The sequence below is a fragment of the Bradyrhizobium sp. genome (assembly GCF_027451485.1).
Classification (GTDB): domain Bacteria; phylum Pseudomonadota; class Alphaproteobacteria; order Rhizobiales; family Xanthobacteraceae; genus Bradyrhizobium.
Window position 1 is genome coordinate 1 of sequence record NZ_DAIDJE010000004.1, and the last position, 42,628, is coordinate 42,628.

The 42,628-nt window shown below is 61.2% G+C and carries 37 protein-coding genes; 17 read left to right on the forward strand and 20 right to left on the reverse strand.

Annotation, left to right across the window (positions count from 1 at the left end):
* Both glmS and NEZ08_RS00460 read left to right on the forward strand, forming a co-directional pair.
* Positions 1 to 1,783 (forward strand): glutamine--fructose-6-phosphate transaminase (isomerizing) (gene glmS, locus NEZ08_RS00455; protein WP_298101859.1); only part of this gene is annotated, 1,783 nt, incomplete at its 5' end.
* A 107-nt stretch (positions 1,784 to 1,890) separates the two neighbouring features.
* A complete protein-coding gene (locus NEZ08_RS00460; RefSeq protein ID WP_298101863.1) occupies positions 1,891 to 2,664 on the forward strand; it encodes a DUF502 domain-containing protein in 774 nt (257 codons plus the stop codon).
* 1 nt (position 2,665) lies between these two features.
* Here the strand turns inward: NEZ08_RS00460 and recG are convergent, their stop codons facing one another.
* Positions 2,666 to 4,765, reverse strand: coding sequence for an ATP-dependent DNA helicase RecG (gene recG / locus NEZ08_RS00465; protein WP_298101866.1), 2,100 nt, complete (start codon positions 4,763 to 4,765; stop codon positions 2,666 to 2,668).
* 146 nt (positions 4,766 to 4,911) lie between these two features.
* Here recG and NEZ08_RS00470 point away from each other — a divergent pair, with 146 nt between their 5' ends.
* Positions 4,912 to 5,202: a succinate dehydrogenase assembly factor 2 gene (locus NEZ08_RS00470; RefSeq protein ID WP_298101869.1), complete on the forward strand. Its 291-nt coding sequence runs from the start codon at positions 4,912 to 4,914 to the stop codon at positions 5,200 to 5,202.
* Complete coding sequence (mfd, locus tag NEZ08_RS00475; RefSeq protein ID WP_298101873.1) at positions 5,199 to 8,717, forward strand: transcription-repair coupling factor; 3,519 nt, start codon at positions 5,199 to 5,201, stop codon at positions 8,715 to 8,717. The genes NEZ08_RS00470 and mfd overlap by 4 nt, the downstream gene beginning before the upstream one ends.
* Positions 8,718 to 8,722: 5 nt before the next feature.
* Here mfd and NEZ08_RS00480 read toward each other — a convergent pair whose 3' ends face one another.
* The 3 genes from NEZ08_RS00480 to NEZ08_RS00490 form a co-directional block, all read right to left on the reverse strand.
* A complete protein-coding gene (locus NEZ08_RS00480; protein WP_298101876.1) occupies positions 8,723 to 9,955 on the reverse strand; it encodes a GGDEF domain-containing protein in 1,233 nt (410 codons plus the stop codon).
* 91 nt (positions 9,956 to 10,046) lie between these two features.
* Entirely contained in the window at positions 10,047 to 11,552 is a 1,506-nt protein-coding gene (locus NEZ08_RS00485) for a class I adenylate-forming enzyme family protein (protein ID WP_298101879.1), read from the reverse strand.
* A gap of 39 nt (positions 11,553 to 11,591) precedes the next feature.
* Positions 11,592 to 13,304 carry an extracellular solute-binding protein gene (locus NEZ08_RS00490; RefSeq protein ID WP_298101882.1) on the reverse strand — a complete coding sequence of 571 codons (1,713 nt, stop codon included), beginning with the start codon at positions 13,302 to 13,304 and terminating at the stop codon, positions 11,592 to 11,594.
* Positions 13,305 to 13,673: 369 nt separating this feature from the next.
* On the opposite strand from NEZ08_RS00490, the gene NEZ08_RS00495 reads away from it, so the two are divergent.
* Positions 13,674 to 14,456, forward strand: coding sequence for an invasion associated locus B family protein (locus NEZ08_RS00495; RefSeq protein WP_298101885.1), 783 nt, complete (start codon positions 13,674 to 13,676; stop codon positions 14,454 to 14,456).
* A 112-nt stretch (positions 14,457 to 14,568) separates the two neighbouring features.
* Here the strand turns inward: NEZ08_RS00495 and hspQ are convergent, their stop codons facing one another.
* Positions 14,569 to 14,901, reverse strand: coding sequence for a heat shock protein HspQ (gene hspQ / locus NEZ08_RS00500; protein WP_298101889.1), 333 nt, complete (start codon positions 14,899 to 14,901; stop codon positions 14,569 to 14,571).
* A gap of 240 nt (positions 14,902 to 15,141) precedes the next feature.
* Here hspQ and NEZ08_RS00505 point away from each other — a divergent pair, with 240 nt between their 5' ends.
* Entirely contained in the window at positions 15,142 to 16,095 is a 954-nt protein-coding gene (locus NEZ08_RS00505; RefSeq protein WP_298101892.1) for an AEC family transporter, read from the forward strand.
* On the opposite strand, the gene NEZ08_RS00510 is transcribed toward NEZ08_RS00505, so the two are convergent.
* Entirely contained in the window at positions 16,064 to 17,296 is a 1,233-nt protein-coding gene (locus NEZ08_RS00510; protein ID WP_298101959.1) for a UbiH/UbiF family hydroxylase, read from the reverse strand. The two genes, NEZ08_RS00505 and NEZ08_RS00510, sit on opposite strands and share 32 nt — an antisense overlap.
* A 130-nt stretch (positions 17,297 to 17,426) precedes the next feature.
* Between NEZ08_RS00510 and pcsA the strand changes: the two genes are divergently transcribed.
* The 3 genes from pcsA (at position 17,427) to NEZ08_RS00525 (ending at position 19,957) form a co-directional block, all read left to right on the forward strand.
* A complete protein-coding gene (gene pcsA, locus NEZ08_RS00515) occupies positions 17,427 to 18,161 on the forward strand; it encodes a phosphatidylcholine synthase (RefSeq protein WP_298101895.1) in 735 nt (244 codons plus the stop codon).
* Entirely contained in the window at positions 18,158 to 18,886 is a 729-nt protein-coding gene (locus NEZ08_RS00520; protein ID WP_298101899.1) for a TerC family protein, read from the forward strand. Before pcsA ends, NEZ08_RS00520 begins: the two co-directional genes overlap by 4 nt.
* Positions 18,887 to 18,979: 93 nt before the next feature.
* Positions 18,980 to 19,957, forward strand: coding sequence for a quinone oxidoreductase (locus NEZ08_RS00525; protein WP_298101902.1), 978 nt, complete (start codon positions 18,980 to 18,982; stop codon positions 19,955 to 19,957).
* Between the two features lie 2 nt (positions 19,958 to 19,959).
* On the opposite strand, the gene NEZ08_RS00530 is transcribed toward NEZ08_RS00525, so the two are convergent.
* Complete coding sequence (locus NEZ08_RS00530; protein ID WP_298101905.1) at positions 19,960 to 21,156, reverse strand: acetylornithine transaminase; 1,197 nt, start codon at positions 21,154 to 21,156, stop codon at positions 19,960 to 19,962.
* Positions 21,157 to 21,393: 237 nt separating this feature from the next.
* A complete protein-coding gene (gene rimO / locus NEZ08_RS00535) occupies positions 21,394 to 22,719 on the reverse strand; it encodes a 30S ribosomal protein S12 methylthiotransferase RimO (RefSeq protein WP_298101907.1) in 1,326 nt (441 codons plus the stop codon).
* Between the two features lie 276 nt (positions 22,720 to 22,995).
* Between rimO and NEZ08_RS00540 the strand changes: the two genes are divergently transcribed.
* The 5 genes from NEZ08_RS00540 (at position 22,996) to NEZ08_RS00560 (ending at position 29,342) form a co-directional block, all read left to right on the forward strand.
* Entirely contained in the window at positions 22,996 to 23,586 is a 591-nt protein-coding gene (locus NEZ08_RS00540) for an ANTAR domain-containing response regulator (protein WP_298101909.1), read from the forward strand.
* Positions 23,583 to 24,749 carry a CmpA/NrtA family ABC transporter substrate-binding protein gene (locus NEZ08_RS00545; protein WP_298101911.1) on the forward strand — a complete coding sequence of 389 codons (1,167 nt, stop codon included), beginning with the start codon at positions 23,583 to 23,585 and terminating at the stop codon, positions 24,747 to 24,749. Before NEZ08_RS00540 ends, NEZ08_RS00545 begins: the two co-directional genes overlap by 4 nt.
* A gap of 349 nt (positions 24,750 to 25,098) precedes the next feature.
* Positions 25,099 to 25,929 (forward strand): formate/nitrite transporter family protein, encoded by an 831-nt coding sequence (locus tag NEZ08_RS00550; protein ID WP_298101913.1) that lies wholly within the window; start codon positions 25,099 to 25,101, stop codon positions 25,927 to 25,929.
* Between the two features lie 15 nt (positions 25,930 to 25,944).
* Positions 25,945 to 27,738, forward strand: coding sequence for a NirA family protein (locus NEZ08_RS00555; RefSeq protein ID WP_298101915.1), 1,794 nt, complete (start codon positions 25,945 to 25,947; stop codon positions 27,736 to 27,738).
* Complete coding sequence (locus tag NEZ08_RS00560; RefSeq protein ID WP_298101917.1) at positions 27,735 to 29,342, forward strand: sulfite reductase subunit alpha; 1,608 nt, start codon at positions 27,735 to 27,737, stop codon at positions 29,340 to 29,342. The genes NEZ08_RS00555 and NEZ08_RS00560 overlap by 4 nt, the downstream gene beginning before the upstream one ends.
* A gap of 265 nt (positions 29,343 to 29,607) precedes the next feature.
* Here NEZ08_RS00560 and NEZ08_RS00565 read toward each other — a convergent pair whose 3' ends face one another.
* The 3 genes from NEZ08_RS00565 to pxpB all read right to left on the reverse strand — a co-directional run bounded on the left by NEZ08_RS00565 (position 29,608) and on the right by pxpB (position 32,338).
* Positions 29,608 to 30,375, reverse strand: a complete 768-nt coding sequence (locus NEZ08_RS00565) for a LamB/YcsF family protein (protein ID WP_298101919.1) — start codon at positions 30,373 to 30,375, stop codon at positions 29,608 to 29,610.
* Between the two features lie 19 nt (positions 30,376 to 30,394).
* Positions 30,395 to 31,447 carry a biotin-dependent carboxyltransferase family protein gene (locus tag NEZ08_RS00570; RefSeq protein WP_298101921.1) on the reverse strand — a complete coding sequence of 351 codons (1,053 nt, stop codon included), beginning with the start codon at positions 31,445 to 31,447 and terminating at the stop codon, positions 30,395 to 30,397.
* Between the two features lie 156 nt (positions 31,448 to 31,603).
* Entirely contained in the window at positions 31,604 to 32,338 is a 735-nt protein-coding gene (gene pxpB, locus NEZ08_RS00575; RefSeq protein ID WP_298101924.1) for a 5-oxoprolinase subunit PxpB, read from the reverse strand.
* A gap of 322 nt (positions 32,339 to 32,660) precedes the next feature.
* Here pxpB and NEZ08_RS00580 point away from each other — a divergent pair, with 322 nt between their 5' ends.
* Both NEZ08_RS00580 and NEZ08_RS00585 read left to right on the forward strand, forming a co-directional pair.
* Entirely contained in the window at positions 32,661 to 33,359 is a 699-nt protein-coding gene (locus tag NEZ08_RS00580) for a ribonuclease activity regulator RraA (RefSeq protein WP_298101927.1), read from the forward strand.
* Positions 33,360 to 33,394: 35 nt separating this feature from the next.
* The gene (locus tag NEZ08_RS00585; RefSeq protein ID WP_298101930.1) at positions 33,395 to 33,799 is read left to right on the forward strand and encodes a cupin domain-containing protein; all 405 of its coding nucleotides are present in this window, start codon (positions 33,395 to 33,397) and stop codon (positions 33,797 to 33,799) included.
* A 21-nt stretch (positions 33,800 to 33,820) separates the two neighbouring features.
* Here the strand turns inward: NEZ08_RS00585 and NEZ08_RS00590 are convergent, their stop codons facing one another.
* The 7 genes from NEZ08_RS00590 to NEZ08_RS00620 form a co-directional block, all read right to left on the reverse strand.
* Positions 33,821 to 34,603 (reverse strand): transporter substrate-binding domain-containing protein, encoded by a 783-nt coding sequence (locus NEZ08_RS00590; protein ID WP_298101933.1) that lies wholly within the window; start codon positions 34,601 to 34,603, stop codon positions 33,821 to 33,823.
* Between the two features lie 5 nt (positions 34,604 to 34,608).
* A complete protein-coding gene (locus NEZ08_RS00595) occupies positions 34,609 to 35,019 on the reverse strand; it encodes a hypothetical protein (protein ID WP_298101936.1) in 411 nt (136 codons plus the stop codon).
* Positions 35,020 to 35,043: 24 nt separating this feature from the next.
* Positions 35,044 to 36,033: a hydroxyacid dehydrogenase gene (locus tag NEZ08_RS00600; RefSeq protein WP_298101939.1), complete on the reverse strand. Its 990-nt coding sequence runs from the start codon at positions 36,031 to 36,033 to the stop codon at positions 35,044 to 35,046.
* A gap of 32 nt (positions 36,034 to 36,065) precedes the next feature.
* Positions 36,066 to 37,166 (reverse strand): ABC transporter ATP-binding protein, encoded by a 1,101-nt coding sequence (locus NEZ08_RS00605; protein WP_298101942.1) that lies wholly within the window; start codon positions 37,164 to 37,166, stop codon positions 36,066 to 36,068.
* A 5-nt stretch (positions 37,167 to 37,171) separates the two neighbouring features.
* Positions 37,172 to 38,083, reverse strand: coding sequence for a carbohydrate ABC transporter permease (locus NEZ08_RS00610; RefSeq protein ID WP_298101944.1), 912 nt, complete (start codon positions 38,081 to 38,083; stop codon positions 37,172 to 37,174).
* Positions 38,083 to 39,021 carry a carbohydrate ABC transporter permease gene (locus tag NEZ08_RS00615; RefSeq protein ID WP_298101947.1) on the reverse strand — a complete coding sequence of 313 codons (939 nt, stop codon included), beginning with the start codon at positions 39,019 to 39,021 and terminating at the stop codon, positions 38,083 to 38,085. Before NEZ08_RS00615 ends, NEZ08_RS00610 begins: the two co-directional genes overlap by 1 nt.
* A gap of 112 nt (positions 39,022 to 39,133) precedes the next feature.
* The gene (locus tag NEZ08_RS00620; protein WP_298101949.1) at positions 39,134 to 40,474 is read right to left on the reverse strand and encodes an extracellular solute-binding protein; all 1,341 of its coding nucleotides are present in this window, start codon (positions 40,472 to 40,474) and stop codon (positions 39,134 to 39,136) included.
* Between the two features lie 395 nt (positions 40,475 to 40,869).
* Between NEZ08_RS00620 and NEZ08_RS00625 the strand changes: the two genes are divergently transcribed.
* Positions 40,870 to 41,610, forward strand: a complete 741-nt coding sequence (locus tag NEZ08_RS00625) for a Spy/CpxP family protein refolding chaperone (protein WP_298101952.1) — start codon at positions 40,870 to 40,872, stop codon at positions 41,608 to 41,610.
* 249 nt (positions 41,611 to 41,859) lie between these two features.
* Here the strand turns inward: NEZ08_RS00625 and NEZ08_RS00630 are convergent, their stop codons facing one another.
* On the reverse strand, positions 41,860 to 42,261 hold the full coding sequence (locus NEZ08_RS00630) for a VOC family protein (protein WP_298101954.1): 402 nt from the start codon (positions 42,259 to 42,261) through the stop codon (positions 41,860 to 41,862).
* Positions 42,262 to 42,312: 51 nt separating this feature from the next.
* The coding region (locus NEZ08_RS00635; RefSeq protein ID WP_298101957.1) for a hypothetical protein at positions 42,313 to 42,628 on the reverse strand (316 nt) is incomplete at its 5' end.

The window sequence follows — 42,628 nt, forward strand, 5'->3', positions numbered from 1 at the left end:
GCAATTGGTGGATTCGCTCAGGCGTCTCGAATATCGTGGCTATGATTCAGCCGGGGTCGCGACGCTGGAGGGCGATCACCTCGAGCGCCGCCGCGCCGAAGGCAAGCTCAAGAACCTCGATGCGCGCTTGCGGGAGGCGCCGCTTAAGGGCCACACAGGCATCGGCCATACACGCTGGGCCACCCACGGCAAGCCGACCGAGAGCAATGCCCATCCCCACGCCACCGAGAACGTCGCCGTGGTTCACAACGGCATTATCGAGAATTTCCGCGAACTGCGGCAAAGCCTCCAAAAGCAGGGCGCGAATTTTGCCAGCGAAACCGACACCGAAGTCGTCGCCCATCTGGTCAACTCATACCTTCTGAAAGGCGCGTCGCCGCAGGAAGCGGTGAGGGCGACGCTGCCGCAGCTTCGCGGCGCGTTTGCGCTTGCCTTCGTCTTCCGCCGCCATGATGATCTGCTGATCGGTGCGCGGCGCGGCTCGCCGCTCGCGATCGGCTACGGCAAGGGCGAGATGTATCTCGGCTCGGACGCCATTGCGCTGGCGCCTCTCACCGACACGATCAGCTATCTCGAGGACGGCGATTGGGCTGTGCTCACGCGAGAGGCTGCCGTCGTCTACGACGCCCTGAACGAACGCGTCCATCGCGAGGTTCTGAAGTCAGGGGCCTCCTCGTTCCTGGTCGACAAGGCCAATTTTCGCCATTTCATGGCCAAGGAAATTCACGAGCAGCCGGAAGTGGTCGGGCACACGCTGGCGCGGTACGTCGATATGGCGACCGAGCGGGTTTCGCTGCCGCTGAACCTGCCGTTTGAGTTCAAGGATATTCAGCGCATTTCCATTACCGCCTGCGGTACCGCAAGCTATGCTGGCTTCATCGCCAAATACTGGTTCGAGCGGCTGGCGCGGATACCGGTCGAGCTCGACGTCGCCTCGGAATTTCGCTATCGCGAGCCGCCGCTCTTCAAGAACGATCTTGCGATTTTCATTTCGCAGTCGGGCGAGACCGCCGACACCCTGGCTGCCCTGCGTTATGCGAAGTCGCAAGGCTTGCACACGCTCTCGGTTGTCAACGTGCCGACCTCGACGATCGCGCGGGAAAGCGAAACCGTGCTGCCGACCCTCGCAGGTCCCGAGATCGGCGTCGCGTCGACCAAGGCCTTCACTTGTCAGCTGATGGTGCTGGCGGCGCTGTCGATTGCAGCGGCGAAAGCCCGTGGTGCCCTGTCCGATACAGACGAAACCAGGCTCGTTCACGGCCTCATCGAAATTCCGCGCCTGATGGCGGCCGCGCTGGCAACGGAGCCGCAGGTCGAAAAGCTCGCGCGAGAGATCTCGAAATCCAGGGACGTGCTCTACCTCGGCCGCGGCACCAGCTATCCGCTGGCACTGGAAGGAGCGCTGAAACTCAAGGAAATTTCCTACATCCATGCCGAAGGCTACGCCGCCGGTGAACTCAAGCATGGCCCGATCGCCTTGATCGACGAGAAGATGCCGGTCGTGGTGATCGCGCCTCACGACCAGGTGTTCGAGAAGACGGTCTCCAACATGCAGGAAGTGGCCGCGCGCGGCGGCCAGATCATCCTGATGACGGACGCCAGGGGAGCGGCGGAAGCGACCATCGAGTCGCTCGTAACCATCGTGCTGCCGGATATGGGGGCAATTTTCGCCTCGATGGTCTATGCCATTCCGGTGCAACTGTTGGCCTATCATACCGCCGTGGTCATGGGCACGGACGTCGACCAGCCGCGAAATCTCGCCAAATCGGTAACCGTCGAATAACGCGTTTCCGCGTTGTTCCTGCGTTAACGGCCTCAGGGTCTTCAAAACTCTGCTAGGATGCCTAGCTGGCATGCTAGGAGTGCCGCTGCATCTGCCTGGAACCCCTTATGAACCGCGACGATCTGCCTCCGCCTGAGCTCCCGGCTGAACCAGCGCCGGAGGTCCACAGCGGCTTTGTGGCCCGAATACGCAACTACTTCCTCACGGGTCTGATCGTCGCCGGCCCGATCGCAATCACCTTTTACCTGACGTGGTGGTTTGTCACCTGGGTCGACGGTCTTGTGCGGCCCTTTGTTCCCATCGCCTATCGGCCGGAAACGTATTTGCCGTTCGGCCTGCCGGGTTCAGGGCTTGTCGTCGCGGTGTTCGCGCTGACGCTGCTCGGCTTTCTCACCGCCAACCTGATCGGGCGCTCGCTTGTCGATCTGAGCGAACGGCTTCTCGGCCGAATTCCTGCGGTGCGCGCGATTTACCGCGCGATGAAGCAGGTATTCGAGACGCTGTTCTCGGGCAAGGGATCGAGCTTTCGGCGTGTCGGCCTGGTCGAATTTCCCTCGCCCGGCATGTGGTCGATCGTCCTGATCTCACAGCCGCCGAGCGAAGAGATTGCGGAGAGCATTCCCGGCAAGGAAGAGCACATTTCGGTGTTCCTGCCGTGCGCGCCGAACCCGACCACCGGGTTCTTCTTTTACGTGCCGAAGAGCAAGGTTGTTGAAGTCGACATGAGCGCGGAAGACGCCGCAACCCTCATCATGTCGTGCGGCGTGGTGCAGCCGGGTTCGGACTCGCAAAGGAAGGTGGCGGCGCTCGCCGGAATGGCGCAGGCTGCACAGGCGGCCAATGCCGCCGCGCGGCTGCCGGAGCCGGTGAAGGCGGATTGACTTACCCCGCGCCCATCAACGGCAGCGCTTCGCCGCGCTCAAAGAGGTAGAGCAGACAGCGGAGCGCCTCGCCGCGCGATCCCGTCAGCTTGGGATTTTCCTTCATGATGCGCAGCGCTTCGTCGCGAGCCTGCGCGATAAGCTGGCCGTGGACGTCCGATCGAGCGATACGATAGCCGGGCAGGCCGCTTTGCCGGATCCCGAGGACATCGCCTTCGCCGCGCAGTCGCAGATCCTCCTCCGCGATACGAAAGCCGTCGGTGGTCTCGCGTATCACGGTCAGCCGCGCCTTCGACATCTCGCTGAGCGGCTCGCGATAGAGCAGCAGGCAGGTCGAGGCCTCCGAGCCGCGACCGATCCGTCCGCGCAGCTGATGCAATTGGGCAAGCCCGAAACGTTCGGCGTTCTCGATAACCATGATCGTCGCCTCGGGCACGTCGACGCCGACTTCAACGACCGTCGTTGCCACCAGCAGGCTGATCTCGCCGGCGGCAAACTGCGCCATGGTGTGGTCCTTGTCGGTTCCACGCATTTTGCCGTGGACGAGACCGGCCTTTTCACCAAAACGCTCTCTCAGGCTGGCGAACCGCCCGTCGGCATCGGTCAAGGCGACGGACTCGGACTCTTCCACCAGCGGCACGATCCAATAGACGCGTTTGCCCCTGTCGACCGCCCGCCCAACCGCATCAATCACCTCGGCGAGCCGGCTCATCGGCACGGCCCGGGTGTCGATCGGCTGCCGCCCGGCCGGCTTTTCGCGTAATTCTGAAACGTCCATGTCGCCAAAATAGGTCAAGACCAGCGTGCGGGGGATCGGCGTCGCGCTCAACACCAGCACGTCGACCGCCTCGCCCTTGGCTGTGAGCGCAAGCCGTTCGCGCACACCGAACCGATGCTGTTCGTCCACAACCGCAAGCGCAAGAGACTTGAAGGTCACATCGTCCTGGATGAGAGCATGGGTGCCGACCAGAAAATCGATTTCGCCGGCCTCGAGCCGCCTCAGGATGTCGCGACGTTCCTTGCCTTTTTCGCGTCCGGTGAGGATCGCAACCCTCAGCCCGGCGGGTTCGGCGAGGGAGGTAATGGTCTTGATGTGCTGCCGCGCCAGAATTTCCGTCGGCGCCATCAGTGCGGCCTGCTTGCCGACTTCGGCGGCGGCTGCGGCTGCGAGCAGTGCAACCGCCGTCTTCCCGGAGCCGACGTCGCCTTGCAACAGCCGCAGCATGCGGACGGGTTGGCGCAGATCGTCAGCGATGGCTGCTGCTGCCTCTCGCTGCGAGGAGGTGAGCGCATAGGGCAGCGCGTCGATGATTTTCCGCCGCAAGTGGCCATCGCCGGCATGACGGTTGCCGGCAGGACGCCGCAGCTGCGCGCGCACCAACGCGAGCGCCAACTGACCGGCGAGCAGTTCATCGAAGGCCAGCCGCGACCAGAATGGTCCATCCGGCAGGATATCGGTCAGCTCGATCGGAATGTGGACGCGGTTCAACGCCTCCTTTATCGATGGGAACCCGCAGCGCCGGATAACTTCAGGACTGATCCATTCCGGCAGATCGGGCAGCTTTTGCAGTGCGTGTCCGATTGCCCGTCGCAGGGAGCCAAGCGCCAGTCCTTCCGTCAAAGGGTAGACCGGATCGATCCCGGACAGCTTCGCAAAGCCGGCCTCATCGACGACGCGGTCGGGATGCACGATCTGTGGCACGCCGTCGAACATCTGCAAGGTGCCGGAGACGTAACGCTTGGCGCCGATCGGAAGCAGTTTCTGGATGTAATCGGCCTTGGCGCGGAAATAGGTCAGGATGACGTCGCCGGTATCGTCGCTGGCATACACAAGATAGGGCGCTCGCGCATTGCGGGGCGGCGAGGGCCGATGGCCATCGATCGTGACCTCCAGTGTGACCACGGTTCCCGGCACGGCATCGCGAATTTTCGGCCGGGCGCGGCGATCGATCACGCTTGACGGCAGATGCAGCAATAGGTCGAGGAGCCGCGGCGTCTCATCGCGTCCGAGCAGGTAACGAAACAGCTTGTCCTGCTTCGGACCGACCCCGGGAAGGCTCGTGACCGACGCAAACAAGGGATTGAGCACAGCAGGGCGCATCGAAGCTCAAAGCGATTGGCGGATCAAATGGGCATGGCTGGTACCGTTGATAATCGCGAATGAGATGGGCTGACAACGGGCATTCGGGTCGCTATATCAACGCCGCCCGGCACGTCCGGGCTTTTGGCGTTGATTGGAATTGAAGAATGACGGGCATGACACGATCGAGCGGTGGTCTCGATGACCGCCGCAAGCGGCTTTTATTTCGCTGCTGGCATCGCGGCACCCGTGAGATGGATCTCATCCTCGGCCGCTTTGCCGAAACGGCTATCGCGAGCCTCACGGATGATGAACTCGCTGAGCTCGAGCACCTGATTGAGGTCCCCGACCCGGACCTTTATGCCGCCCTCTCAGGCGATATCGCTATGGGTTCGCGGTATAGCGGGCCGCTGTTCGACCGGATCAAGGCGTTCCGCCCGGGAGAGCAGGGCGAATGAAACAACCAGGCCAATCCCCGGCGCAATCGCTTATTCCCGGCCGCGCGATAACCTTCGCCAACGTTGCCGAGGGCGCCGAAGGTCTCATTCTGTCGGACCTTGCCCGTGCGGTTGCCGCACGGCCCAAGGGGCCAGCCGTCAGCATTGCAGTGGTCTGCCGCGACGGTCCGCGGATGCAGCAACTTGCCCGCGCCCTGTCGTTTTTCGCGCCGGACTTATCCGTGCTGCATTTTCCGGCCTGGGACTGCCAACCTTATGACCGGGTATCGCCGCATGGCGGCATCCAGTCCCAGCGGATGACGACGCTTGCGCAACTCTCGCGCCTCGTCGGCAGCGAAAAGCCGCTGATCGTGCTGACGACGGTCAATGCCATCGTGCAAAGGGTCCCAGCCCGCGAATTGGTTGCGGCGCAAGCGCTCTCGGTGGCGCCCGGCCACGTCGTGCCGATGGATTCCATCGTCGCCTGGCTGGAGCACAATGGCTACAGCCGCTCGTCCACCGTCCGTGAACCCGGCGAATACGCCGTGCGCGGCGGTATTCTCGATCTGTTTCCGGCGGGGCTCGATCAGCCGGTGCGCTTTGATTTCTTCGGCGACAGTCTGGAATCGATCCGCAGCTTCGATGCCGAAACCCAGCGGACGCTGCTCGACATGCGTTCGCTCGATCTGGTGCCGATTTCTGAATTCCAACTGACCACCGAAACCATCCGGCGCTTTCGCATGGGTTATGTTGCGGCCTTTGGTGCGCCAGAACGTGACGATCAGCTCTACGAAGCCGTCAGCGAAGGCCGCCGCCATCCCGGCATGGAACATTGGCTGCCGCTGTTCCAGGAGCGCATGGATACGCTGTTTGATTATCTCGGCGATGCCCCGATTGCGATCGAGCCGCAGAGTGAAGATGCAACAACCGAGCGTTTCAAGCAGATTGCCGACTATTACGATGCCCGGCGCGAAGCGCTCGAACATCCCGGCGGCGGCGCAATTTATAAGCCCTTGCCGCCGGATCGGCTCTATCTGACCGAAGACGAATGGAAGAAGCGGTTGCAAGAGGCAGCCATGGCCCGGCTTACGCCGTTCGCTGTACCCGAAGGCAGTGCCGACACACTCGATGCCGGTGCGCGGCAGGGGCGAAATTTTGCGCCCGAACGCAATGACAGTGCCGTGAACGTATTCGAAGCGATCGTCGCACACGTCCAGGCTTTGCAGGCCGAACGCAAGAAGGTTGTCATCGCGCTTTGGAGCGAAGGCTCGCGCGATCGCATGGAGAGCATGCTGCGCGATCACAAGCTGCTCAACCTGACCAGCGTCAATACCTGGCGTGCTGTCCAGGCCACCCCGCGCAACCAGACCATGCTGGCGGTTGTCGGCATGGAAGCCGGGTTCGAGACCGACCAGGTCGCGGTCATCACCGAGCAGGACATCCTGGGCGACCGTCTGGTGCGGCCGCGCAAGGCGAGCCGAAAGCTTGACAACTTCATCTCGGAAGTCACGAGCCTTGCGACCGGCGATATCGTCGTCCATGTCGAGCACGGGATCGGACGCTTTGTCGGGTTACAGACGCTCGACGTCGCGGGCGCGCCGCACGACTGTCTTGAACTGCACTATGCCGCCGATACCAAGCTGTTCCTCCCGGTCGAGAACATCGAACTGCTGTCGCGATATGGTTCCGACAGTGCCAGCGTGGAGCTCGACCGGCTTGGAGGCAGCGGCTGGCAGGCCCGAAAAGCGAAGCTGAAGAGCCGCATCCGCGAGATAGCCGGCGAATTGATCAAGATCGCTGCGGAACGACATTTGCATGAGGCGCCGAAACTGCCGGTGCAGCCCCGCGTCTACGACGAATTCTGCGCGCGCTTTCCCTATGAAGAGACCGAAGACCAGCTCAACGCGATCAATGCGACGCTGAAGGACCTCGAAATTGGCCGACCCATGGACCGGCTGATCTGCGGCGATGTCGGATTCGGCAAGACCGAAGTGGCCTTGCGGGCGGCGTTTGCGACCGCGCTTGACGGCAAGCAGGTCGCCGTCGTCGTGCCGACGACGCTGCTGGCGCGCCAGCACGCGAAGACGTTTACCGAGCGCTTCCGCGGCTTTCCGGTAAAGGTCGCGCAGGCCTCGCGCCTGATCGCTGCCAAGGAATTGACGCAGGTCAAGAAGGGACTTGCTGACGGTTCGATCGACATTGTGGTCGGAACGCACGCATTGCTCGGCAAATCGATCAAGTTCCGCGACCTCGGACTGCTTATCGTCGACGAGGAACAGCACTTCGGTGTCAGCCACAAGGAGCGGCTGAAACAACTGCGTGCCGAAGTTCACGTGCTTACGCTGAGTGCGACGCCGATCCCGCGCACCCTGCAACTCGCGCTCACCGGCGTCCGTGAACTCTCGATCATTGCTTCGCCGCCAGTTGATCGCCTGGCGGTTCGCACCTTCGTGGCGCCGCACGATCCGCTGATGATCCGTGAAGCACTGCTGCGCGAGCGCTATCGCGGCGGCCAGGCATTCTATGTCGTGCCGCGTATCGAAGACCTGGCCGGCGTGAAGGAATTTCTGGACAAGAACGTGCCGGAGATGAAGGTCGCTGTCGCGCATGGCCAGATGCCGCCGTCTGTGATCGAAGACATCATGTCGGCGTTCTACGACGGCAAGTACGACATCCTGCTTTCGACGACGATCGTCGAATCCGGCCTCGACATTCCGAATGCCAATACGCTGATTGTCCATCGCGCCGACATGTTCGGTCTCGCCCAGCTCTATCAGTTGCGGGGCCGGGTGGGACGCTCAAAGCTGCGCGCCTATGCGCTCTTCACGCTGCCGGCACAGCAGAAGATCACCCCGCAAGCCGAGCGGCGGCTGAAGGTGCTGCAATCGCTTGAGACGTTGGGGGCGGGCTTCCAGCTTGCGTCGCACGATCTCGATATCCGCGGCGCTGGCAATCTGCTCGGCGAAGAACAGTCCGGCCATATCAAGGAAGTCGGCTTCGAGCTCTACCAGTCGATGCTGGAAGAGGCGATCGTGAATCTCAAGGCTGGCGTGGTCGAGCCCGCGGCGGACCGCTGGTCGCCGCAAATCACCATCGGCATGCCGGTGTTGATCCCGGAAGATTATGTTGCGGACCTGTCGGTTCGCCTGTCGCTGTATCGTCGGCTTGCCGATCTCGAGACCGACGAGGAGATCGAGAATTTCGCCGCCGAGTTGCGTGATCGCTTTGGTGTATTGCCGGACGAGGTGCGCTATCTCTTCAAGGTCGCGGCGATCAAAAACTACTGCCGCAGGGCCAACGTCGAGAAGGTCGATGCCGGACCAAAAGGCGCAGTGATCACCTTCAGGGATAATAAGTTCGCCCAACCCGACCGTCTGGTGCTCTTCATTCGTCAGCATGGACAGGCCGCGCGGGTGCGGCCAGACATGAAAGTGGTGTTCTTCCAGGAATGGGAAACGGCCGAGCAACGCCTTGCAGGCACCACGGAAATCCTGCGCCAACTCGCCAACCTTGCCGAAGATCGCAAGGCTGCCTGAGGGCTTCAAGACGCTACGCGACGGCCTTCCTCGTTGAGGCGGGCAAGCAGCGATTGCGCGGTGTCGTAAGGCTCGAGCGCCGCGATCGAAACGGCGGGTTCATTGCGCCGCCTGGCCTTGGCTTCATAGGCCGTATGCCGCATGACGCTGCAAAGACGGCGCGCGATCATCTGCGCGGTCGGCAAATCGGTCTCGGTAAGCACGACCAGCGCGGATCCGTCGTCGTACAGCGTTCCAAAATCCATCTGCCGCATCAGCCGGCTGAGAAGCCGTGCGCCATCGAACTGCGCCCGTGAATTGGCGGGGTCGAACGCAAAGCGTGCGATCGACATTCCGCTGCCGTTCGCGAGCGTCTGGCGGACGGCGGTTGCAAAATCACGATCAAAAGCCTCCGTCGTCAACAATCCCGTCAGAGGATCAAGCAGCCCGCCGGCATCGAGCGAGCGCAGCGTCCGGCTCAAATGAGCTTCAAAGGCCCGCTGGCGGATCAGGGGCAAGGCATTGGCCGCGATATAGACGGGATCACCGCTGATGACTTCCAGGTTCGGCAAATCATAGGCGGGCACGAGGTTGGAAGGAGTTACCACGATCGGCAAATTGCGAAACCGCGGATCTTCACTAAGGACCGTGAGGAAGGCATCGACCACCCGATCCGTAAATCCTTCTCCGAGCACAACGCCATCGATATCGCGCGTGTTGAGATGCTTGGCCGCGGCCTCGATGCTGAGCGCTCCGACAACGCCCATCCGCTCGCCGAGCGCCACCGAAAGCGCGGGATAGCCGCCGCCGCGTCCGACCAGGAGCACCGTTGCATCCCGCACCGGATCGATCTCGGCGATTGCCGCCTTCACGGGCTGATCGTTGAGCCGACGCAGGACGGTCCCGTGCAGGGTTCTCACCCTGAGCGCGGCGCGTAAACGCGGGATCAGGCGATCCCATTTGCCTCGGCCAGACGAAAACGGAAGGGCATTTTCGGGCAGCGCAATCTTCGGATTGATCGCCAGCAACGGCAGATAAGGCTGAACGGCGTTGATCTGTTCGGCCAGCGCGTCCAGCCTGCCGTCGGCGCTTTCGGTCGGAGCGGCAATAACGACAGTGGGATGCAACTGCATGACCGCGCCCGTTGCGTCGGACCAACCTGTCTCGATCACTGGAAACATCGCCTCGCCGAGCGCCGCCGCAAAGGCCGGCGGCTCGTCATCAGACACGATGAGGATCAGGCCTTGCTGCTGGGACATCTCAAATTTCGGATCAATGCGATGCGCTTGGTGGCGCGATCCTAGTTTGGCGGGCTTAACGTCTTGTCAACGAAACGATCGGGTCGGATCCTCAGCCGATGATCGTGCGATCCCGAAAGGCTTCCGCCATCAGCGGGTTAAGGCCGAGTTGGTTCAGAGCCTCACGGCCCCGCGCATTGTCCTGGGCGCGCCCGGCCAGACGGTATCCGCAAAGACGATCGGGGAGTGCTGTGAGCAAGGCTCCCTGTCCGAGCCGCTTTGCCCATTCCTGGAGGTCCTGCGACAGGAAACGGTAGCCACCTACGGCGACGATGCCTGAGGGCGGGGAGGTGATGCAGAGTGCGCCGGATGATCGGTCGAGCCGGGCCGCATAACCCGTATCGGCGTAGTCAGGTGGGGGGGGCGGGGCCGTCAAGGAACCCATCGGCGGGGTTGGCGGCGCATAGGCGGCGACTGTCACCATAGGTCCCCGCAAGGCCAGCGTGCCCTTCGGCGTCAGCAGGGTTTCGCCAGCGATCGAGGTGCCGGGGATATCCCGCGGTGCACCATGCGGACCCGGCATGATCGGGACCGGCATGCCGTCCGCGGTGCGCCGCGCACCGAACAGGCCAACCTCCCCGAACAGATAGACGTCCGTGAACCTCGCCTGTTCCGCCGTCCATTGCGCGCTGGAGGCGATCTGTTCCGGCATACGCCACAGCCCAATGACGTGACGCAGCGACGGCACGCGCGCGGTCATGTCGACCTCGTTGAGCCGCAGCGCCATTGGCGCCGGCGCGACCAGGGTGTCGCAGGCCTCCGCGTTGATTTGCCGGCCCAGCGCTTCTCCGTCAAAGGGGTGATGCAGAGCGAGCGTTCCGCCCGACAAAAGCCAGAGCAGAAGCGACGCGGTCAAACCTGCGAAGGAAGCGGGTGCAAATGCCGACATCACCCGCGCCCCCTGAGGCATCCGGCTTTCCAGGAATACGGCAAGCCCGCCGGCGATCAGGTTGAGATGGGTCCGTGGCACCGCGCGAAGTCCGTCAGCCGTCACATCGAAAGAGATCAGCGCTGCCTTGCGCCCGTCCTGCACCACAATGCGGTCGGTTGACGATTCGCTGGTCATGGCAAGGTCGAGAGAGGCCATTCCTTCCGGCAGATCCTCGCCGAAACCGCAGACGTGACGGATCGAGAAGGCCTCCGCCGCCGCGTTCATCGCGAGGTCCGCGTGACTGACGCCGTCGATCTTCGACATTGTCACTATCGCTCTCGCGCCGGTACGGTTGAGCGCTGCGGTCAGTTCCGCCTGCCGCCACAGCTGCGGCAGCAGCGCCACGATCAATCCGGCACGATGGGCTGCCAGCAGGGTGAGCATGAACTCGACGGTATTGGGCAGTTGAACCCCGATCACCGCGTTGATGGGCAGGCCAGCCTCGACGAAATGCGCCGCCAAGGCCGAGATCGCCCGGTCAGCCTGGGCGAAGGTCAGGCGCCGCGGCGCGTGCCCGGTGATCCGGGACTTGTTGATCGGATCAACCAGCGCAAGCGCATCCGGCTGGCGGGCCAAGATCCGCTGGAACAGCCCGTCGAGCGTCGGCGATACGTTGCTGGTCGGCATCACGGAAATTGGCTCGCCTGCGAATCGTTTGACTCGAGACTACTTCGGTTGCTGCGGTCGATACCACCAGGTTTCCGGAAGATAACCGGTCAAAGCTGTGGTTTGTGGACGTTCTATCCGATTCCAGCGCGCGATCCATTGCTCGCGGATGTTAAAAACCGGGATGGCGTAAAAGCCGGACATCAGGACGCGATCGAGCGCACGCACAGCGGAGACGAAGACGCTGTGATCGCGCGCCGCCAGCATGTCATTGATGATGGTGTCGATGGCCGGATCCTTGGCGCCCATGTAGTTGCGCGTACCCGGCGTATCGGCGGCCTCGCTACCCCAGTAGAAGAACTGTTCGTTGCCGGGTGACAGCGACTGATCGAGGCGGTTCTGGATCATGTCGAAATCAAAGCCTTGTCGCCGCTGATCGAACTGCACGGGATCGACCGCCCGAACCCTGGCTTCGATGCCCGCGCGCTTGAGATCGCGTGAAAAAGCAAGCGCAATCCGCTCCTGGTCGCGCGTGCTCACCAAAATCTCGAAACTGAGCGGCGTTCCGCTGCCGCGCTGGCGGAGCACGGCGCCGTCGAGTTCGTAGCCGGCTTGCGACAGCAAATTCAGCGCCCGTCGTAAGCCGGCGCGATCGCGGCCCGAACCGTCGGTAACGGGCAGGCGGTAGCTGCCGTCGAGAATGTTTGGCGCGACGTGCGAAGCGAACGGCTTCAAAAATTCCAGTTCGCTCGTGTCTGCCGCGTGACCATAGGCCGAAAGCTCGGAGCCAGGGAAGTAACCTGCCGAGCGGCCATAGAGGCCGAAGAAATAGTTGCGGTTGATCCACTCGAAATCGAACAGCAGCGTCAGCGCCTGACGGACGCGAATGTCCGCAAAAACCCGCCGGCGCGTGTTGAAAACCAGGAACTGGGAGGGCTGAGGCGTACCGGGCGTGATCGTGTCCCTCAGTACCTGACCGTTGCGCGCGGCCGGAAAATCGTACGCCTCGTGCCAGCGCAGCGGTTCGGTCTCGACGCGGAAATCGTACAGGCCGCGTTTGAAGGCTTCGAAATAACCGTTGGCCTCGCGATAGTAATCGAGCCTGACCTCGTCGAAATTCCAGAGTCCGCGGTTGACCGGCAGGTCGCGCCCCCAATAGTCGGGGTTCCGCGTCAACATGACGCTCACGCCTGGATTTACTGCAGTGACCCGGTATGGCCCCGAACCGATCGGAGCCGCCATCGACGTCGCCTCGAAGGTTGCGGGATCGACGGCATGGCGCGGCAGGATCGGCATCAGAGCGAGGATCAAGGGCAGTTCACGGTCCTGCGCACTGCCGAAATCGAACGTGACAGTGAGCGGGTCCGGTGCCTCCGCCTTTGCTACTTTTGAATAATACTGCCGATAGTTGGGGCGACCCTTGTCGCGCAGCAACCCCCAGGAGAACAGCACGTCATCCGCGGTTACCGGTTGTCCGTCGGAGAAGCGGGCGTGCGGATCGAGGCGGAAGGTGACGTAGCGCCTTTCCTCATCGGTCTCGATGCTGCGGGCGAGTAGTCCGTATAACGTGAAGGCCTCGTCGTCACCTCGCGCCATCAGGCTTTCGACCACGTATCCCCTGATCTGATGGACCGGCAATCCTTTCACGATCAGCGGATTGAGACTGTCGAAGGTGCCGAGAATGCCCTGTACCAGCCGTCCGCCTTTGGGGGCATCAGCCCTCGCATAAGGCATGTGAGTAAAGGTCGGCGGCAGCGCTGGCGCACCGTGCATGGCAATCGCGTAGCTCTCACTCGCAAGAGCCCTGTGGTGATCGGTCAGAGGAGCGAAAAGGAGCAGGCCGACTACTACCGCTGCGATACGGCCGCCGACCGGAACCCGCCATTGCGCCCATCGATTTGATTCGATCTGCTTCACGATCAAGCTGTAGCACGGGCCCCGGTCCGGCACGGACACACGCCGTAATGTGCCCCGTCGGCATTGATCTTTTCGTCCGCCTCTGTATGAAGACGTCCAATTGACCAATCGGGCAGGGCTGGTCACGCATCCGCCTCAATTGGCAAGGAGACAGCCGCCAAGATGGCCGGGTTTTCAGTGCCTAGAGCGGTTTTCGGCGCTTCCGTTCAGAAAGGGTTTTCTGCAATGAATTTCCGTATGTTGGCCGCGCCAGTCTGGCCGCGTAAGCGCGCTTTCGCCGTGATGGTGGCGACCGCGTTGGGGGCCACCTTCCTTGCGTCCGGCGTCTCGGCCCAGGCACCGGCGCCTACGGCTGCGCCGAAGGCCAAGTCGAGGGCGCCCAAGGCGGCGCCGGCTCCCGCACCGTCGGCGCAGCCTGCAGCACCTGCCGCGCCCTCTGCCCAGCCCCCGGCCGACCAGCAGGTCCAGTTGATCTACGCCCCGTGGACGAAGTTCTGTCTTAAGGGGCAGGACGCCAACGCCAAGCAGGTTTGCTTCACTGGCAAGGACGGCCGCATCGAGTCCGGCCAGCCGGTAATCGCCGCGGTCGTGATCGAACCGGAAGGTGAGCCGAAGAAGATACTTCGTGTTACGCTGCCGCTTGGCATGCTGCTCGTCCATGGCACACGAATCATCATCGACAACAATCCGCCCGCGCAGAGTCCCTTCGTGGTCTGCTTCCAGAACGGCTGCATGTCGGACTATGACGTGACGCCGGAAATGCTGAATCAGATGAAGAAGGGCCAGAACCTCGTCGTTCAGGCAATCTCGTCCAACAATCAGCCGATCACGCTGCCGCTGCCCCTTGGCGATTTCGCCAAGGCCTATGACGGCCCCCCGACCGATCCGAAGCAGTTTGAGGAAAATCAGAAGAAGCTTCAGGAAGAACTGCAGAAGCGTGCGGAGGAAGCCCGCAAGAAGCTTGAACAGAGCGGCCAGGCTCCGGGTGCGCCGCAGGCTGCGAAGTAAGTCACCTCGCATAGTCGAGAAAAAAGGCGCTTCGCGAAAGAAGCGCCTTTTTTATCGGCCATGTCCTGGCCGAACCAACGACAAGGCCGGAGCTAAAGTCAGATCCGCACAGCTAATTGAGAGAGGGGTTACGCGGCCGGTAGCCGCCCGATTTGTCCTTCACGAAAATCTCAGCCACCTGCGAATGGCGGATCGGCTGGCCGGAATCGTCGGGTAAAAGATTCTGTTCCGAGACGTAGGCCACGTACTCGGACTCGGAGTTTTCGGCCAGCAGATGATAGAACGGCTGATCCTTGTGCGGACGGACCTCTTCCGGAATCGACAACCACCACTCCTCGGTATTGTTGAATTCGGGATCGATGTCGAAAATCACGCCACGGAAGGAAAATATCCGGTGGCGGACGATCTGCCCGATCTGGAACTTGGCGGTGCGCGTTTTGATCATAGCTCGTCGAATAGACCATGATTGCCGCCGATGCTAGTGGCTAGTGGTGGGGGCTGGATTTCCATTTGCCGCTTGCGACAAGCTACCAAGCGAACGTTCAAATCCAAAACTCCACTAGAAACCTATATTTGCTGGCAGTCCTTCAATTCCGATATCCGTGATGCGAGGGGCCGTTAGCGGTGAATTAACGTTAGCCGGCCGCCGCCAGATCGGTGCCAACAACGACGAAACTGCGCCGGAATGGCCGACGTTCTCAACCTTGCGCTTCCTTATTTCAGCCTGATCTTCATCGGCTTCGCCTGCGGCAGGTTCCGCCCCTTGCCGGAGCAGGGTCTGACGTGGATGAACTTCTTCCTGCTTTACGTTTCGCTGCCGGCCCTGCTTTTCGGGATCACGTCAAGAACCCCTTTTGAAGAGCTCAACAATCCGCCATTTCTGATCGCCACGACCTGCGGTACAGCGCTGGCGTTCTTCCTCGCGATGGCCGCTGGGCGGGTAGCGGGAGGGTTATCGTTCCGAGACGCCACGTTGGCCGGGCTCTCCGGCGGCTATGGCAACATCGGCTACATGGGACCGGGACTCGCCTTGGCGGTGCTTGGTGCAAAAGCTTCGGCGCCGACGGCACTGATCTTTTGCTGTGACAGTATTTTTCTGTTTTCGGTGGTGCCGTTTCTGATCGCCCTTACGGATCATAGCGACCATCATTGGCTGCATGCGCTGGGCCTGTTGATCAAACAAATCGCGCTAAATCCGCTGATCGTATCGGCATGCGCGGGCGCGCTCGCTGCCGCCGTTCATTTTCATCCGCCGGTGGCGATCGACAACACGTTGTCGTTCCTGCAAAACGCCGCGGCGCCGACGGCGCTGTTCGTGCTCGGGGTGACCGTCGCGCTGCGTCCGTTCGGTCGCATTCCCTGGGAGGTGCCCGCGGTGGTCGCGGTGAAACTTCTCATACACCCGCTGATCGTCTTCGCGCTAATGCTGCTGCTTGGTCCGTTTCCGAACTCGTGGGCTGCGACGGCTGTCCTGATGGCATCGCTTCCGCCGGCACTGAACGTCTTTGTGATCGCGCGGCAGAACGATGCCTGGATCGAACCGGCCTCCGTCGCTGTCATGGTCGGCACTTTCGCCTCGGTGGTCACGCTGACGACAGCGATGTGGCTTATTCAGAGCGGCCGGCTGGCGTTTCCCTAGCGCCGCGGGCGGCTTGCGAAGCTCGCCATGACGGTGCCAGCCCCTCGCGCATGGCCAGTCGCCGCAGCGGCCCGAACGAGCCGATTAGATGCAATCCGCCGGCGCGCAACGATTGCACCGGCAGAAAAGCGCTGAGGAGAGAGCGGTTGGCAAGATCAATGGCAAGCGTTCGGCTCACGACGTCGGGGCGCCGCGCGGACGCGTAGCGGCCAAGGACCCCGCCCGAGCCGGGATCTTCTCCCGCGGCGAGTGCCTCCCGTACGATATGGGCGATATCGGCCGCATCGCGCAGCCCCATGTTGAGGCCTTGCGCGCCGATCGGGGGCACCACATGGGCGGCTTCGCCGACAAGTGCGACACGCGCTTTTGCAAAACTGAGGGGCTGTTCGATCACAAGCGGAAACCGGCTCCGGCCGGGCTCAACGCACATCCGTCCCAGGATCGAATGTGAGCGTGCCTCGGCCGCTTCCGATAAACCCTCATCGCTCAGCGCCATCAATTGATCGACTTCCCCTGGCTCGGATACCCACACCACGCTGGATCGGTCGCCGGGCAGCGGCACAAAGACGCACGGTCCGTGCGTCGTATGAAATTCGGTCGAGATATTGCGATGGGGGCGGGAATGGCCGACGTTGAAGGTCAGCGCAGCCTGACCAAGATCGCGATGCCGGACCTTGATTCCTGCGGCTTCACGGCAAAGCGAGTGTCTGCCGTCGGCGGCCACCACCAGCCGTGCCGACAATGACTTCCCGCTCACGAGCGCAATCGCGACGCTATCTTCCATGCAATGGATCTTGGCGGCCTCGTCATCAAACCGCGTCAAAGCAGATTGAACGGCTGCGCGTTCTTCCAGGGCCGAAACGAGGGTCCGATTTTCGATGTTATAGCCGAAGACATCAAGGCCGATCTCGTCGCAGGAAAACTTGACCTCCGGAGCCCGGATCAGGCGGTCGGTATCGTCGACGAGCCGCATGACCCGCAGTTCGGCCGCTCTCGCCTTGCAAGTCGGCCAAACCTCCAGCCTCTGCAGGAAATCGATTGATCCGCCGAGAAGCGCCGTTGTCCTGTTGTCGGCATATGGCGAGCAGCGGGCAACCAAAGCCGTGTTTGCACCGGACTGAGCAAGCGCAATCGCCGCGGCCAACCCCGCCGGACCGCCGCCGACTACGGCAACGTCAAAGATCGAGGAATTCTCGTTCATACTTACGACATTTGACATTCCCCGCGGTATTTTCAAGCCCGGCGTTTGGTGTGACGTTTCGGAACGCGAGATGTGTGCAAAGCTGGCGATTCCTGATAGCAGTGAACACAAACGGACGCATTTCAGCTAAATGGATCAAGGGACCGAACCTCAGCAATCGGAAGCCAAGCGGGGCCGGCGCATAGCCGCATTTTCCGTGCATGTATTCACTGCATTGGGGGCCGGTGTTGCACTGCTTGCGCTGATGGAAGCGGTTCGCGAACATTGGCCGGCGATGTTCTGGTGGCTCGGCATCGCGCTTGTCATTGATGGTGTGGACGGGCCGATGGCGCGGCGTCTGGATGTTGCGCGCCTTCAGCCGAACTGGTCGGGCGATGTGCTCGATCTCGTGGTCGATTTCGTCACCTACGTTTTCGTTCCGGCCTATGCCATCGCCGCGAGCGGCCTGCTGTGGCCGTTGGCCGCTCCCGTGCTGGGGGTCGGAATTGCGGTCTCGGGGGCGCTCTATTTTGCCGATCGTCGCATGAAATCGGATGACAATCATTTCCGCGGCTTTCCAGGCCTGTGGAACTTGGCTGCGTTCTATCTATTTCTGTTGCGCTGGCCGCCTGCGGCATCGACCCTCGCAGTTGCCGTCCTGATTGCTCTTACCTTCATGCCGTTTCACGTCGTCCATCCCGTCCGCGTCGCTCGCCTGCGGTGGGTGACGCTCAGCCTGGTAGGCGCCGGAATCGCCCTGGTGGTGGTGGCATTGATCGACGATCTTGAACCGGGAATCGCTGTGACATCGGCTCTTTGTGCGATCGGGCTTTACGTGGTCGGCAGCGACAGTGCTATCCGATTGGTGAGGTCGCTCAAGACATGATTGCGCTGATCACCAGCCCGGAAGCCTGGGCCGCTCTCTTTACCCTGACGGCGCTTGAGATTGTTCTCGGCATCGATAACGTCATATTTCTCTCCGTCGTTGTTTCCGGCATTCCGCCCGTACAAGCCAGGCGCGCCCGCCAGATCGGCCTCGCGCTCGCGCTGGTCTTTCGGATTCTGCTGCTGAGCGCTCTCGTATGGCTGATCGGCCTCACCCGCGCCGTGGTCACCGTTCAGGAATTTGCATTTTCCTGGCGCGATATCATCCTGATTGCCGGCGGACTATTCCTGATCGCGAAGGCAACGCACGAAATCCATCAGGAGGTCGAAGCGCGCGATGAAACGCGACCCGCCGCTTCCAGCGGCGCGGCTTTTTTCAAGGTGATCGTGGAGATCATCGTCATCGATGTCGTATTCTCACTAGATTCGATCATTACCGCGATCGGCATGGCGCAAGATCTTTCGATCATGGTCGTGGCCGTCGTGATTGCCTGTGTGGTTATGTATGCCGCCTCGGGGCCGGTCGGCCGATTCGTCGCGGCGCATCCGACTACCAAAATGCTGGCGCTGGCGTTTCTGGTTCTGATCGGGGTTGCGCTGGTGGCCGACGGATTCAAATTTCACATTCCGCGCGGCTACATCTACTTCGCGATTGCGTTTTCAACGGCCGTGGAATTCTTCAATGTACTGGCGCGGCGCAACCGCAGCAAAGGGGCGGGCCATTAGCCGGCTGCGGAGGGTGCGCAGAGTTGACAATGAGACGTCAATGTCATTCGCTTGAGCGGAGCGAGGACCCGATGGGAGATGGGAGTAAGGGTGATGACGAAGGCCGTGCGGGTGCACAAGGTTGGCGGTCCGGAGGTCCTCGTCTATGAGGATACGGAAGTGCCCGCGCCGGGACCCGGCGAGGTCCGTATCCGCCAGCATGCGGTCGGCCTGAATTTCATCGATACTTACTACCGCTCCGGTCTCTACAAGGCGCCGGGCCTGCCCTTCATCATCGGCAACGAAGCGGCGGGCGAGGTCGTGTCGGTAGGCCCCGGGGTGACTCATTTCCATCCCGGCGATCGCGTCGCCTATTACGTGAATCTCGGCGCCTATGCCGGGGAACGCAACATCCCCTGGGAGCGACTGGTCAAGCTGCCCGATCACATCACCTACGAGCAGGGTGCGGTGCTGATGCTGAAGGGGCTGACGGTCTGGTACCTGCTGCACAAGACTTTCAAGGTCGAACCGCATCATCGCGTGTTGATCCATGCCGCCGCCGGTGGCATCGGGCTGCTCGCCTGCCAATGGGCGAGGGCGCTCGGCGCGCACGTCATCGGCACCGTAGGTTCCAAGGCCAAGGCGGATCTGGCGCTCGCCAATGGCTGCGATCATGTCATCCTCTATAACGAGGAGGATTTCGTCGCGCGGGTCAAACAGATCAGCCGCAACGAACTCTGTGACGTGGTCTACGACGGTGTCGGCAAATCGACCTTTCCGGGTTCGTTGTCGTGCCTCAAACCGCGCGGCCTGTTTGTGAGCTTCGGCAACGCCTCGGGACCGGTGCCGCCGTTCGCGATCGCCGAACTCAACAATCACGGCTCCCTGTTTGCGACCCGGCCCAAACTCAACGACTATATCGGCAAGCGTTCCGAACTGCTCGAAGGCGCCGACACGCTGTTTGCCGCCGTTATCAACGGCAAACTGCACGTGCCGATCAATCATGCCTACGCGCTCAAGGATGCCGCCAAGGCCCATGCCGATCTCGAGAGCCGATCAACCACCGGCGCATCGATCCTCAAGCCGTATTGAGCTCAGGCCACCCGGCGCGCAACGCCGGCTTTGGCCAGCACGGCATCGAGACAGTCGACCATCAGATCAATCTGTTGGCGGGTGACATTGAGTGCCGGCATGAACCGCAAGGTGTCGTGACGGGGTGCGTTCAGGAGGACGCCAGCGTCCAATGCCGCGGCCACGATTGACGGCGCGATCGGAATCCGCAAATCGAGCGCGAGCAGCAATCCCCGGCCGCGTACCTCGCCGAGACCGTGGCGCGCCGAGAGGCGTTGAAGTTCGCTCTCGAGGTAAAGCCCGTTCTCCACTACCGCCTTTAAAAAAACCGGCGCAGCGACCTGGTCGATCACCGCCAAACCCGCCGCGCACATCAGCGCATTGCCGCTGAACGTTCCGCCCTGGTCGCCGTGTGCGAAGCAGGAGACAGCCTCGGTGGCGAGCAGCGCAGCCAGCGGTACGCCGCCGCCAATGCCCTTGCCGAGGGTCATGATATCGGGTGCAATCCCCGTGTGCTCATAGTGGAAGAGCCTGCCGGTACGGCCTATTCCGGTCTGGATTTCGTCGAAGATCAGCAAGAGGCCGTGGGCCGAGGTCAGCGCCCGCAGGTCGCGCAGGAATTGATCGCTCGCGGGCCAGACGCCTGCCTCCCCCTGGATCGGTTCGAGCATCACGGCGATACTGCTATCGGTGATCAGTTCTTCCACAGAGGCGAGGTCGTTCCATCTCGCTTTGGGGAAGCCGGAAACCTTGGGCTCGAACAAGGGCTCGAAGGCCTTCTTGCCGGAGGCCGACATGGTTGCCAGCGTCCGGCCGTGAAAGCCTCCTTCGAAGGTGATGATCTCATACGCGCCCTTCTTGTGGAGGGACCCGTACTTGCGCGCGAGCTTGATCGCGCCTTCGTTGGCCTCTGCGCCGGAATTGGCGAAGAACACCCGGTCGAAGCAACTCAAGTCGGTTAGCGCTTCGGCGAGCTTCAGGCTGGCATCGTTGTGGAAGGCGGGGCTTGGCGTGATAAGCCGTTTGGCCTGCGCTGAAATTGCTTCCGCAAGCAGACGCGGGGAGTGGCCGAGGCAGTTCACGGCCCAGCCCTGGATGAAATCGAGATAGCGCTTTCCCGTATCGTCCCAGAGATACGAGCCTTTGCCGCGCACGAAGGCGATCGGCGGGCGGGCGGTGATTTCCATCAGCGCGTCGAACGAAGGCGTGAGCGGGATCATGTCGAACTCTCATTGCGGTTTTTACGGGAAGGGACGGGCCGAAAAGCAAGAAGGCCGCATCCTTTCGGGTGCGGCCTTCTCGAGAACCTGGCTGATTTACTGGATCAGCGTCGTCGTCGGACATGGCGCACCGTCTCATCGTCACGGCGGTGACGACGGCAGCCGGCGCGAGCGATGGTCCGGTTCAACATCATGGGGCGCGCTGATACAGCCGAGCGGCGAGCTCTGTCAAGCGTCTCAAAATCCTGCGGCCGATCCATGCAGGTCGTATTCGTCGGATCGCTCGATCTTTGCGGTGACGATTTCGCCGACTTTCAAGGGCCTGCGGCTCGTGACATAGACCGCACCGTCGATCTCCGGCGCGTCGGCCTTTGAGCGTCCCTTGGCAACGGTCGGACCGACTTCGTCGATGATGACCTGCTGTCGGCTGCCGACCTTGCGCTTCAAACGCCGCGCCGAGATCTTCTGCTGGCGCGCCATGAGCGCATTCCAGCGCTCCTGCTTGACGTCGTCAGGCACAGCTGGGCCAAGCGCGTTCGCGGGCGCGCCAGACACAGGCTCGTATTTGAAGCAGCCCAGACGGTCGATTTCGGCTTCCTCGAGCCAATCGAGCAACTCGGCGAAATCGGCATCGGTCTCGCCAGGAAAACCGACGATAAAGGTGGACCGCAAGGCAAGCTCCGGGCACTCCGCCCGCCAGCTCTTGATACGTGCCAGCGTCTTCTCCTGCGCTGCCGGCCGCTTCATCGCCTTGAGAACGGCCGGGCTTGCGTGCTGGAACGGGATATCGAGATAGGGCAGCACTTTGCCCTCGTTCATGAGGCCGATGACCTCGTCGACATGGGGGTAGGGATAGACATATTGGAGCCGCACCCATACGCCGAATTGGCCGAGCGCCTGGGCCAGATCGAAGAACCTCGCGCGGACCTCTTGGTCCCTCCAGGCGCTTGACGCATATTTGATGTCGACGCCATAGGCTGACGTGTCCTGGGAGATCACCAGCAATTCCTTGACGCCGGCATTGACCAGTCGTTCGGCTTCGCGGAGCACGTCACAGGCGGGTCGCGACACCAGATCTCCACGCAATTTAGGGATGATGCAGAAGGAGCAGCGATTGTTGCAGCCTTCGGAGATTTTGAGATAGGCATAGTGCCGCGGCGTCAGTTTAATGCCTTGCGGCGGCACCAGATCAATGTGCGGATTATGCACCGGCGGCAACGCCCTGTGCACGGCTTCGAGAACGCTTTCATATTGCTGAGGTCCCGAGATTGAGAGCACGTCGGGATAGGCCTTCTCGATCTGATCGGGCTCGGCGCCCATGCAGCCGGTAACGATCACCTTGCCGTTTTCAGCCATCGCATCGCCAATCGCAGAGAGTGATTCCTGCTTGGCGCTGTCGAGAAAACCACAAGTATTAACAATAACGAGATCGGCGCCGTCGTGCTTGCGCGCCAGTTCATAGCCCTCGGCGCGCAGCCGTGTGATGATGCGCTCGGAATCCACCAAGGCTTTGGGGCATCCAAGCGAGACAAAGCTGACTTTAGGCGCGGTGGCCTGCGACATTTTTGGGCTGTCCAGATAAATAATGGGCAGGAGCTAATGCCAATCGTGCTTAAATACAAGGCTTTGAGAGCGGTCGTCTCGACGTGCTATCTATTAGTAGAGTGGATTTGAAGGTTCGCTGTCCCATAGGTGGCGCGTTCGCATTGCGAATGTCAAATCTCAAAGGCCACTGGAAACTCCAGGTTTGCTGGTGGTTCCTGGTTCTGACCGTTGCAGAGCGCCTGCCGGCGCGCCGGACAAGCGTTAGGGTGGGACCACCAGGAATGCAGGAAAGCGATGGGCGGCGAGTCGTCTCCAAAAATTGCGATTGTCGACGAAAGCCCAATCCGCGCCGCTCTTCTCGAAGAGGGATTGCGGGAAGCGGGGTACACCGATGTGGTGCGCATCGGCGAAATGCAGAGCCTGCTGAATCGCATCTACGCGCTCGATCCCGACGTCATCGTCATCGACCTGGAAAATCCAAGTCGTGATGTGCTGGAGCAAATGTTTCAAGTCAGCCGCGCAGTGCGGCGGCCGATTGCGATGTTCGTCGATCAAAGCGACGCCGCCTCGATCCAGGCGTCCGTCGATGCCGGCGTTTCCGCCTATATTGTCGACGGATTAAAGAAGGAGCGCCTGAAGCCGATCCTCGATCTTTGCATCTCGCGTTTCAACGCCTTCGCCAAGCTGCAGAATGAGCTCGACCGCGCCAGGTCTGCGCTGGAAGACCGCAAGGTGATCGACCGAGCCAAGGGAATCCTGATGAAACTGAAGGGGCTGACCGAAGACGAGGCCTATGTGCTGTTGCGGTCAACCGCCATGCGCGAAAAGAAAAAAATCGGCGACATCGCTCAGTCGATCCTGACGGCATCGGAGCTACTCAAGTGACAGCACCACTCCGGATAGGCTTCATTCCCCTGATCGACGCAGCCGGTCTTATCGTCGCGGTCGAGAAGGGGTTTGTGCGGGTCGAGGGGCTTGACGTGCAACTCGTTCGGGAGGTGTCGTGGTCGAACGTTCGCGACAAGCTCAATATCGGCCTGTTCGACGCCGCGCACAGCCTGGCGCCGGTTCCGATCGCTTCAAGTCTTGGAATTGGGCATATCAAGGTGCCGATCGTTGCGCCGCTCACACTCAGTCTCAATGGCAATGCCGTTACTGTATCGCCACCGCTTTACGCCGCGATCGTGCATGAACTTGACGGTGATCGCCTTGATCCAATGGCGACCGCACGGGCGCTCGCCCGCGTCGTCGCCGCGCGCCGCCGCAGCGGAAGCGCGCCGCTGACCTTTGGCATGACTTTTCCGTTTTCGGCGCACAACTATTTGTTGCGCTTCTGGATGGCGGCTGGTCACGTTGATCCTGACGAGGACGTGCGCCTGGTCGTGTTGCCGCCGCCGTTCATGGTTGACAGCATGGCCAGCGGCCAAATCGACGGGTTTTGCGTCGGCGCACCCTGGAACTCGATTGCCGTCGATCGCGGCGTCGGGCGGGTCCTGCATTTCGGCTCGGACATCGTGCAGCGTGCAGCCGAGAAGGTGCTGGCGGTACGGCAGATATGGGCGGACAAAAATCCGCACGTATTGGCGGCCCTGGTTCGTGCCGTCTTCCGCGCCGCCGAATTCGCGGAGGTGCCGGAGAATCGGACTGAGGTCGCGCAGATTCTGGCGCGAGACGAATATATCGGCGTCGATGCCGGCGTGATTTTGCGAACGCTGGAGGGACGACTCAAGGTCGCCTCCGACGGCACGAGCCGCGAAGACAGCCGTTTCATGATGCTGGCAAGGGAAGATGCTTCCGCGCCGGACCCGCTCCAGGCCGCGTGGCTTTATGCGCAAATGGTGCGCTGGAAGCAGACGCCGATGAATCGGGAAGGCTTGAAGAGGGCACAGGCGGTGTTCAGACCTGATCTGTTTGAGGCCGCCCTGGGGCGCGCCAACGCGCAGCAAACGGGATCAAGCGCGATGGGTGCATTTGCCGGGCCGGTCTTCGCCCCCGAGACGATCGAAGCCTATTTCGCAGCCCTAAGTGCCGAACCAGGAAGTCGCTAAGAATCGACCGGATTAAATAATGGGCAGATATCTGGTCTGTCTAAATTTTCAGCGATCTGCCCAAATTCCATGAGCGGGCTTGGCTGAACAGAACCTCATTCCTTGCCCTAACCCGTTGAAAGAACAACGCGCAGGGCCGCGAATGGATGTGGCATGCAATTTGAATATTGCAGTGCAGCCAGCCCCACAGAGGGGGTTGGCTTGGTCCGCGATGGACTCCGCAGCAACGGTGCTGGCCGGATCGCATAAGTGAAGCTCAACAAGGCGCGGGCCGCCTGCGCCGCACTTCCGCGATCGAACAATTTGCCCGTCGTGTCCCACGCACGCGCGTGGCAACTGGAGCCTCGACATGGATTATGTAAGACCCGCCGAAGTTGTTAATTCGATGATCGATGCCAGCCTGGAGAAGCTGGCGCTTCCCCCGCGCGACCTTCTGATCCGCGGAATTTTGGCTGGAGCGCTGCTCGGTGCGGCGACCACGCTTGCCTTCACCGGTGCGACGACGACCGGTCAGCCAATCGTGGGCGCGCTGATCTTCCCGGTCGCTCTCGCCATCATCGTTCTGCTCAATCTCGAACTCGTCACCGGCAGCTTCGCAATCGTGCCGATGGCGCGTCTCGAAGGCAAAGCAAAGTGGGGCGAAGTCCTGGCCAACTGGACCTGGGTCTATCTGGCAAACCTCATCGGCAGCATCGCTTTCGGCGTGCTGATCGCAGGATCGCTCACCAACATGGGTAAGATTGCCGTGGCTGGCGTCGCCGCGCGGATCGTCGCGGCCGCCGAGGCCAAGACGATCGCCAATGAAGCCATTGGCGCGGCCGGAATGCTGAGTCTTTTCGTGAAAGGCATTCTCTGCAACTGGCTGGTTAGCCTTGGTGTCATCCTTTCCATGACGTCCAACTCGACCGTCGGAAAAGTTACCGCAACCTGGATTGCCATCTTCCTGTTCTTCGCGCTCGGATTCGAACACGCCGTGGTCAATATGTTCCTGATTCCGACCGGCATGCTGCTTGGCGCCAAGGTCAGCTTTTACGATTGGTGGGTATGGAATCAGATCCCGGTCACGCTGGGCAACCTTGTCGGCGGATTCGTGTGCACCGGTCTTGCGCTCTACACGACCTACAAGCCGCGCGGCCAGCTTGCCCCCGCGGCTCAAGCCGTCGCTCAGCCAGCCGAATGACGGTGCGTGATACCGATGAAGCTTGCACCGATCTCCGTCGAATTCACTGACGAACAAAAGCGCTACTTCGAAGGCTTTGCAGCCGGCGTACAGATGCTGCGCAATGGCCGTGGCCTTTCCGGCGCTTCCATCAAGACTACCGTAGCCAACGGCGAACCGACGGGACCCGACGCGGCGCACGTCCGGGCACAGGACCAGGTCCTGGCATCCGGCAGAAAACTCGCCGACCAGGAAAAGTTCAAGCGCGAGGAGCATCCGTTCGATGCCTATCCGCGACTGAAGCAGCAAGCGCTCACCAATGCGCCGCCGTCACCGGCGGACAACTTCCGCTGGCGCTATTATGGCTTGTTCTACGTCGCGCCTGCGCAGGATTCCTATATGTGCCGCCTGCGTATTCCCAACGGGGTTCTCAAGCACTGGCAACTTGCAGGCCTCGCTGACCTCGCCGAGCGCTTCGCCGGCCCCTATTGCCATGTCACGACCCGCGCCAATATTCAGCTTCGCGAAATTTCGCCGAAGAATGCCGTTGCGCTGATCGAGGGCATTCAAGACCTTGGCCTTTGCTCGCGCGGATCAGGCGCTGACAATATTCGCAATGTCACGGGTACGCCGACCGCGGGTATCGATCCGCAGGAGCTGATCGATACCCGCGAATACGCCCGCGAATGGCATTTTCATATTCTCAATGACCGCTCGCTCTATGGCCTGCCGCGCAAATTCAACGTCGCATTCGACGGTGCAGGCAAGATTGCGGTGCTCGAAGATACCAACGATATCGCCTTCGCTGCGGTCGACGTGAAGGACGGCTTTGGCATCGAACCAGGCGTCTGGTTTCGTCTCGGCATCGGCGGCATCACCGGGCACAAGGATTTCGCCAAGGAGACCGGAATCATTGTCAGGCCGGTCGATGCGACGAAGGTGGCCGACGCGATCGTTCGCGCTTTCATCGACACCGGCGACCGCACCAATCGTCTCAAGGCGCGACTGAAATATGTCATCGACAAGATCGGAATGGACACATTCCTGGTGCTTGTCGAACAGAAGCTTGGCCATGCGTTGACCCGTGTCCCGCCGGAGGCGCTCGCACCGCGGCCAGCCTTTGACCGGATGGCCCATATCGGCGTTCACAAGCAGAAGCAGGATGGCCTGAACTGGATCGGCGTCGCGCTGCCGGTCGGCAAGCTCACCTGCGAGCAGATGCGCAACCTTGCGAGGGTCGCGGCCGATCTTGGCGACGGCGAGATACGGCTGACCGTCTGGCAAAACCTTCTGATTTCAGGCGTAAGCGATGCCAAAGTCGAGACGGCGATCAAGGCGGTCGAGGCGAGCGGGCTTTCGATCGAAGCCTCGAACATTCGCGCCGGCCTCATCGCCTGCACCGGGAACGCCGGCTGCAAGTTTGCGGCCGCCAACACCAAGGCGCATGCGGCGGCCATCGCTGACTGGTGCGATGGGCGTGTCGATGTCGACAGCCCCCTCAACATTCATCTGACCGGCTGCCATCATTCCTGTGCGCAGCACTACATCAGCGACATCGGCCTGATCGCCGCCAAGGTGCCCGCCGGCGACGGCGAAGACACGGTCGAGGGTTATCATCTGTTTGCCGGCGGCGGTTTCGGCCCGGATGCCGATATCGGGCAGGAGGTCTATCGCGACCTCAGGGCTGCGGACGCGCCGCAAACGGTCGAGAAACTGGTCAAAGCCTACCTGACGCACCGCGCCGATCCATCCGAGACCTTTCTGACATTTGCCCGCCGGCACGACGGCGCGACGCTCCGTAAATTGGCGGAAGAAGAGCTTTCCTCATGAACCAGATCACGCCTCCGCCTAGAATCGAGATCATCCCGGCGGGCGCGCCGTTCTCCGAATCGCAACGCTCCTGGCTGAACGGCTTCTTTGCAGGACTGCTGAGTGAAGCTCCAACGCCGCTCTCCGCCGAGCAGGGCGCAGCCATCATGCAGGGACCGGCTGGTGATGGTGACGACGGCGAAGCGCCCTGGCACGATCAGACGCTGCCGATCGCCGAGCGCATGAAACTGGCCGAGGGACGCCCGTTGCGCCGTCGCATGATGGCGGCCATGGCCCAGCAGGATTGCGGGCAGTGCGGCTACAATTGCCATGACTATTCCGAAGCGATTGCTGGCAAGGCCGAAGGGCGGCTCAATCTTTGCGTTCCAGGCGGCAAGGAAACCGCCCGGATGCTGAAGACGCTCTATGAGGAAATGGACAAGGCTCCTTCGGCAGTTGCAGCCGCGCCGGCAGCCGTTCCGGGCGTACAGGCTGCGGCGCCCCTCGTCGAAATTGGCCGTTCGCGCGATTACCCGGCGCAGGCGACGTTCGTCTCAAGACGTCTGCTCAATAAGCCGGGCTCGGAGAAGGAAACCTGGCACGTCGAATTTGATCTCGCGCAGAGCGGTCTCGATTACGTCGTCGGCGATTCCTTTGGCATTTTCGCCAAAAATGAACTTGGTCACGTCGACCAGATCATCGCGCTGCTCGGCGCGTCCCACACCACCGAAGTGCGGGGGAGAACGTTGCGAGAGGTCCTCGCCGATGAAGTCTCGCTCGCGCCCGCGCCGGATTCCCTGTTCGAACTCATCTCCTTCATCACCGGCGGTGCCCAGCGCGAGAAGGCGAGGGCGCTGGCGCAGGGCGACGATCCCGACGGCGATGCGGCAACGCTTGATGTGATGGCAGCGTTGCAGAAATTTTCCGGGGTCCGGCCGCATCCGGAAGCCTTTGTCGAAGCGCTCGAACCTTTGCAGCCGCGGCTTTATTCGATTTCATCCTCGCATAACGCAACCCCCGGCAAACTGTCGCTGACGGTCGATTGTGTGCGCTACGTCATCGGCAAGCGTAAGCGGCTCGGGCTTGCGTCCACCTTCCTTGCCGAGCGTGTGCAACCCGGCGATCAGGTGAAGGTTTATGTGCAGAAGGCGCATGGATTCGCCCTACCTCAGGATTCCAAGGTGCCGATCATCATGATCGGACCTGGCACCGGGGTTGCGCCATTCCGCGCCTTCCTGCTTGACCGCCGCGCCACGGGAGCCACGGGACGCAACTGGCTGTTCTTTGGCCATCAACGCTCTGGTTGCGATTTCTTCTACTCCGATGAACTCAACGCAATGAAGACTGCCGGCCTTCTGACTCGTCTGTCGCTCGCATGGTCACGCGATGGTGAGAAGAAATTCTACGTGCAGGACCGCATGCGCGAAGTCGGGCGGGAGTTGTGGGCATGGCTTGCTGAAGGAGCCTACGTCTATGTCTGCGGCGATGCCAAGCGCATGGCGAAAGACGTCGAGCGTGCGCTGGTCGACATCGTGGCCCAACACGGGGCGCGCTCAACCGATGAAGCCATCAGCTTTGTCGGCGAGCTCAAGAAGAAAGGCCGCTATCAGCAGGACGTCTATTGAGAGCGTATGCTAGAGGTCTTTCGATCCTGACATTGCGGAAGTGCATGCCAAAGCGCGGGGCGAATGTGAGATCAGGGCCAACGAACTGGAGATTGGCCATGCGCCAACCCTCGGAATCTCACTTAAACCTGCATGCACATTCACTGTCCCGCAGGACCGATTCAACCTTCCAGGCTTCGGTGCGTTATGGCGCCTTCTCATTGATCGCAGGCGTTCTGTTCGGAAAGCTTTCCGCACCCCTTCTGATGCCTGAGCGGAGCAGCGCTTAGCCGTGCTTGAACGGTGCGACCTCGATGCCGGCATCGTTCAAAGCCTGGCGCACGCCACGCGCGATTTCGACCGCGCCGGGCGTATCGCCGTGTATGCAGATTGTGTCCGTTCGCATCTTGATCACCTTGCCGGTGACCGACACCACAGCGGAATCCTGCACCATCCGGACAACCCGCTCTGCAATCTGCCTGGGATCGTGCAGGACCGAGCCCGGCTTCTTGCGCGAGACCAGATTGCCGTCGTCCTCGTAAGCGCGGTCGGCGAACACTTCGTGCGCCATCGGCAGGTTCGCCGCTTCACCGGCTGATACCAGCTTCGAATTCGCAAGCACGACAAACACGAGATTTGAATCGACGGCCTTGATGCCGGCCGCAATCGCACGGGCGGTCGCGTCGTCCTCACAGGCGACGTTCGATAACGCGCCATGCGCCTTGACGTGGGTGACCTTGTAGTTGGACAGGGCTGCGACTCCTTGTAGCGCCCCGATCTGGTAGGCGACCAGGTTTTCGATTTCGCGCCCGCTCATGCCGTAGAACGGCCGGCGCCCAAAACCGTGGATGTCGCGGTAGCCGGGATGCGCCCCGACGCTGACCCCGCGGGCTTTCGCGAGTTCCACCGTCTTGCGCATGGTGTCGTAGTCGCCGCCATGAAAGCCGCAAGCGACGTTCACGGAAGTCGCAACTTCGATCATGGCAGCATCATTGCCCATCTGCCACGCCCCGAAGGACTCGCCAAGATCACTGTTCAGGTCGACCGATTTCATGTTGCTTTCCGTTCCCTGGTTAGAAGTTTTCCTGGACCAGCGCATCTGCAGCTTGCCAGGTCCCGGCGTCCATCGCGCTGACGGCAACCCCTGCGACATTGGCATCCTGAAGCGCATCGACGTTGAGATCAAAGCTTTCGATCGAGCCGAGCCGATCGGGCAGGGTGCGCAGCAACTCGGCGAACTTGCGCGCTTCCGCCTGCGCCTCTTCCATGCTGACGGCCCTGAATCGGAAGCTCGTTCCGGCGGGAATCTGAGCAAACCGTCCGAAATCGGCCGTGATCACCGTCGCGATTTTGGGGTAGCCGCCGCTGGTACCACGGTCGGACATCAGCACAATCGGCTGGCCGTTGCCGGGCACCTGGATGCTGCCGTTCACCGTGCCATCGGAGACAATATTGTGGCCGTGCAGATGTTCGATGTCCGGCCCTTCGAGCCGATAACCCATCCGGTCGCTTGTGGCCGAGATCTTCCACTCGCTATCGAGAAACTGCTTGATCGCTTCTTCGCTGAACTCATCGTCCTGCGGTCCGGGCGTTACACGGATCGGCCCGGCACCGGCCGCCGGCAAATCGATCCGTCGCTCAGGGCCCGCGCTTGCCGCCGACACGCCCAGTTCATCTCCGGCCTGCAGCGGCCGGGGATAAGGACTGCCGAGGCCGGCGCGTGCATTGACTGCGAGACTGCCGAACGTGGGCTCGCCCTTGATGGCGCCCTCGATCGCGAGATAGCTGAATGATCCGCCGCGTGCCATTCCGAGCTTTAGCGTTTCACCGTCGGCAATCGTGACGGAAGTATCCCACCCCGCGCTGCGACCGCCGACCTCGGCGCTGCGCGGCGCCCCTGAAAACGCCACGCGTACGGCACCATCGCGCGCCGTAAACGCTGCACCATAGGGACCAATTTCGATAGCCGGCGCCATCGGTGCATTTCCAACCAGACAATTGGCGGCGGCGAGACCGAGCCGGTCCATGGCGCCGCTTGGGGTCAGACCATAGCGCTGGGCGCCGAAACGACCGCCATCCTGCACCGAACTTGCCGGGCTGATCGATGAAATCACGAGCTTCGTCATGCCGCGAATAGCGCTCCGATTCCGAAGTTCGCAAACTTTGGGGGCGCCTCCGATGCGAACTTCGGAATCAAAGGAGCTCTATCAAAAATATAGTCTCTAGTGCGGCCTTTAAATTTGAAGTTCCCTTAGCGCGCTCGCGGCGCAACCGCAGGAACTTCAAATTTGCCGCACTAGCTCAGCAATGATCTCGCCACGCTCGGCCGCTCGTTCCTGCTCCGCATAGGTCTTGGCGTCGATCTGGTAGAACTTCACGCGGTCGCCGGGCTCGAGCAGGAAAGTGGGTTCGCGATGCAGCTGATAGGTTCGCACCGGCGTGCAGCCCAGCAGATGCCAGCCGCTTGGACCGGCGAGGCATTGGATTCCGGCCTGCACCCCGCCGACCGAGATCGTCCCGGCGGGGGTCAACAGCCTGGGATTCTGTCGGCGCGGCATATGCAAGGTCTCCGGTAACCCGCTGAGATAGGACCATCCCGGCGTGAACCCAAGCATGGCGACGCGGTAGTCACCAGCGATGTGCCGTGCCACCACATCCTCGGGCGTCGTGCCAAGTGTCTTGGCGACGTCCTCAAGATCAATGCCATATTCGCCGCCATAGGCAACGGGAACGCGCCATAGCCGACTTCTCTCTGAAGACGACACCGGGCGCTCTGCCAATTGAGCCAGTTTCCGGCCAAGCGTTGGGAAATCGATTTCCGTCGGGTCGTAATGGACAAGGAGAGATCGATACGTCGGCACAGTCTCGGTCACACCGGCAATGGGTTCTTGTGCCAACGTGCGGTCGAGGGCCAGCACGCGCCGATTGGCCTCATCGTCGATCTTGCGGCTGAACTCCACTGTGATGGCGCTATCGCCACTGGGCAGAAGGCGTGGAGGGGTGCGTGGCGGAACCATGGCCTGGCAGCTCAGTCTGATTCTTGTGCCCGATGGTCTGGCCCAGTCCGGGCCGGGGAGGACTTTGTTAAAGTATATCACCGAAGCGGCCCCAGGGCGACCCATCGCCGCAAAAAATGCCTGTTACTTCAATAAGCTAATGCAGCAACCTTCGATAAGATGTCATAATCGCGGCGCCCTCCTTTGAAAAGGCCGCCGCTAAGATGGGAGGAACGTCCGAGACGTCTCATCAGCGACGTCCAGGAATGCCCAAGAGCCCTTGACGCAGTGCCCGCGTCTCGCAAGATGCGCGCCAACTCATCCCACCGGAGTCTATCGTTCTATGTCCCTGAGCCCCGAAGCTGTCAAAACCCTCTCGCATATCACGACCGCCACCATCACGACTGTCCTGCTGAAGAAGGGCTTGCGCAACGTCTGGCTGCGCGGGACGAAGCCATTGCGGCCGGGGCAGAAGCGTCTGGTTGGGCCGGCATTCACGCTGCGCTTCGTCCCCGCCCGTGAAGATCTTGCAACGCCCGAGTCCTGGTCGAAGCCAATCTCGACGAGAGGCGCCATCGAGGCGATGCCGGAAGGCTGTATCGCCGTCGTGGACGCCATGGGCGTCACCGATGCGGGCATTTTCGGCGACATTCTCTGCGCGCGCATGGTCAAGCGCGGGGTTTCGGCGCTGATTACCGACGGCGTGGTGCGTGACGTCGAAGGCGTGCTCGGCACCGGCTTGCCGGTTTGGTGCGACGGCTATGCCGCGCCGCCTTCAGTCGCAGGCCTGACCTTTGTCGGTTGGGGAGAGCCGATCGGCTGCGGCGGCGTTGCGATTTTCCCGGATGACGTGATCGTTGCCGATCAGGATGGTGCCGTCGTGATCCCGCAGGCGTTCGTCGATCATGTTCTGGCCGAAGGGGTCGAGCAGGAGCGAATGGAGGCCTGGATCGTTAACGAGGTCAATAATGGCGCCGTGTTGCCCGGCCTTTACCCGATGAATGCCGAGACCAAAGCGCGCTACGCGGCTTCAAAAAAATGAGCCTGCAGAAGACAGTCTGACAAAGGAGGAAAGCCATGGACATCCATTTGGCCGGTTCGCGGCCGAGCCGACGCGCGCCGAAGGAGAGCTTTACCGGGACGGTCTGGCAGGACCCGATTGTTGAAGCACCTGCGCCGGCCCGTATCCGGGCCAGCCGCGTGTCCTTCGAGCCGGGCGCGCGGACCAACTGGCATACGCACCCTCTCGGGCAAACGCTCTATGTCATTTCGGGCGTAGGCCGATTCCAGACCAAGGGTGGCCCGGTGCGGGAAATCCGACCGGGCGACGTGATCTGGATTCCGCCAGGGGAGAAGCACTGGCATGGCGGATCGCCGACCAACGCCATGACCCACATCGCCATGCAGGAAGCGCTCGACGGCAGTCACGTGACCTGGATGGAGCCGGTCACGGACGAGGAATATCAGGCCAAGGTGGGCTAATCCGCGTTTGACGCGAGGCGCCTATTCGAACCAGGCGGCATATATCTTGGCAAAGCGGCCGTCCTTGTTGGCCTTCGCGATCCAGTTGTCGACAAAAGCTTTGAGCGCGGCATCGCGTTGCAGCCAGTAGGCCTTTTGCGCGTGGTCAAACGGCTGATCGGGATGAACGGCGCAGAGCACGCCGGGATGCAGCTTTTGCTGATACCGCGTCTCGGAGGCATCCGTGATCATCAGATCGGCACGCCCGTCAGCGATTTCGTTGAATATCCCGACGTTATCGGGATAGATCGTGATTTCCGCATTCTTGATGTGGGCGCGGGCAAACTGTTCATTGGTCCCGCCGGGATTGACGATCACCCGTGTGCCTGGCCGGTCGATATCCGTCAGGGTCTCGTATTTGTTGACATCCTTGCAGCGGGCGACCGGCGTCTTGCCTTCCTGCATGATCGGCGTCGAGAAGAGCCCCTTGCTCTGTCGCTCCGGCGTGATCGAGATGCCGCCCATCGCGATGTCGAAACGGTCTGCGGTGAAGTCCTGCGTCAGCTTCGGCCATGTAGTGCGCACATATTCGACGCGCACGCCCAGCGTACGCGCAAGGCCGTCCGCCATGTCGACGTCGAAGCCGCGAAAGGTCGATGTTGCAGAGTCAAAGGCGGTGAAAGGCGCATAGTCGCCGGTCATTCCGACTCGCAAGGTGCCTCGCTCGACGATCGCCTCGAGCCGCGATGGCGACTGGGCGTGCGCAGTCGACCCAACGAGTATCCATGAGGCGGCAACGCAGCAGGCGATCCGGCGCCACAGCATTGCGGTCAGCTTTCGTCGCTGCCCCGACGGAGGATATCGGCCGCCGCAGCTCGGCCGGCCATTTCGTTCCGCAGCGCTTCAAATCGTTGCCGCGCCTCGCTCGCCTGATCGTCGACGAACCGGACCGCCGCATCCGCCGACATCGGCCCACTGGAGATGGAGCGGGAATTCTCACCGATCGTCTCATCGACGAAATACCTGCCGCTCCCATCGTTCCGCACCGTCCATTTGAAACGAATCGCTCCCATCGGCCCCGGTCCGGACTTCGAATAGCCCTCGACAATATCGAGCGGCGCCTCCTGATCCGGCAGCGTGCTGACGGCGGCCTTTGCCGTCGCCTCGGGCGGGAATGCTGGTTGATCGAGAATGCTCGCAATGGTTGCGAGCGCCTCATCAGTGGGATCACTTCCGGTCAATCACTCGGCTCCAGCTCTCTCCGCCTAAGTTAGCACGTCCTGGTTAATGACGTTCTGCCGGATCGGCTCACCATCCAGCGCGCTCAGGATATTTCGCGCGGTCTGTTCGCTCATTCGGTCCACGGCTTCCCACGTCACGCCGGCAACGTGCGGAGCAATGATCACATTGGGCAATTCGAACAACGGATTTGGAACTGGCGGCGGCTCCTGCGCGAAAACATCAAGGCCGGCGCCGGCCAGTCGGCCCGACGTGAGGGCGTCATACAGCGCGGCTTCGTCAATGAGACCGCCCCTCGCGGTATTGATGAGATAGGCCGATGGCTTCATGCGCCGCAACCGCGTCGCATTGAACATGCCGAGCGTTTCCGACGTCTTGGGGCAGTGAATGCTGACGAAGTCCGCTCGCGGCAGCGCCGCGTCGAGATCAGCAACCGCCTCGTATCCCGCCTTTTTGATTTCGCCCGCCGGAAGATACGGGTCATAGACCAGCACGTTCATTTCCATCGCAAGACATCGCCTGGCAGTGCGCGTGCCGATCCGCCCAAAGCCCAGGATTAAAACCGTCTTGCCGAAGAGGTCATAGGGCAGTTTGCCGAGCCGCGAGCTCCATTGACCCTCCTTGACCAGCGCATGCAGTTCATTGGCTCGCTTGGCGAGCATCAGCATCATGAACAAGGCCTGCTCGGCAACGGAGGGGGAATTTGCCGTTCCCACTACCATCAATGGAATCTTGCGGCGGCTGAGCGCAGGGACATCGACCGCGTCATAACCGACACCGATCCGTGTCACGACCTTCATGTCCCTGGCCGCGTCCAGTTCGGCTTCACCGAAGCGGGTGGCGCCGAGTGCAACCCCGTGGACCGGCGCATGCGCTTTCAACAACGCTTCGAAATCCGCGGCTGAAATCAGGTTGGGGAATTCGACGAGTTCGATGTCCTCGCGTTCCTGGAGGAGGGCGCGTCCACACGGCGCCAGCGTCTGGGTGACAAAGATTTTCTTCTTGTTGGTTGTCATTCCGCGAGCCTTTTCCGCCGGCGGTGCAACCTTCAGATAACGGCGCCGGTGGCCTCATTTAGCAGATGCATGTTGTTGAGGTCCACTGCCAGGCGGAGTGGCTGGCCATCGCGGGCGGGGGCGTTGGGATTGACCCTTCCACAAACCTGCTTGCCAGCGAGGTTGAAGTAAATCAGCGTTTCCATCCCCATGGGTTCGGTAACATCCAGCGTTGCATCGAATGGCTCGATCCCGGGTTCGGCGTGGGGCTTTGCCTCGGTAATGTGCTCCGGGCGCAATCCCAGCAGTAGCTGTTGACCGGGATTGGCATTTCGATAGCGCGCGGCGCGGTCGGACGGTAGCGGAAAGGCGATCTGCTCGGTCAGCCGCACATGCAGCCTCCCAGCGGCCTCTTCAAGACGGCAAGGGAGGAAATTCATCGCGGGCGAGCCGATAAAGGCGGCCACAAATCGCGTGGCTGGCTTGTGATAAAGGTCATTCGGCGTCCCGATCTGTTCAATGCGCCCCTTGTTCATGACCACGACCCGGTCGGCGAGCGTCATGGCCTCGACCTGATCGTGGGTGACATACACGGTGGTGGTGCGCACTTTCTGGTGAACCTTCTTGATTTCAATCCGCATCTGCACCCGCAGCTTGGCGTCGAGATTAGAGAGAGGCTCGTCAAACAGAAAAACCTTCGGATTGCGGACGATCGCGCGCCCCATCGCCACACGCTGCCGCTGGCCGCCCGACAATTGCTTGGGCTTGCGGTCGATCAGTTCGACGATATCAAGCATGCGGGCCGCTTCGTCGATCCGCGCCTTGATCTCCGCTTTTGGATAGCGTTTCAGCCGCAGCCCGAATGACATGTTCTCCGCGACCGTCATGTGCGGATAGAGCGCGTAGTTCTGGAACACCATCGCAATGTCGCGATCCTTTGGCGGAACATCATTGACGACGTCTCCACCGATCATGATGTCGCCATCGGTGATGTCCTCAAGGCCTGCGATCATGCGCAGCGTGGTGGATTTGCCGCAGCCCGACGGCCCTACCAGAACGACGAACTCGTGATCGGCGATGTCGAGATCGATGCCGCGGACGGCTTCGACATCGTCGTAGCGCTTGACGACCTTGCGCAGGTTTACTTCGGCCATCGGCTTCAACCCTTCGTCGCACCGGCGGTGAGGCCGGCAATGTAGTAATCCATCAGAAACGCATAGATGACGAGCGGCGGCGCGGCGCCGAGCAGGGCGCCGGTCATGATCTGCCCCCAATTGAAGACATCGCCCTTGATCAGCGTCGTGATGATGCCGACCGGCAGGACCAACTGATCGGTCGATGTCGTGAATACCAGCGGATAGAGAAACTGCGCCCATGAGACGGTGAAGGCGAAAATGGTGGCCGCAATCAGACCGGGCAAGGCAACCGGAATGAAGATACGCGTCAGGGTCTGAAACCATGAGGCGCCATCGATGATGGCCGCCTCGTCAAGTTCCTTCGGAATGGACGCGAAATAGCCGATCATGATCCAGGTGCAGAACGGCACGGTCAGTGTCGGATAGATGAATATCAGAACGTACCACCGGTTGATCAGCTGGATGCCAGTCCAGTCGCCGAACAAAGCGAACATCTTGAACAACGGAATGAACAGGAGACTGTCTGGAATCAGGTAAGTCAGGAACACCCCCGTTGCGAGCGTGGCCGATCCCCAGAATTTCATTCGGGATAAAGCGAATGCGGCTGGAATGCTGATCGCCATGGTGATGGCGACGACGGCGATCGAGATTGCCGCCGAGTTCCCGAAGAAGCGCAGGAACTGGTTCGACGTGAGCAGCTCATGGTAGTTCGACAAGGTTGGATGAAAAACCCACCAGGGATTAGTCGCGGCGGAGATCTCCGCGCTGCTTTTGAGCGACGTGATTAGCATGTAGATTGGTGGCAAGAGTGCGATAATCGCAAACAGTGTCAGGAAAAAGTACGACCAGCGCAGTGCCCAGACGCGGTCGCGGCTCATGCTGCCGAATTTGACTTTGCGGCCAGGACCGGCCTTGTCGATGGCGAACGAGCTCATCAGGCTTCATTTCCCCGTTTGGTAACGTCGCGCAGAATGAAGTAGGCGGCGATCGCCAGGATGGGTGCCATGAAAAGCGAGATGCTGGCGCCGAGCGGAATGTCACTGCCTTCGATGCCGATCTTGAACGCCCAGGTCGCAAACAAGTGTGTCTGATCAAGGGGGCCACCGGATGTCAGGATTCGCACGATGTCGAAGTTCGCAAAGGTGACTATCAGCGAGAACAGCGTCGTAATCGCAATGATGTTGCGCATCATCGGCAGCGTCACATACCAGATGCGCTGCCACCAGTTGGCACCGTCAATAGCGGCGGCTTCATAGAGCTGATCCGGCACCGATTTCAGCGAGGCCAGGTACATGATCATGAAGAACGGTGCGCCATACCAGACATTGACGAGGATGACCGAGAAGCGCGCCCAGCCCACCTCGCCGAGCCATGAGACCGGTGCGATGCCGAACAGACCGAGTGTGTAATTGAACGCGCTGTAGGACGGATCGAACAGCCATAGCCAGGCGAGTGTGCTCATGGCGGGCGGGATCACCCAGGGTACCAGCAGCATCCCCCGCCATTTGCGCTGCTTCCCCGATGGAATGTTGTGCGCGAAGTGGGCGACGATGAAGCCGATGAGCGCCTTGAAGATCACAGCCGTGATCGCGAAGATGCAGGACTGCTCGACCACCATCCAGAAAGTATCGCGCTTGAACAGGAATCGAAAGTTGCCGAACCCGACGAACCGGGTCATCGACTTGTTCAACGTCGCGAGATGGATCGCATAAAAGGCGGGGTAGATGACCAGAACAGCAATGAGAAGGATCAGCGGCAAGGTCATCAAGAATGCCACCGTCGACTTGCGCTTCAGCGCGTAGCGCAGTCTCGTAGCGGCGGAAGCACGGCGAAGGTCCTTAACACTGCCTCGTCCAACAGCAACATCAACCATGGCGCGTCTTCCTCATGGATGTCATTCTCCGCGGAGCCGATGTTTCCGGCGATCAGCTCGGGAGGAAGTCGCCGCGACTACATGCGAGGCGATCGCGGCGACGGCCCTTGCTTCACGTTCGCATGAAGCCCTCACACTGGTCTTCGGCCCAGGCGAGCGTGTTTTCCATTTTTTCGCCTTGCGCATATTTGAGGCACATCTTCGTGAGTGTGGCCTGAGCATAGATTTGCTGGGCAATCTTCGGCGGGGCCGGTGAGGCCGCAATTGACAGCTTCTGTTGATGGTAGGGATCCGGATAGTGGTAGAGCGTCCCCTTCGGCGGTTCTTGCTCCGCCCAGACCTTCAGCGTTGTCAGCTTCTCGAAGGCCGGGAGATCATAGCCGCCACTTGCTTTCACCAACCTCTCGATCGAAGCGGGCTGAGACAGTTGCGTGAGCAAGCTCTTGGCTGCCGACTTGTTCTTGGAGAAGCTCCAGAGCGCGAGGAAGAAGGGCAGGAACGGCGCGAAACGGCCTTTCGGTCCGACAGGAAATCCATGAGTCCAGCACTTCGCCGCGATTTCCGGCGCGTCGCGTTTGGCTACCGCCCAGGCGCTCGGTGGATTCAGGATCATTGCGCCCTTGCCGGCGATTAACCACTTGTTGTTCGAGGCATCGTCCCACGCAGCGACGTCGGGTGGTAGGACGGAGATGAGCTTCTTGTAGTATTCGAGTGCTTGCCGAACGGCATCCGTCTTGACGGTGATGTCCCCTTTGGCATTGACGAGCTCGGCGCCAAAAGACTGAAACAAAGCACCCGCCGTATCGACGGAATCGGAAGTTTCACCAAGCCCGATGCCGAACGGATAGCCGCCTTTGTGGCAAGCCTCAGCCGCCTTGAGGAACGTGTCCGTGGTCCAGTTGTCGGCCTTCGGAGGGCTGCCGGCCGGGTACATCTCCTGGACGTCGATGTCGGCGTATCTCTTCATCAGATCGATGCGGGAGCAGGGGCCCTTGATTTGGCTGCCCATGCAGGTCGGAACACCGAGCCACTTGCCCTCGAGTTGTCCGAGATACTGCACGGTGCCGTTGACTGCCCCGTTCTGCTTGATCAGCGGTTCCATCACATCGTTGACTGGCTCAAGCTGATCGGAATTCGCGTGAGGCCACCACGTCGGCATCGCCAGAATGTCGTGGCCGGACTTCGCCTGCGCCTCTGCGGCGATGGTCACGAGGTTCTTATTGCCCTGACTGGTGATGTAATCGATGGAGACTTCGACCTTCTCTTTTTCCGCCCATTCGTTGACGAGGTTCGTCGAGGTCTTGTTGGCACCGGGCACCCAGTGGTCCCACAGACCGATCGCGAGCTTGCCGGCGGCGCCCGCCGCCCGGAGATAGGGCGCCGAGATCAGTGCGGCAGATGACAACGCAGTGGCGGCTACGAATTGCCGTCGAGAAAGTCTTCTCCTGGACATCGCGTTTCCTCCAAATGTTGCTTCTTCTAATTTGTACTTCGTCTGACCCACGTCGCGGGCGATCATTTCCTCCGAGGTGGGCGCGAAGTTTCAACAAGGATCAGACCAGAATTGCCCGCCGCTGTCGAGAATCAGCGTGACGGCAGTTCTAGAACTATTGTTGCGACGGGGCGCTTCTCTCAACGGGCGCGCGGCAATCTATTGCGCCGCAAACGCGGCGGTGAAACCCGGTTGAATGCATCGCCGCAAGGTCCAATCATCTGCTTGCCGAACGCGTCATCAGGATGCAGTGACCGGCGTCACCGTGGACTCGTCCGGCGCGGTAACGATAATGTCGCTCGAGGGTGATTCAAATTCCCAAGCAATCACAGTAGCCGAGCCAGATGGAGCCCGACATGATCCGCCCAACGCTGCGAGCCGGATTGTACTTTGCTGCGGTCATTACACTGATGCTGGGTACGCCTCAGGTGGTGCTTGCACAGGGACTCGTCAGGGGCATGCAGGACGGCGCAGAGGCCGGCAACAAGGCCGCCGGTCCGGTTGGTGGCGTGCTGGGCGGGGCGATCGGCGGAGTGGTTGGAGTCTTCGGCGGTGCGTTGGGGGTCAACAGCAACAGCGACAGGATCCAGGAACAGCCCGCCGCCGCCGCTGCCAAACCGGCTCCGACGGGTAGTTCCAAGCCGAGCAAGGCAAACAGAACGGCAAAGGCGATCCCGGCAGCACCCGCGACTTCACCTCCGAAGCCCGTGGAAGTCCTCACCCAGCCAGGCAAGCCCGCACTGACAGCTGAGCAGATCGTGGCCAACAGCGATGCCTATATCGATCGGATCAAGGCAGAATTGAATCTGACCCCCGAGCAGGAGAAGAACTGGTCGGCGTTCAACAGCGCCATGCACTATCTCGGGCACAACGGAGCCGAGCGCCTCAACCTGAGGATTGCCCGCGCCCAGCGCGATCCGCCGGACGACATTATCGAGCAGATGCGTAACGAGGCGCAGTTTCTCATCGACCGGGCTGCGGATCAGCGGGCGGTGGCGGATGCGGCCGAACCTTTGTTCGCGAGCCTCGACGACAAGCAGAAGTCGATCTTCATCGCGGAAATGGTACACTTGAGCCACGAACGCGGGCTGGATTAAGACAACAATGCGGCCGTCCGGCGAAGCGTAGGCTTGCCGGCGAAAGCTTGGCAGCTGCGAATAGCCGGGTACACAGGCCCTGGGGTAGGTGGAAGGCAAGGCACCCGGCTATCCTGCCGCAGCGGCGGCGAAGCTCAAATCGTCATGCAATCTTGAGGAAAAGCTGACCGCTTCGCGCCCGAGATATGGCCGCCCTATGACGTTGTCGGGACTGGCGGGAAGAATGAAGCTGCCCGCTAGAATCGTCTGTCAGTTCTTGGGAAAGTTCAGTTCCACGCCGACTCCATCGGGATCGTAGAGGAAGAATTGTGTATCGCCGGTACGCGGCACGACGCTTTCGCGGAACTTGATGTTTTTCGACTGAAGGCGCTTGCGCATTCCATCGACATCGCTTGCCGCAAAGGCGATGTGGTCGAGACGGCCGGTGTCCTCGTACTTCTTCTCCGTACCGCGGACGACGATGCCTTCGCGCGGTGTGCGCGTTCCCATCAAATGGACGGTGGCGACCCCGCCCGAATAGAGCCAGTAACCGGGGAAACCGAGGGGCGGGCGTTCGCCATTCTCAAGCCCGAGCACATCACAATAAAAATCCTTGGTGCGCTCAAGATCCGCAGGTTCGATCGTATAGTGCTGTAGGGGGCCAAGCGGCATGGTTATTCTCCTTCGATCAGTCCGTCCTGCGGGCTTCCCACCGCTGGCGGCTCACGTCATTGCATTTGCGAGGCTTTGCGATCTGCTCGATCGAACTCCCGTGTTTCGCTGCCGAAGAATAATACACCGCTCTCCCAAGCCGGAACCAGAATCCGACCTGAAGGAAGGCCTGAGGAAACTCCAGTAGGTCAGGCCTGTAATAATAAAGCCGCTCCTGTAATCGGCCACAGAACCGAACCTGGCTTCCGTCAAGGCGACATGCCGAATCCGCCCCGCAGGATTTCTTTCGAGGCTCTTGCAAGCAATTTCGTTAAGCTTTGGCGCTAAACTGTTTAACTGGGTCGATTCGGCATAAGCCTTCAATGGA

What these genes read in the sequence shown, in the direction of transcription:
- NEZ08_RS00620 (WP_298101949.1), bottom strand. Translation starts at nt 40,474, where the DNA reads ATGTCCAGGAGAAGACTTTCTCGACGGCAATTCGTAGCCGCCACTGCG.
- pxpB (WP_298101924.1), bottom strand. Translation starts at nt 32,338, where the DNA reads ATGGTTCCGCCACGCACCCCTCCACGCCTTCTGCCCAGTGGCGATAGC.
- recG (WP_298101866.1), bottom strand. Translation starts at nt 4,765, where the DNA reads ATGCGCCCTGCTGTGCTCAATCCCTTGTTTGCGTCGGTCACGAGCCTT.
- pcsA (WP_298101895.1), top strand. Translation starts at nt 17,427, where the DNA reads ATGGATCAAGGGACCGAACCTCAGCAATCGGAAGCCAAGCGGGGCCGG.
- NEZ08_RS00570 (WP_298101921.1), bottom strand. Translation starts at nt 31,447, where the DNA reads ATGACGAAGCTCGTGATTTCATCGATCAGCCCGGCAAGTTCGGTGCAG.
- NEZ08_RS00485 (WP_298101879.1), bottom strand. Translation starts at nt 11,552, where the DNA reads ATGCCGACCAGCAACGTATCGCCGACGCTCGACGGGCTGTTCCAGCGG.
- NEZ08_RS00520 (WP_298101899.1), top strand. Translation starts at nt 18,158, where the DNA reads ATGATTGCGCTGATCACCAGCCCGGAAGCCTGGGCCGCTCTCTTTACC.
- rimO (WP_298101907.1), bottom strand. Translation starts at nt 22,719, where the DNA reads ATGTCGCAGGCCACCGCGCCTAAAGTCAGCTTTGTCTCGCTTGGATGC.
- NEZ08_RS00580 (WP_298101927.1), top strand. Translation starts at nt 32,661, where the DNA reads ATGTCCCTGAGCCCCGAAGCTGTCAAAACCCTCTCGCATATCACGACC.
- NEZ08_RS00490 (WP_298101882.1), bottom strand. Translation starts at nt 13,304, where the DNA reads ATGCACGGTGCGCCAGCGCTGCCGCCGACCTTTACTCACATGCCTTAT.
- NEZ08_RS00470 (WP_298101869.1), top strand. Translation starts at nt 4,912, where the DNA reads ATGACGGGCATGACACGATCGAGCGGTGGTCTCGATGACCGCCGCAAG.
- NEZ08_RS00510 (WP_298101959.1), bottom strand. Translation starts at nt 17,296, where the DNA reads ATGAACGAGAATTCCTCGATCTTTGACGTTGCCGTAGTCGGCGGCGGT.
- hspQ (WP_298101889.1), bottom strand. Translation starts at nt 14,901, where the DNA reads ATGATCAAAACGCGCACCGCCAAGTTCCAGATCGGGCAGATCGTCCGC.
- NEZ08_RS00480 (WP_298101876.1), bottom strand. Translation starts at nt 9,955, where the DNA reads ATGTCCCAGCAGCAAGGCCTGATCCTCATCGTGTCTGATGACGAGCCG.
- NEZ08_RS00560 (WP_298101917.1), top strand. Translation starts at nt 27,735, where the DNA reads ATGAACCAGATCACGCCTCCGCCTAGAATCGAGATCATCCCGGCGGGC.
- NEZ08_RS00610 (WP_298101944.1), bottom strand. Translation starts at nt 38,083, where the DNA reads ATGAGCTCGTTCGCCATCGACAAGGCCGGTCCTGGCCGCAAAGTCAAA.
- NEZ08_RS00460 (WP_298101863.1), top strand. Translation starts at nt 1,891, where the DNA reads ATGAACCGCGACGATCTGCCTCCGCCTGAGCTCCCGGCTGAACCAGCG.
- NEZ08_RS00525 (WP_298101902.1), top strand. Translation starts at nt 18,980, where the DNA reads ATGACGAAGGCCGTGCGGGTGCACAAGGTTGGCGGTCCGGAGGTCCTC.
- NEZ08_RS00550 (WP_298101913.1), top strand. Translation starts at nt 25,099, where the DNA reads ATGGATTATGTAAGACCCGCCGAAGTTGTTAATTCGATGATCGATGCC.
- mfd (WP_298101873.1), top strand. Translation starts at nt 5,199, where the DNA reads ATGAAACAACCAGGCCAATCCCCGGCGCAATCGCTTATTCCCGGCCGC.
- NEZ08_RS00605 (WP_298101942.1), bottom strand. Translation starts at nt 37,166, where the DNA reads ATGGCCGAAGTAAACCTGCGCAAGGTCGTCAAGCGCTACGACGATGTC.
- NEZ08_RS00565 (WP_298101919.1), bottom strand. Translation starts at nt 30,375, where the DNA reads ATGAAATCGGTCGACCTGAACAGTGATCTTGGCGAGTCCTTCGGGGCG.
- NEZ08_RS00590 (WP_298101933.1), bottom strand. Translation starts at nt 34,603, where the DNA reads ATGCTGTGGCGCCGGATCGCCTGCTGCGTTGCCGCCTCATGGATACTC.
- NEZ08_RS00615 (WP_298101947.1), bottom strand. Translation starts at nt 39,021, where the DNA reads ATGGTTGATGTTGCTGTTGGACGAGGCAGTGTTAAGGACCTTCGCCGT.
- NEZ08_RS00555 (WP_298101915.1), top strand. Translation starts at nt 25,945, where the DNA reads ATGAAGCTTGCACCGATCTCCGTCGAATTCACTGACGAACAAAAGCGC.
- NEZ08_RS00600 (WP_298101939.1), bottom strand. Translation starts at nt 36,033, where the DNA reads ATGACAACCAACAAGAAGAAAATCTTTGTCACCCAGACGCTGGCGCCG.
- NEZ08_RS00540 (WP_298101909.1), top strand. Translation starts at nt 22,996, where the DNA reads ATGGGCGGCGAGTCGTCTCCAAAAATTGCGATTGTCGACGAAAGCCCA.
- NEZ08_RS00530 (WP_298101905.1), bottom strand. Translation starts at nt 21,156, where the DNA reads ATGATCCCGCTCACGCCTTCGTTCGACGCGCTGATGGAAATCACCGCC.
- NEZ08_RS00585 (WP_298101930.1), top strand. Translation starts at nt 33,395, where the DNA reads ATGGACATCCATTTGGCCGGTTCGCGGCCGAGCCGACGCGCGCCGAAG.
- NEZ08_RS00495 (WP_298101885.1), top strand. Translation starts at nt 13,674, where the DNA reads ATGAATTTCCGTATGTTGGCCGCGCCAGTCTGGCCGCGTAAGCGCGCT.
- NEZ08_RS00630 (WP_298101954.1), bottom strand. Translation starts at nt 42,261, where the DNA reads ATGCCGCTTGGCCCCCTACAGCACTATACGATCGAACCTGCGGATCTT.
- NEZ08_RS00505 (WP_298101892.1), top strand. Translation starts at nt 15,142, where the DNA reads ATGGCCGACGTTCTCAACCTTGCGCTTCCTTATTTCAGCCTGATCTTC.
- NEZ08_RS00625 (WP_298101952.1), top strand. Translation starts at nt 40,870, where the DNA reads ATGATCCGCCCAACGCTGCGAGCCGGATTGTACTTTGCTGCGGTCATT.